At 39.5% G+C, this 57,543-nt stretch carries 60 protein-coding genes and 1 pseudogene (1 of these 61 only partly in view); 26 read left to right on the top strand and 35 right to left on the bottom strand.

From position 1 onward, the window contains the following. Window positions 1–392, bottom strand: partial view of a hypothetical protein gene (locus MKL62_RS10060; RefSeq protein ID WP_005128866.1) — the 5' portion only. The gene continues 427 nt to the left of window position 1, outside the view; the window shows 392 of its 819 coding nt (coding positions 1–392); its start codon is at window positions 390–392; the stop codon falls past the left edge of the window. A gap of 653 nt (window positions 393–1,045) precedes the next feature. On the opposite strand from MKL62_RS10060, the gene MKL62_RS10055 reads away from it, so the two are divergent. From MKL62_RS10055 to MKL62_RS10035, 5 genes are all read left to right on the top strand, one after another. After that, the gene (locus MKL62_RS10055) at window positions 1,046–2,491 is read left to right on the top strand and encodes a cytochrome ubiquinol oxidase subunit I (RefSeq protein ID WP_000052002.1); all 1,446 of its coding nucleotides are present in this window, start codon (window positions 1,046–1,048) and stop codon (window positions 2,489–2,491) included. Further along, a complete protein-coding gene (gene cydB, locus MKL62_RS10050; RefSeq protein WP_000566431.1) occupies window positions 2,484–3,488 on the top strand; it encodes a cytochrome d ubiquinol oxidase subunit II in 1,005 nt (334 codons plus the stop codon). Before MKL62_RS10055 ends, cydB begins: the two co-directional genes overlap by 8 nt. 14 nt (window positions 3,489–3,502) lie before the next feature. After that, on the top strand, window positions 3,503–3,637 hold the full coding sequence (locus MKL62_RS10045; protein WP_005128867.1) for a hypothetical protein: 135 nt from the start codon (window positions 3,503–3,505) through the stop codon (window positions 3,635–3,637). A gap of 98 nt (window positions 3,638–3,735) precedes the next feature. Beyond that, window positions 3,736–5,154 (top strand): aminotransferase-like domain-containing protein, encoded by a 1,419-nt coding sequence (locus MKL62_RS10040; RefSeq protein ID WP_005128868.1) that lies wholly within the window; start codon window positions 3,736–3,738, stop codon window positions 5,152–5,154. Window positions 5,155–5,251: 97 nt separating this feature from the next. After that, window positions 5,252–6,169, top strand: a complete 918-nt coding sequence (locus tag MKL62_RS10035) for a LysR family transcriptional regulator (RefSeq protein WP_000401807.1) — start codon at window positions 5,252–5,254, stop codon at window positions 6,167–6,169. Between the two features lie 54 nt (window positions 6,170–6,223). Here the strand turns inward: MKL62_RS10035 and madM are convergent, their stop codons facing one another. The 10 genes from madM to gcvA form a co-directional block, all read right to left on the bottom strand. Beyond that, the gene (gene madM / locus MKL62_RS10030) at window positions 6,224–6,985 is read right to left on the bottom strand and encodes a malonate transporter subunit MadM (RefSeq protein WP_002133212.1); all 762 of its coding nucleotides are present in this window, start codon (window positions 6,983–6,985) and stop codon (window positions 6,224–6,226) included. A gap of 44 nt (window positions 6,986–7,029) precedes the next feature. Continuing rightward, a complete protein-coding gene (gene madL / locus MKL62_RS10025) occupies window positions 7,030–7,431 on the bottom strand; it encodes a malonate transporter subunit MadL (protein ID WP_000587899.1) in 402 nt (133 codons plus the stop codon). A 53-nt stretch (window positions 7,432–7,484) separates the two neighbouring features. After that, window positions 7,485–8,417: a malonate decarboxylase subunit epsilon gene (gene mdcH, locus MKL62_RS10020; protein WP_005128870.1), complete on the bottom strand. Its 933-nt coding sequence runs from the start codon at window positions 8,415–8,417 to the stop codon at window positions 7,485–7,487. A 12-nt stretch (window positions 8,418–8,429) separates the two neighbouring features. Then, the gene (locus MKL62_RS10015) at window positions 8,430–9,038 is read right to left on the bottom strand and encodes a malonate decarboxylase holo-ACP synthase (RefSeq protein ID WP_025470057.1); all 609 of its coding nucleotides are present in this window, start codon (window positions 9,036–9,038) and stop codon (window positions 8,430–8,432) included. After that, a complete protein-coding gene (gene mdcE, locus MKL62_RS10010; protein ID WP_001017586.1) occupies window positions 9,029–9,856 on the bottom strand; it encodes a biotin-independent malonate decarboxylase subunit gamma in 828 nt (275 codons plus the stop codon). The genes MKL62_RS10015 and mdcE overlap by 10 nt, the downstream gene beginning before the upstream one ends. Next, the gene (locus tag MKL62_RS10005) at window positions 9,853–10,704 is read right to left on the bottom strand and encodes a biotin-independent malonate decarboxylase subunit beta (RefSeq protein WP_000129851.1); all 852 of its coding nucleotides are present in this window, start codon (window positions 10,702–10,704) and stop codon (window positions 9,853–9,855) included. The genes mdcE and MKL62_RS10005 overlap by 4 nt, the downstream gene beginning before the upstream one ends. Continuing rightward, window positions 10,697–10,996, bottom strand: coding sequence for a malonate decarboxylase subunit delta (locus MKL62_RS10000; RefSeq protein ID WP_000448956.1), 300 nt, complete (start codon window positions 10,994–10,996; stop codon window positions 10,697–10,699). The genes MKL62_RS10005 and MKL62_RS10000 overlap by 8 nt, the downstream gene beginning before the upstream one ends. Window positions 10,997–10,998: 2 nt before the next feature. Continuing rightward, window positions 10,999–11,883, bottom strand: coding sequence for a triphosphoribosyl-dephospho-CoA synthase (locus MKL62_RS09995; RefSeq protein ID WP_005128872.1), 885 nt, complete (start codon window positions 11,881–11,883; stop codon window positions 10,999–11,001). Then, window positions 11,883–13,562 (bottom strand): malonate decarboxylase subunit alpha, encoded by a 1,680-nt coding sequence (gene mdcA / locus MKL62_RS09990; protein ID WP_005128873.1) that lies wholly within the window; start codon window positions 13,560–13,562, stop codon window positions 11,883–11,885. The genes MKL62_RS09995 and mdcA overlap by 1 nt, the downstream gene beginning before the upstream one ends. Window positions 13,563–13,670: 108 nt before the next feature. Continuing rightward, complete coding sequence (gene gcvA, locus MKL62_RS09985) at window positions 13,671–14,585, bottom strand: transcriptional regulator GcvA (protein ID WP_005128875.1); 915 nt, start codon at window positions 14,583–14,585, stop codon at window positions 13,671–13,673. 185 nt (window positions 14,586–14,770) lie between these two features. Between gcvA and MKL62_RS09980 the strand changes: the two genes are divergently transcribed. Together MKL62_RS09980 and MKL62_RS09975 are read left to right on the top strand one after the other, a co-directional pair. Beyond that, complete coding sequence (locus MKL62_RS09980; RefSeq protein WP_005128878.1) at window positions 14,771–15,445, top strand: cupin domain-containing protein; 675 nt, start codon at window positions 14,771–14,773, stop codon at window positions 15,443–15,445. A gap of 9 nt (window positions 15,446–15,454) precedes the next feature. Next, entirely contained in the window at window positions 15,455–16,642 is a 1,188-nt protein-coding gene (locus MKL62_RS09975) for an MFS transporter (RefSeq protein WP_005128879.1), read from the top strand. A gap of 7 nt (window positions 16,643–16,649) precedes the next feature. On the opposite strand, the gene MKL62_RS09970 is transcribed toward MKL62_RS09975, so the two are convergent. Together MKL62_RS09970 and MKL62_RS09965 are read right to left on the bottom strand one after the other, a co-directional pair. Next, window positions 16,650–17,243, bottom strand: a complete 594-nt coding sequence (locus MKL62_RS09970; protein WP_000060332.1) for a GNAT family N-acetyltransferase — start codon at window positions 17,241–17,243, stop codon at window positions 16,650–16,652. A 42-nt stretch (window positions 17,244–17,285) separates the two neighbouring features. Then, window positions 17,286–17,921, bottom strand: a complete 636-nt coding sequence (locus MKL62_RS09965; protein ID WP_000275762.1) for an FMN-binding negative transcriptional regulator — start codon at window positions 17,919–17,921, stop codon at window positions 17,286–17,288. A 115-nt stretch (window positions 17,922–18,036) separates the two neighbouring features. On the opposite strand from MKL62_RS09965, the gene pdxR reads away from it, so the two are divergent. Continuing rightward, window positions 18,037–19,527: a MocR-like pyridoxine biosynthesis transcription factor PdxR gene (pdxR, locus tag MKL62_RS09960; RefSeq protein WP_005128880.1), complete on the top strand. Its 1,491-nt coding sequence runs from the start codon at window positions 18,037–18,039 to the stop codon at window positions 19,525–19,527. A 7-nt stretch (window positions 19,528–19,534) separates the two neighbouring features. Here pdxR and MKL62_RS09955 read toward each other — a convergent pair whose 3' ends face one another. Together MKL62_RS09955 and MKL62_RS09950 are read right to left on the bottom strand one after the other, a co-directional pair. Beyond that, window positions 19,535–20,224 (bottom strand): LrgB family protein, encoded by a 690-nt coding sequence (locus MKL62_RS09955; protein WP_001028713.1) that lies wholly within the window; start codon window positions 20,222–20,224, stop codon window positions 19,535–19,537. Window positions 20,225–20,237: 13 nt separating this feature from the next. After that, window positions 20,238–20,669 (bottom strand): CidA/LrgA family protein, encoded by a 432-nt coding sequence (locus MKL62_RS09950; protein WP_000102767.1) that lies wholly within the window; start codon window positions 20,667–20,669, stop codon window positions 20,238–20,240. A gap of 110 nt (window positions 20,670–20,779) precedes the next feature. Between MKL62_RS09950 and MKL62_RS09945 the strand changes: the two genes are divergently transcribed. The 3 genes from MKL62_RS09945 to yghU all read left to right on the top strand — a co-directional run bounded on the left by MKL62_RS09945 (window position 20,780) and on the right by yghU (window position 23,325). Next, entirely contained in the window at window positions 20,780–21,685 is a 906-nt protein-coding gene (locus MKL62_RS09945) for a LysR family transcriptional regulator (RefSeq protein WP_000949917.1), read from the top strand. 119 nt (window positions 21,686–21,804) lie between these two features. Then, window positions 21,805–22,431, top strand: a complete 627-nt coding sequence (gene yfcF, locus MKL62_RS09940; protein WP_005128883.1) for a glutathione transferase — start codon at window positions 21,805–21,807, stop codon at window positions 22,429–22,431. 33 nt (window positions 22,432–22,464) lie between these two features. Continuing rightward, complete coding sequence (gene yghU / locus MKL62_RS09935) at window positions 22,465–23,325, top strand: glutathione-dependent disulfide-bond oxidoreductase (protein ID WP_005128884.1); 861 nt, start codon at window positions 22,465–22,467, stop codon at window positions 23,323–23,325. A gap of 37 nt (window positions 23,326–23,362) precedes the next feature. Here yghU and MKL62_RS09930 read toward each other — a convergent pair whose 3' ends face one another. Next, window positions 23,363–24,283, bottom strand: coding sequence for a LysR family transcriptional regulator (locus tag MKL62_RS09930; protein ID WP_005128885.1), 921 nt, complete (start codon window positions 24,281–24,283; stop codon window positions 23,363–23,365). 125 nt (window positions 24,284–24,408) lie between these two features. Here MKL62_RS09930 and MKL62_RS09925 point away from each other — a divergent pair, with 125 nt between their 5' ends. The 5 genes and pseudogenes from MKL62_RS09925 to MKL62_RS09905 all read left to right on the top strand — a co-directional run bounded on the left by MKL62_RS09925 (window position 24,409) and on the right by MKL62_RS09905 (window position 29,966). Continuing rightward, window positions 24,409–25,146 (top strand): SDR family oxidoreductase, encoded by a 738-nt coding sequence (locus tag MKL62_RS09925; RefSeq protein WP_005128886.1) that lies wholly within the window; start codon window positions 24,409–24,411, stop codon window positions 25,144–25,146. A gap of 238 nt (window positions 25,147–25,384) precedes the next feature. Next, a complete protein-coding gene (locus tag MKL62_RS09920) occupies window positions 25,385–25,894 on the top strand; it encodes a rhodanese-like domain-containing protein (protein WP_005128887.1) in 510 nt (169 codons plus the stop codon). Window positions 25,895–25,912: 18 nt separating this feature from the next. Next, window positions 25,913–26,854 carry a serine O-acetyltransferase EpsC gene (epsC, locus tag MKL62_RS09915; RefSeq protein WP_109850675.1) on the top strand — a complete coding sequence of 314 codons (942 nt, stop codon included), beginning with the start codon at window positions 25,913–25,915 and terminating at the stop codon, window positions 26,852–26,854. Between the two features lie 240 nt (window positions 26,855–27,094). After that, window positions 27,095–28,027 (top strand): annotated as a pseudogene (locus tag MKL62_RS09910) (family 2A encapsulin nanocompartment shell protein). Further along, entirely contained in the window at window positions 28,002–29,966 is a 1,965-nt protein-coding gene (locus MKL62_RS09905) for a family 2A encapsulin nanocompartment cargo protein cysteine desulfurase (RefSeq protein ID WP_005128896.1), read from the top strand. Before MKL62_RS09910 ends, MKL62_RS09905 begins: the two are co-directional and overlap by 26 nt. Window positions 29,967–30,439: 473 nt before the next feature. Here the strand turns inward: MKL62_RS09905 and MKL62_RS09900 are convergent, their stop codons facing one another. Beyond that, window positions 30,440–31,078: a LysE family translocator gene (locus tag MKL62_RS09900; protein WP_005128897.1), complete on the bottom strand. Its 639-nt coding sequence runs from the start codon at window positions 31,076–31,078 to the stop codon at window positions 30,440–30,442. Window positions 31,079–31,169: 91 nt separating this feature from the next. Here MKL62_RS09900 and MKL62_RS09895 point away from each other — a divergent pair, with 91 nt between their 5' ends. Beyond that, window positions 31,170–32,105, top strand: coding sequence for a LysR family transcriptional regulator (locus MKL62_RS09895; RefSeq protein WP_230258754.1), 936 nt, complete (start codon window positions 31,170–31,172; stop codon window positions 32,103–32,105). A gap of 245 nt (window positions 32,106–32,350) precedes the next feature. Here the strand turns inward: MKL62_RS09895 and MKL62_RS09885 are convergent, their stop codons facing one another. From MKL62_RS09885 to MKL62_RS09865, 5 genes are all read right to left on the bottom strand, one after another. Continuing rightward, complete coding sequence (locus MKL62_RS09885; protein WP_000209982.1) at window positions 32,351–33,217, bottom strand: cysteine ABC transporter substrate-binding protein; 867 nt, start codon at window positions 33,215–33,217, stop codon at window positions 32,351–32,353. A gap of 82 nt (window positions 33,218–33,299) precedes the next feature. Further along, on the bottom strand, window positions 33,300–34,160 hold the full coding sequence (locus MKL62_RS09880) for a transporter substrate-binding domain-containing protein (protein ID WP_000476790.1): 861 nt from the start codon (window positions 34,158–34,160) through the stop codon (window positions 33,300–33,302). 30 nt (window positions 34,161–34,190) lie between these two features. Next, complete coding sequence (locus MKL62_RS09875; protein ID WP_004747520.1) at window positions 34,191–34,922, bottom strand: amino acid ABC transporter ATP-binding protein; 732 nt, start codon at window positions 34,920–34,922, stop codon at window positions 34,191–34,193. Window positions 34,923–34,924: 2 nt separating this feature from the next. Beyond that, window positions 34,925–35,590, bottom strand: coding sequence for an amino acid ABC transporter permease (locus MKL62_RS09870; protein ID WP_000418066.1), 666 nt, complete (start codon window positions 35,588–35,590; stop codon window positions 34,925–34,927). Continuing rightward, entirely contained in the window at window positions 35,580–36,239 is a 660-nt protein-coding gene (locus MKL62_RS09865) for an amino acid ABC transporter permease (RefSeq protein ID WP_005128900.1), read from the bottom strand. The genes MKL62_RS09870 and MKL62_RS09865 overlap by 11 nt, the downstream gene beginning before the upstream one ends. A gap of 64 nt (window positions 36,240–36,303) precedes the next feature. Here MKL62_RS09865 and MKL62_RS09860 point away from each other — a divergent pair, with 64 nt between their 5' ends. Then, window positions 36,304–36,417 carry a hypothetical protein gene (locus tag MKL62_RS09860; RefSeq protein WP_002017921.1) on the top strand — a complete coding sequence of 38 codons (114 nt, stop codon included), beginning with the start codon at window positions 36,304–36,306 and terminating at the stop codon, window positions 36,415–36,417. A 106-nt stretch (window positions 36,418–36,523) separates the two neighbouring features. Here MKL62_RS09860 and MKL62_RS09855 read toward each other — a convergent pair whose 3' ends face one another. From MKL62_RS09855 to MKL62_RS09845, 3 genes are all read right to left on the bottom strand, one after another. Then, complete coding sequence (locus tag MKL62_RS09855) at window positions 36,524–36,808, bottom strand: GNAT family N-acetyltransferase (RefSeq protein ID WP_001025680.1); 285 nt, start codon at window positions 36,806–36,808, stop codon at window positions 36,524–36,526. Between the two features lie 143 nt (window positions 36,809–36,951). Beyond that, complete coding sequence (locus MKL62_RS09850; RefSeq protein ID WP_005128901.1) at window positions 36,952–37,917, bottom strand: response regulator transcription factor; 966 nt, start codon at window positions 37,915–37,917, stop codon at window positions 36,952–36,954. Beyond that, window positions 37,914–41,378 (bottom strand): hybrid sensor histidine kinase/response regulator, encoded by a 3,465-nt coding sequence (locus tag MKL62_RS09845; RefSeq protein ID WP_025470058.1) that lies wholly within the window; start codon window positions 41,376–41,378, stop codon window positions 37,914–37,916. Before MKL62_RS09845 ends, MKL62_RS09850 begins: the two co-directional genes overlap by 4 nt. Window positions 41,379–41,573: 195 nt before the next feature. Between MKL62_RS09845 and MKL62_RS09840 the strand changes: the two genes are divergently transcribed. Beyond that, window positions 41,574–43,190 (top strand): purine-cytosine permease family protein, encoded by a 1,617-nt coding sequence (locus tag MKL62_RS09840; protein WP_000116432.1) that lies wholly within the window; start codon window positions 41,574–41,576, stop codon window positions 43,188–43,190. A gap of 56 nt (window positions 43,191–43,246) precedes the next feature. Here the strand turns inward: MKL62_RS09840 and MKL62_RS09835 are convergent, their stop codons facing one another. Next, window positions 43,247–43,702: an Lrp/AsnC family transcriptional regulator gene (locus MKL62_RS09835; RefSeq protein WP_000373858.1), complete on the bottom strand. Its 456-nt coding sequence runs from the start codon at window positions 43,700–43,702 to the stop codon at window positions 43,247–43,249. Window positions 43,703–43,858: 156 nt separating this feature from the next. Between MKL62_RS09835 and MKL62_RS09830 the strand changes: the two genes are divergently transcribed. Beyond that, window positions 43,859–44,470 carry a LysE family translocator gene (locus MKL62_RS09830; protein WP_000885227.1) on the top strand — a complete coding sequence of 204 codons (612 nt, stop codon included), beginning with the start codon at window positions 43,859–43,861 and terminating at the stop codon, window positions 44,468–44,470. A 70-nt stretch (window positions 44,471–44,540) separates the two neighbouring features. Here MKL62_RS09830 and MKL62_RS09825 read toward each other — a convergent pair whose 3' ends face one another. After that, on the bottom strand, window positions 44,541–45,152 hold the full coding sequence (locus tag MKL62_RS09825) for a LexA family protein (RefSeq protein ID WP_001124839.1): 612 nt from the start codon (window positions 45,150–45,152) through the stop codon (window positions 44,541–44,543). Between the two features lie 282 nt (window positions 45,153–45,434). Here MKL62_RS09825 and MKL62_RS09820 point away from each other — a divergent pair, with 282 nt between their 5' ends. After that, window positions 45,435–45,671 carry a hypothetical protein gene (locus MKL62_RS09820; protein WP_000795915.1) on the top strand — a complete coding sequence of 79 codons (237 nt, stop codon included), beginning with the start codon at window positions 45,435–45,437 and terminating at the stop codon, window positions 45,669–45,671. A gap of 60 nt (window positions 45,672–45,731) precedes the next feature. On the opposite strand, the gene MKL62_RS09815 is transcribed toward MKL62_RS09820, so the two are convergent. After that, window positions 45,732–46,967 (bottom strand): KGG domain-containing protein, encoded by a 1,236-nt coding sequence (locus MKL62_RS09815; RefSeq protein WP_270899761.1) that lies wholly within the window; start codon window positions 46,965–46,967, stop codon window positions 45,732–45,734. A 484-nt stretch (window positions 46,968–47,451) separates the two neighbouring features. On the opposite strand from MKL62_RS09815, the gene MKL62_RS09810 reads away from it, so the two are divergent. Beyond that, on the top strand, window positions 47,452–47,865 hold the full coding sequence (locus tag MKL62_RS09810) for a DUF6367 family protein (protein WP_005128906.1): 414 nt from the start codon (window positions 47,452–47,454) through the stop codon (window positions 47,863–47,865). Window positions 47,866–48,006: 141 nt separating this feature from the next. Next, window positions 48,007–48,885 carry an SDR family oxidoreductase gene (locus tag MKL62_RS09805; protein WP_000432325.1) on the top strand — a complete coding sequence of 293 codons (879 nt, stop codon included), beginning with the start codon at window positions 48,007–48,009 and terminating at the stop codon, window positions 48,883–48,885. 55 nt (window positions 48,886–48,940) lie between these two features. On the opposite strand, the gene katE is transcribed toward MKL62_RS09805, so the two are convergent. Next, window positions 48,941–51,085 (bottom strand): catalase HPII, encoded by a 2,145-nt coding sequence (gene katE / locus MKL62_RS09800; protein WP_098713389.1) that lies wholly within the window; start codon window positions 51,083–51,085, stop codon window positions 48,941–48,943. A gap of 54 nt (window positions 51,086–51,139) precedes the next feature. After that, complete coding sequence (locus MKL62_RS09795) at window positions 51,140–52,549, bottom strand: iron-containing redox enzyme family protein (RefSeq protein ID WP_001145679.1); 1,410 nt, start codon at window positions 52,547–52,549, stop codon at window positions 51,140–51,142. A 315-nt stretch (window positions 52,550–52,864) separates the two neighbouring features. Here MKL62_RS09795 and MKL62_RS09790 point away from each other — a divergent pair, with 315 nt between their 5' ends. The 3 genes from MKL62_RS09790 (at window position 52,865) to surA1 (ending at window position 54,273) form a co-directional block, all read left to right on the top strand. Continuing rightward, complete coding sequence (locus MKL62_RS09790) at window positions 52,865–53,344, top strand: CinA family protein (protein WP_000482091.1); 480 nt, start codon at window positions 52,865–52,867, stop codon at window positions 53,342–53,344. Window positions 53,345–53,628: 284 nt separating this feature from the next. Beyond that, the gene (locus MKL62_RS09785; protein ID WP_000108365.1) at window positions 53,629–53,850 is read left to right on the top strand and encodes a hypothetical protein; all 222 of its coding nucleotides are present in this window, start codon (window positions 53,629–53,631) and stop codon (window positions 53,848–53,850) included. Window positions 53,851–53,955: 105 nt separating this feature from the next. Continuing rightward, on the top strand, window positions 53,956–54,273 hold the full coding sequence (surA1, locus tag MKL62_RS09780; protein WP_000132045.1) for a surface antigen protein 1: 318 nt from the start codon (window positions 53,956–53,958) through the stop codon (window positions 54,271–54,273). 84 nt (window positions 54,274–54,357) lie between these two features. Here surA1 and MKL62_RS09775 read toward each other — a convergent pair whose 3' ends face one another. The 5 genes from MKL62_RS09775 to MKL62_RS09755 all read right to left on the bottom strand — a co-directional run bounded on the left by MKL62_RS09775 (window position 54,358) and on the right by MKL62_RS09755 (window position 57,493). Then, window positions 54,358–54,579 carry a hypothetical protein gene (locus MKL62_RS09775; protein ID WP_000498480.1) on the bottom strand — a complete coding sequence of 74 codons (222 nt, stop codon included), beginning with the start codon at window positions 54,577–54,579 and terminating at the stop codon, window positions 54,358–54,360. A gap of 86 nt (window positions 54,580–54,665) precedes the next feature. Further along, on the bottom strand, window positions 54,666–55,094 hold the full coding sequence (locus tag MKL62_RS09770) for a hypothetical protein (protein WP_001136759.1): 429 nt from the start codon (window positions 55,092–55,094) through the stop codon (window positions 54,666–54,668). A 269-nt stretch (window positions 55,095–55,363) separates the two neighbouring features. Continuing rightward, entirely contained in the window at window positions 55,364–55,507 is a 144-nt protein-coding gene (locus MKL62_RS09765; protein WP_000251637.1) for a hypothetical protein, read from the bottom strand. A 601-nt stretch (window positions 55,508–56,108) separates the two neighbouring features. Further along, window positions 56,109–56,951 carry an IS3 family transposase gene (locus tag MKL62_RS09760; RefSeq protein WP_223673390.1) on the bottom strand — a complete coding sequence of 281 codons (843 nt, stop codon included), beginning with the start codon at window positions 56,949–56,951 and terminating at the stop codon, window positions 56,109–56,111. Between the two features lie 32 nt (window positions 56,952–56,983). Further along, window positions 56,984–57,493 carry a helix-turn-helix domain-containing protein gene (locus MKL62_RS09755; RefSeq protein ID WP_001122273.1) on the bottom strand — a complete coding sequence of 170 codons (510 nt, stop codon included), beginning with the start codon at window positions 57,491–57,493 and terminating at the stop codon, window positions 56,984–56,986. Window positions 57,494–57,543: the final 50 nt, after the last annotated feature.

The raw sequence follows: 57,543 nt of genomic DNA, 5'->3' as shown, positions 1-57,543 counted from the left end.
TCTCCCATCTCTATTAGTTCTAAATCTAGATATATTTTTAGGCTTTCTAAAACTTCGTCTACCTTAAATACGACCTTCTTGTCAGCTTGATAGTATTTATTAAGGATATTTAGCGCAGGTGGAGTCGCCGGTGTTGTATAAATGGCTGCTTTGTTTAAGTTTGCAAAAATAAATGGCGAGAATAGATAAGCCAAACTGCTTTGCTGTGGCTCAATGTGAGACTGAATTAAATACACGGTTTGAGTTTTAGAAAAATCCCTGAGTACTTTCGCTCTAAGTAAGGTTGCTTCAAGATTCACATAAGTCTGTTCCAACTGATCTATTACCAAGGTGGAAATAGACTGATTTTTAATAATTTTATGAATAATGTTCAGTTGAGAAGTGATAAACATTTTTTAACATCCAAGCTATTTTAGAAGCGCTACACTTACACTTAGGTCTTTAAGAAACACGCAACAACCAGACCCTACACAAAACAACAATGGAATAGAAAAGAAGAACACTATCATGTACTTATATAAAATCTAAAACAGCGTTCACATTGAGTCTTGAAAGTTGATTTAGGTTGGCGGTAAATCCTGTTCATTTTTATTTTGAACTTTAGAGGACTGGATATATAGCTACAGATGATTGAAAAAAAACTATAGCACGCTATCAAAACACGGTTTAACTGTTATAGTTTTATAAAAAATTTCTGTATCTACATATACAAATACAGTGAGTGCATGATTAAGAAAACTTCTTAAGGTAGGTAGTTTTCATGAGACGATCTATTGCATATCGCCAGATATTTCATCAATGTTTCAATGCAACATGTATTTTTACAAATGCAACATCAAGCCTAAACTTTGTTAACAGATTGAGAACAATCAATCGTTCTATTCTCTTGAAATATCAAGCAATTATGTTGCTTTACCCTGTTGGCACTTTACTTGCTAAGAACATTTATCACAGAAGTAAGCTTAATTGCCAAAGTACTTTTTTGCCTGAAATTAAGTATTTAATTCATTTAATCATCATCAGCTAGTTCACAGGGGGAAAGTTTATGAGCCTCGGTCTAACCGCTTTAGAATTAGCACGAATACAATTTGCTTTTACAGTATCCTTCCATATTATTTTTCCGGCCACCTCTATTGGACTTGCCTGTTTTTTGGCAGTTTTGGAATGGAAATGGTTAAGAACGCAAAACCCTATTTATAAAGATCTATTTAAATACTGGATTAAGATCTTTGCCGTTGCGTTTGGTATGGGAGTTGTTTCCGGTGTCGTGATGAGTTACCAGTTTGGTACCAACTGGAGTGAGTTTTCACGAGTAGCAGGAAGCATTACTGGTCCTTTACTTACCTATGAAGTCTTGAGTGCCTTCTTCTTAGAAGCGGGTTTCTTAGGAATCATGCTATTTGGTTGGGGCCGTGTTGGTCCTAGAGCCCATTTCTTTGCAACGCTTATGGTTGCCATCGGAACATGTATTTCCATGTTCTGGATTCTATCTTCCAATAGCTGGATGCAAACGCCGCAAGGTTTTGCCATCGAAAATGGCATTATTGTGCCAAAAGACTGGCTAGCTATTGTCTTCAACCCGTCCTTCCCTTACCGCTTTGCACATATGGGTGCTGCTGCCTTCTTGGTTTCATCTTTATTGGTAGTGGGGACATCTGCTTGGCACTTGGTGAAAGGCCGTCGTGATGAATTGGTGAAAAAATCATTCTCGATGGGTTTATGGATGGTGCTTGTGACTTCTTGTTTACAAGTGGTGATTGGTGATAACCACGGTTTAAATACTCGTGAGCATCAGCCTGCCAAACTTGCTGCAATGGAAGGTCACTGGGAAACCAATCATAACGAGCCTATGCCTCTACTGTTATTTGCCATACCGGATATGAAAGAAGAACGAAATCACTTTGAAGTGGGCGTTCCATATTTGGGTAGCTTAATTTTGACTCACAGTTTAGATGGGCAAGTGACTGGCTTAAAAGAATTCGCACCTGAAGACCGTCCAAACTCGACCATTATTTTCTGGAGTTTCCGTGTCATGGTGGGTCTTGGCGTCCTTATGGTCACCTTATCACTCATTGCTCTTTGGTTACGTAAAAGAGGAAAACTCTATGAAACATCATGGTTTCATAAATTTGCTGTAGTGATGGGGCCTGCAGGCTATGTGGCAATGTTGGCTGGATGGATTACTACCGAAGTAGGCCGTCAACCTTGGGTGGTATATGGCATTATGCGAACCAAAGATGGTTTATCACATACTGTTTCAGCAGATCAGGTGGGTCTAAGTCTCTTTATTTTTGTGGTGGTGTATACCATCGTTTTTGGTAGTGGAATTTACTACACCTTAAAACTCATTAATAAAGGCCCTGTATTTATCGACACGCCAAATATGGAAGCAGGCGGCGTAGGACACTTTAAAACACCGATGCGTCCACTTAGTGCAGTTGATGAAAATATTGACAGCAAACAAAACTCTGGGGAGAACCGTCATGATTGATCTTTCTTTAATATGGGTCGGTATTATCGGTTTAGGTGTTTTAATTTACGTGGTCATGGATGGCTTTGACTTAGGAATCGGGATTATGTTCCCCTTCATTAAGAATAGCCAAGAACGTGACGTGATGATGAATACCGTCGCTCCTGTCTGGGATGGTAATGAAACCTGGATGGTACTTGGGGGTGCTGGCCTGTATGCAGCCTTCCCGCTGGTCTATTCTACGGTTTTATCTGCGCTCTACCTGCCTATTATTTTCATGGTCATTGCCTTGATTTTCCGTGGAGTTGCTTTTGAATTCCGTTTTAAAGCTCATCGGACCAAACACCTTTGGGACTTAGCTTTTATTTGGGGTTCAGTTTTAACGAGCTTCCTCCAAGGGATTATTTTAGGGGCCTATATTCAAGGGATTAAAACCGAAAACGGTATTTTTGCCGGTGGCCCTTTTGACTGGCTTACTGCATTCTCCATTTTCACAGGTATTGGTGTAGTTGCCATGTATGCCACTTTAGGCTGTGGTTGGCTCATTTTAAAAACTGAAAAAGGCTTGCAGCAACGTATGTATGAGCTGATGCCAAAGTTAATTATTGCGCTGCTCATTATCTTTGGTGCCGTCAGCTTATATACGCCGTTAACACACCCCGAAATTGCCGATCGTTGGTTCTCTTTACCAAATCTGTTCTATTTTAGTCCAGTGCCTATTTTGGTCTTATTGTTTGTTGGCCTGATTTTATCGGCATGTAAAAAACAGCAAGATCACAAACCATTTATATATACCTTGGCATTGGTCTTCCTTGCCTTTACTGGTTTTGTAATTAGTTTGTGGCCAAATATCATTCCACCATCAGTTACGATTTGGCAAGCGGCAGCGCCTCATTCCAGCCAAATGTTTGCTTTAGTGGGTGCGCTTATTTTGATTCCAATCATTATTACTTACACCATTGTGTCTTACTGGGTATTCCGTGACAAAGTTCGTGTAGGTGATGAAGGTTATCATTAAGGTACGAGGGTGTTATGAAAAAGTCGTCAGTTAAACTCAGTCAAACCCAATGGTTTATTCTGTTATGGCTTGGTGGTTTTTTAGCCTTAGCTGTAATTGCGAGTTTGTTTAAAGTGATATTGATTTATGCTGCCCCTTACTTAAAGTAAACCCATCCTTATAAACAAATGCCGTTTGTAGATTCTGCAAGCGGCATTTATTATTGGCTCAGTGCATCTTTTATTTTGTTATTTCGTGCAGCCCATACATGTATAAATCAGAACAACTCGCTCATAGCATTCGCCAACTTATTGAAAGCGGCACTTTAAATGCACATGAGAAATTACCTTCATTAAGAGATCAGGTCCAACGTTCTGGTTTTAGTTTAATGACTGTGATGAATGCTTATCAGGAGCTTGAATCACAAGGTCTGATCTATTCAAAAGAAAAATCGGGATATTTTGTTGCCGAGCAAATTGCACTAAAACCACTGGAACAATATTCGGTCGTTTCACTCAATTCTAAAATTGAAATTAATTCTTTAGTTTTTAAATACCTTAAATCGATTCAACATGAGTCTGTTGTGCCTTTTGGTTCAGCTTTCCCTGATAGTCAACTTTTAGCTGCTCCCAAACTTATTCAAATTATGGGGCAACTTGCACGGCAAAGGCAAAGCTATGACCAGACAGCAAGCCTACCTCCCGGTAATTTAGCGTTAAGAAAACTAATTGCTCAGCGCTACTGTATGCAAGGCATACAGACCGATCCAGATGACATTGTCATTACATCTGGAGGATTAGATGCACTCAATCTTTCTTTACAAGCAGTAGCCAAACCGGGTGACTATATTCTATTGCAACAAACCGTGTTTTACGGTGCTTGGCAGGCTGCTGAACGTTTAGGGCTTAAGGTCATTACCATTCCCGAACATCCACAACATGGTTTTGACCTAGAGGCTTTTGAGCAGGTTATTCATACATATCCAATTAAAGTATGTTGGCTCATGTTAAATAGCCATAATCCGATTGGGTTTACGGTCAGTGATGAGATTAAATATAAAATTGCCAAACTGCTTCATGAACACCAAATTTACTTAATTGAAGATGATGTCTATGAAGAGCTTTATTATGGCGGGCAAAAACCACTTTCGATGAAGTACTTTGACCAACAAAATCTGGTACTGCACTGCTCTTCATTTTCTAAAACTTTAGGGGCAGGTTTTCGGGTAGGTTGGGTCTATGCGGGTAAATTTTCGGACCATATCCAACACTTACAGCTCATGAGTACTATTTCAGTGAATGCACTCATCCAAAATGCCTTGGTTGAGTTCTTGTCTCATCATCATTATGAAAAGCATTTGCGCACACTTAGACTTTCACTTGAACGTTATAAAAAGCAGTTTTACCACTATTTAAAGCAACATCTGCCCGCGATCTGCGAGATTTATTATTACCCAAGCGGTTATTTTCTATGGGTTAAATTGCCTCATAAACTCGATAGCATGCAAATTTATGAAGAACTCATCCAACAAGATATTGGTGTTGCGCCAAGCCCACTCTTTAGTGTCTTACCCGCACAGCAACATTATTTAAGAATCAATTGTTCTTTTGATTGGAACGAAAAAATTCAAGCTGCTTTAGATCAAGTCATCAAAACCATTCAACAAAGGGTCGAAGCAAGCCTGTAAAGTGATGCTTCGACCTAAGCACAATTTTAAAGTATTTAATTTATGATAGTTTCATCTTAAAGCGCGATTTTAAGGGTAAGAATATCTGGATGTTAATATGGAAATAGATGAAGAACTGACTCTTAAAAAAATACAGATTTTTTTGGCCTTTATGCGCTGTGGCAACTTGTCTAAAACCGCGGCAGAAATGCAACTGAGTAATGTCAGTGTTCATAAAGCACTACACTCTTTAGAAAGCGCTTTACGTTGTCCTCTTTTTAAAAATGAAGGCCGTAACCTCATTCCTTTAAAAAGTGCTTATGTATTTGAAGAACGGGCGCAAAAAATCGTACAAGACATTTTTATTACCGTAAATAAAACCAGAGAAGCCGCTGGCTTTGCAGCCAAGGTTTTACATTTAGGTTCACTTTATTCTTTGACTGTAAATACGATTCCAAATGTGATTAGCGGTCTTAAACTCAGACGTAGTGAGCTTGATATTCAACTGTTGCTGAGTTCAAATCAGGATTTGGTGAAAAAGCTCAAAGCAACTGAGCTGGATGCAATCATTGTAGCTTTAAATGAAACCACTCAAGATGATGACTTTGAAATTTTGCCGATGTTTTCAGACGATATCTTTCTGGCAGTCAATAAAGATTCAAAATATGCTGAGTTTAAAGATATTGATTTAAGCCTTTTAAAAGAAGAAACTTTTTTAACTTTAACCAAGGGTTTTGCAACTCATAACGACAGCGACATCATTTTTAAAAAAGCCGGTTTTTCACCTAAAGTTGCTTTGCAGGTCAATGATATTTTTACCTTAATTAGTATGGTTAGCTCAGGTGTAGGTTTCGCACTATTACCTGGCCGTATTTCTGCGGTTTATGAAAGTTCGGTAAAACTTATTCCTCTAAAACAGCAATACCACATGCAACAAGAAATTGGTCTGGTCTTTTTAAAAAGTAAAGAACGTGACCCAAACTTACTTGCTCTCATTGCTGAATGTCGAATGTTTGCCTCTAATTTTAAAAGATAGATATCGGCAACTTATTAAAGAATAATGAGTTGCCGTTGTGCGATTTTCAAAAATTTATCCAAAAATCGCATTAACCGTTAAGAAGAAGACAGAAGGTCCAAGTAAGCACCCTAGTCCTGTATAAAAGGTTGCAACTAAAGCGCCATAAGGTACCAATCGAACATCAGTGCCAGCTAGGCCCGCTGCGGTGCCACTGGTTGTTCCTGCCAAACCGCCAAAGACCATGGCAGAGCGTGGACTTTTTAGATACATAAATTTCGCAAGCAGTGGCGTCCCTACCATAAAGAAAACTGACTTGATTAATCCAATCGCAATAGAAAGTGCGATCACATCAGAGCTTGCGCCAATTGCGGTTCCTGTAATTGGACCGACAATATAAGTCATTGCGCCTGCACCGATCGTTGTCATAGAAATGGGATCTCGATACCCCATGCCCCATGCGACCAGAACCCCAATTGCAAAAGGCACAACGCAACCAAGCATTAATGCAATGAGACCAATTTTGCCTGCTTTCTTGACTTCTTTAACATCAACTTCAAATGCAGTTGAAGCGATAGCTAAATCACGAATCATGGCTCCGCCCAACAGCGCAAAACCAGAAAAAATAGCGATGTCCGAAACACCTTTGGTTCCCTGCGTATAAACTCCTGCAAAGTAAGCAACAACTAAACCTAAAGTAATCGCGATTGCAGAGCTTTGTAGCTTTCCTTTCGTCAAATATTTTGATAGTAGATGGGAAACGAACATCATTAAACCCGTTACTGCAAGAGCAGTAACTAATGCATTTTTTGATAACACAGCAATTATAGCGTCCATCATTTAATTCCTTTTTGATTGAACTTTTTGTAGTTTATATTTGCTTAGGCTATTTTTTCCTTACTTTCTAACGTCCATTCATAAGTTTCATAGTCGCCACTAATTCTATTTAAATAACGGATGACTAAAACCGTGCCAATTAACGATGCAATAGAGACAATCAGCCCTAACATGCCACCCGATAATGCTGCAACGACATTTTGACCTGCTGACATCGCAACAACGATCGGAATATACATACCAGACCAATATAAAACGCCAAATTGTGTGACTTGAGGTAAGTAACCTTTTCTTGCCAACAATTCTTTAGACAAAATTAAGAGAATCATTGAAATAGCAACGCCACCGACATTCGCTTTAACACCTAATAGCATGCCTAAGGTGTTACCAAGATAGTCGCCTAATAAATGGCAGATCGCTAATATTGCTGTTCCATATATAATCATTGTAAATCCCTCATATCCTTGGGTTATTACTCAATTTTTAATTTGTATTGTAATTACAAAGAAACATTATTTTCGTTTTGCATTGCTAACTGAATGCTGTCTAAACGTGTTCCCTGAAATGACAATACAGTTCCTTCTTTAAATGTTCGACGTGCAAGCGTAGTAAGTACCGTTCCCGGCAAAGCTTCGATCTGCAACCTTACACCTCGCTCCCATGCAGCTTGGATAGTACTTTCCCAATCTACAGTTCGGCTCATATTAAAAGCCAAATCATCACCAATCTGTTCTGGCCTGCCAAGTGTACGAGCCGTTGTACCACTTAAATAACGTATTTTAGGCTGCTTTAAAGTCACTCCCTCCATAGACACTGCAAGTTGCTTTGCTTGCTGACTTAATAATTCACAGTGCGATGGCACCGATACATCTAATTTTTTTGCCATCACGCCTTGTTGCTTTGCTAAAGCAGCAACTTGGTTCATGGCTTCAAAGCTTCCTGAAATAACGATCTGGTTATGTGCATTAATATTTGCGACAAAAACCTCTGGCGTTATTTCATAAATCTGTTTGACCCATGTTTCAACAGTTGCACGATCTGCACCAATCAAGGCGGTCATACCATAGCCAACCGGATAGGCGTTTTGCATGAGCTCGCCGCGATAGGCAACCAAACGAATAGCATCTTCATAGGATAAAACTCCCGCTACAACCGCCGCTGACCATGCACCGATTGATAAGCCCGCAACATAATCTGGTGTTAAGTTTTCCGCTGTTAATAAGGCTGAACTCACCACACCTGAAATCAGTAAACAAAGCTGTACTGCACGTGTCGATTGCAATGCAGCCAGACTATCTAGCATCAAGACATCTTCTTTGAGTGCATCCGATGCACGCTCAAGGTACTCTTTAGCTAGAGCTGTTTGAGCTAAGTCGTGTAACATATTGCTTCGTTGCACACCTTGTCCCGGATATACCCAAATTGAAGCCATGATATCTATTCCCTAATTCCATGGGTTTTCTAATAAAACAGCACCATCAGGACGTTTTAATAGAACTTTTCTGCTATTCCTTGCCCATTCTTTTAATGCCAAACCGCCTTGTGGAAGTTGAAGCTGTATATCCACATTCAGCCCTGCTTGCTGAAAATTTTCGAGTAGCTCAATCGCCTGCTTTTTAGCAAAAGGTTGTTCAGCTCGAATCAACAAATCTATGTCACTTTGCTGGGATACTGTTTTAATGCCCGTTGCCAGTTCAAACCCGAAACTTCCTGTATATCCCCAACATTCTGAAAAGTTTTTCATAATGCTGGAAATGCTCTGTAAACGTTCTGCCAAGTGCTCAAACTGTTGCGTGTCTACGCGAGTCAGCGCTTCTGGCTTAAGCTGTCTGCTAATTAAAGATCTTGGCATTTGAGCTGCATATCGTTGATAGCGAAGTTGTCCTCTTACACCCACAGCCACCTGATCTACAGGAGTAATTGCCCGTCGAACCACAACAGGATCACCACGTTGCAATACCTCTCTCACCCAATGCGGAGCATCATCAGCCAAGCAATCGACCGTCATACCCCACAACAAATCATGGGCTTCGAGCTTAAGTTTCATAACCATTGCTCACGCAATAATTCACGGACCTTTTTAGACATTTGACGGTTTTGGCCATGCAGTCTTTGTTCCAGTCCTCTCGATTGCTCAGCATTAATTTCTTTAAACGCTTGAGCAATTGCCTGTTTCGCTAACAAAAGATCATCGTTTGTCGGTTGTTCAGGGTTTTCAACAGATAACAGTTCAGATAACAAACCAAGCGTGGCATAACTTTCAATGTCATAAGCCATTGGTGGAATGCTTGAGGCCAATTGCTCTAACTCATCAACCGACCGTAAGGTAACGCGTGCAGCAGATTCCTTACCCATTGCATGCACCATAACACCTGAATCTTTTAAGGCAATAATACGATTGGCTTGGTATCCATGCGCCAAGAAAGCACCAGACATCGACTTACCAACCAATAAACTCACAATAGGATGACCTGCCAATCTGGCTCTAGCATAGCTATCTACTGCACCCGCTAAAGCTTGATGAATACCTAATAATTCTTCGCGGCGCCCATAGGCCTGACTTGGAACATCAACTAAACATAAAATAGCGCGTTTAGTTTCCGAATGAATATCAGCTTGAATCACTTCATTAACTGCTTTTGCTAAACTCCAGCCTTCTAATAATCCAACTTCCCCTTGTTTTGCTCGAGGGAACAGATTATTGCTGTCTTGAACAACGGCAATCACACGTACCGCTTGCTGATCAAGCTGACCATCAGCCACCCAAATCGAAGCTGGAAAACCTTCAACTGTTTTAAAGCCCTGCGTGAGTGCTTTAAACCAATGTGCACCACGAGTAGATGCTTTTAATGTATCAACGGCGATATTCATGCTTGCTCTCCTTGATACAAAGCTTGAACTTGTGCTGGGGTAATCTGCTCAGCAGTATCAACTTGTTGTAGCTTTTCTAAATAGAATGAGTAATTTGAACTACGATGCTGATGAGGTACGCCTTGAGTTAAATAATCGATGACTCGCTGACGAATTTTCTGGCGATCATCGTCTACATAAGCATCTGCCAAACCACTAGCAAACCGTTGGTTCCCGCCAGTAATACTCCATATAAATGGACGATCTTTGGCGTTATATTCTTGTACACCAGCTTCTTGTTCTATCACTTGGGGGCCATTTAGACCTAAACGTCCTTCTTGTGTCATTACAATATAGCTACATAGTCCAGCTGCAATTGACATACCGCCAAAACACCCTACACTACCAGCAACCACGGCAATCACGGGTTGATACTGCCGTAAATTCACAATTGCAGCTTGAATCTCAGCAATTGCAGCCAAACCCAGATTTGCTTCTTGTAAACGAACGCCACCCGTTTCCAACAATAAAATTGCAGCTGTTGGAATGCCTTTTAGATTGTCTTCAACCGCAAGTTCTAAGGCACCCCCAATTTTGGCACCGCCCACCTCACCTAAACTGCCACCTTGAAATAAGCCTTCAATAGAAATTAAAACCACTGGGCGTTCTTGAATAGATCCTTTTGCAATCACCACGCCATCATCGGCTTGCGGCACAATATTCTGTTTAACGAGCCAAGGCGACATAACACGGGCAAATGGGTCGAGCAACTCTCGAAAAGTCCCTTCATCTAATAATGCTTTAGCACGCTCTCTCGCACTCAGCTCAATAAAATCTTGTTTATTTAACAAACTCTGAATATCAGTCATGAGCAATCTCCTCCAATGCTTGTTCCAGTCGTAAGCGAACGACACCAGGAGTTGCACCAAAGTCATGAATATCAATATTGACCGCTGGCGGTATTTGCGCAGTAAAAATTCGTTCAAAAAGATTGTGCCAACGTGCTGCACTGCCATCTACCGAAGTCACCACTTGAATAGAAGCTTTTCCAGTTTCACCAGGTTCCATCAAAATTTCTAAATCACCTGAACCAACACATCCTACCAATGCTTTTTTTACAGGTGGCTCTGTGGCCACAAATTCAAAATGAAGTGTTTCCATAATCAAAATCCCTTTTTATTTTTCACAGATGACTGCTCAACACGATCTATAAACAAGGTTGCTGCCAACAAATCTGCGGCACCACCAGCAGACGCCTTCATCCGAAGCAGGTCAATCTCTAAAAGATGCAAAGCACGTCGACCTTCTAAGCTTGAACTGCCACCCAAATCCAATACTTGCTGAGCACCTTGTTGCATACGCTTTAAACCAGATGTGCCAGAGCGATAAAGCACACAGGTATCGGTCAAATCTGTCATCATGGCAAGTAAGGCATCTAAGCGAGCAAACTCTTCTTTCATGGGTTTACTACGACTTTGATAAAGTTGCTTTAACCCAAAATTCACAATAGTTGGAAAGCCTTGTTGTGCCTGTTCCTTGGCACCTAAGATGCCTAATTTCTTTTGTACTTGCTGACCATGACTTAAAGCCTGCTTTGGAATAAAGCGATCTTCAAACTGAGCAATCTGGCCTGCTAACTGGCATAGCTCAACAGCAGAAAAGTACTGTTGATTCGTGTGCGCTAATGCTGCTGCGGTAACCATTAACCCTAATGCCCAAATTGCACCGCGATGTGTGTTGACACCATTTGTCGCCAACATCATGGTCTTTTCACCTTGGCGGCCAATTTCTCCAATGTCTTCGCGTAAGGCCAGACAAACTTTTCCGTAATGCTTCGCAGCTTGAGCCATCGCTTCAAACATGGGTCCTAAACTTTTCGCAGAGCGCTCCATTAATTCCAAAGTCAGGTCATCATGTGCACCACTGCCACGGCGATCTACCAAGGCTGGTTTAGGCGTCAGATTAACTTCATCAATTAAAGCCTCGACCGCCATATCTGCTAAAAGCTGACTATCGCTAAATGTTTGATATTGTACTTGTGCCATCATTACCAACTCCTGAATTTTGCAGGTGGTTGATATAAACCATCTGACCATGTCACCAAGTCGGCAATATTTTTCGCCGCTAAAAGTTCACGTGTGGCATCGGTACGGCGAATACCTAAATCTTCAGGGAATACCACCAGACCTTCACTTCTTAAACGTGCTGTTGTTTTTGGGTCTTGAGTTAAACCAATACTGGTCACACCTGCCACCGCAGCAATCATGGCTTGACGCTCTTCTTGACTGCTTGCTTTATATAGATAAGCAATGCCTTCTTCGGTCAGTAAATGGGTCACATCATCGCCATAAATCATGATCGGGGCTAAAGGCAAACCTGCGGTTTTAGCCACATCAATCGCATCAAGACGTTCTACAAAAGTTGGCTTACCACCCTCTTGAAAGGTTTCCACCATTTGAACAACTAACTTTTTACCACGTGCCAAATAAGTTTCGGTTTCATTGGCACCTTGCAAACGCATATCTAACCATGCAGGTGTATCGTGACGACGTCCGCGTGGATCATGCCCCATGTTTGGTGCACCACCGAAACCAGCCAAACGACCTTTGGTAACGGTCGAAGAATGCCCCATGCCATCAACTTGCAAAGTTGCACCAATAAATAGATCAACGGCGTACTGACCTGCGAGCTGACACATCATGCGGTTGGAACGTAAAGCGCCATCACGACCTGTAAAGAAAACATCGGGACGAGCAGCAACATATTTTTCCATACCGAGTTCAGTACCAAAACAATGCACGCTTTCAACCCATCCCGTTTCAATCGCTGGAATTAAGGTTGGATGTGGATTCAGAGTCCAGTTTCGGCAGATTTTTCCTTTTAATCCTAAAGACTCACCATAGGTCGGTAAAATCAGTTCAATTGCCGCAGTGTTAAAACCAATACCATGGTTTAACGATTGCACATTATGCTTTTCATAAATTCCGCGAATTGCCATCATCGCCATGAGCACATGCACTGGCTTGATATGTTTCGGGTCTCGAGTAAATAACGGTTCGATATAAAATGGCTGATCTGCGACCACCACATAATCCACCCAAGAGGCAGGAATATCGACACGGGGTAACTCTGAGACGTCATCGACCAGTTCATTGACCTGAACAATCACGATACCGTCACTAAAAGCAGCAGGTTCAATAAGTGCTGGAGAGTCTTCGGTACTTGGACCTGTATAGATATTGCCTTGACGGTCTGCCATAAAGCCCGCTGAGAGCACTACATTTGGAATAAGATCAACCACCAAACGTGAATACAACTCGATATAGGTATGAATCGCACCAATCTCTAGTAAACCATCTTCAATTAACTGACTAATACGCAAACTTTGTGGGCCAGCAAAAGAAAAATCGAGCTTACGCGCAATACCTTTTTCAAACAGATCAAGATGTTCTGAACGCCCTACGCTTGGCATGATCATATGCAAATCATGCAAAATATCTGGATTGGTTTGAGCCAAAGAGCGCGATAAAAAATCAGCCTGCTTTTGGTTATTCCCTTCGAGTACAACTTTGTCACCCGGTGTAATTAAGGTTTCCAAAACTTTAATAATGTCTTGAGTTGGAATCACCACACCATCGGTATATTGGTTTGCCATCTCTAGTTTTAATTGTTTGGCATGACGCCGCTTTGTCCATAACCGTTCTTTATTCTGAACTGATCCTTCCATGTGCTTACCTATAGATCGCAGTTTTGTTCTGAATCTATAAAAACGCGTTATGGAGTTTCGATCAATCAACCTACATCATTAGTTATTAACCTCAGGTTAATGATTAATTTATATTCGATGAATTTCTTCAAAAAACCAATCTAGACAGATTTTGACTTTAGGCAAATTTGCATACTCTGGTCGGTACACCAAATAATAAGAAAATGACGAAGATAAATGAATTTGAGGAAATAAACGCACCAATCGTCCAGTCTGTATATCTTTTTGCGCCATGACGCTACGTGCTAATGCCACACCATGACCTTCCATTGCAGCCTGTAAAACGGCTGATGAACTGTTAATTTGCATACCACGACGAATATTGATGTTATCCACACCCACACTTTTTAGCCAAGATTGCCACCTTGGAAACTGTTGATGTTTTTCCATCGAAAGGTCATGAATTAAAGTGATATTTTTTAGATCGTTCGGCGTTAAGAGCGATGAGTGTTCATTTAAAAATGCGGGCGAGCATACCGGATAAACCTCTTCATCCATAAGTTTAACGGCTTCTAAACCTTGCCATTGTCCTTGACCATATCTGACACCCACATCGACTTTTTGTTCTAAAAAATCTACGGTTTTCAAGTTAATGTCTAAACGAATATCAATATCTGGATATTGTTTTTGAAAATGATCAATTCTTGGTAATAGCCATTTTTCGGCAAATGCTGGACTGACCGCAATATTAAGCACACCTGATAGAGAATCTTGTTTTAATTTCTCCAAAGCCAAAGTGAGCTTATCAAAACCCGCCCGAATATCTGGTAAAACCGATTCAGCCAGTTCAGTAGCGACCAGCCGATTTTTACCGTTAGTTTGCCGATGAAATAAAGGAAAACCTAACCAATCTTCAAGTGTACGTACCAATTGCCCCACTGCGGCCGGAGTCACATTCAACTCTTTTGCGGCAGCAGAAAAACTTTTGTGGCGTGCGCTGGCTTCAAAAGCACGAAGTGCATTCAAATAAACTGGTGAATTCATAGGCACTAAAGTTTTTCTTTATTGGATAAGTAGATTATCTCATTTGTACTTATAAATCTTTATTTCTAAAATGCTCTGTAATCTATTCATAACGATTAAATTTTTACATCTTGAGTAGGCTTGCTCACTCACTTTATTTATTTTGTTATTGAATAAAGAGAATTGCGTTTAGGAGGAGAGTAGTCATGTTGATCCATGCCGATTTTTCACAGGCTGTGATTATCAAACCTGAAGACTATCACTGGGTGAAATCTCCCCGTGGGGAAGTTGATCGTGTCATGCTCGATCGTATTGGCGATGAAGTAGCCCGTGCAACCAGTTTGGTGAAATATGCACCCCATACAACCTTCCCTGAACATCGACATCATCATGGTGAAGAAATCCTAGTACTTTCAGGCGTATTTACTGAAAATCAAAATCAGCACTACCCTGCTGGATGGTATTTACGCAGTCCCCATCAGTCGGGACACCAACCATCGAGTGAAGAAGGTACATTGATTTTTGTCAAACTTATGCAAATTCCTACGTCAGAAACGCAAACCTTACGGATCAATACCAACGACCCAGCACACTGGCAAGAAATAGGTTCGCGTTTAATTTGCACATTGGTTGATGCAAGTTATGAACACACTTATTTAGAAAAACTCAAGCCGCAGCAACTTTTTACTGAAAAAGCTGAGGGTGGAATCGAAATTTTGATTACCCAAGGTCAATTAGTTGATAAAGAAACAGTTTATGAAACTGGCACATGGATACGCCTACCACCGAAAACACATGCACATTTTCAAGCGGGTTTATCTGGCGCTTCTCTTTATGTAAAAACCGGACACCTAGCCTCAGCCATTGCTGAATATAATTAAAGGCTCTTTATGCTTCAAAATACCATGCACCGCCAAGTATTAATTTTGGCGAGTTCCCAATCACTTTTCCAAACCGTTTCTGTCATGGTCATGACCATTGGTGGCTTGGCTGGGGCAAATATTGCAAACACCCCCACACTTTCAACGTTGCCCATCGCCTCTATGTTTTTAGGTACAGCCTTGATGATGTTTCCGGCCTCAATATTAATGGCACATATTGGACGGCGTAACGGTTTTCTATTCGGTGCTTTTTTAGGTGTGCTCGGCGGCATTATTGCATCAATCGGAATTTTTTATAGTTCACTTAGCCTTTTAGCCTTAGGCACGCTATGTGTCGGGGCCTATCAATCCTTTGCTCAGTTTTATCGTTTTGCTGCCAGTGAAGTCGCAAATGATGCGTTTCGCTCACGTGCTATTTCTTGGGTGATGGCAGGTGGAATTGTTGCAGCTCTCATTGGCCCGACTTTAGCACGCTTCGGCGGACCTTTATTCCAGCATTTAGAATATATCGGTTCATTTTTAATTATTAGTATCATCTCACTTGTGGCAATAGGCATTTTATCTAACCTACATATTGCCGATACAGTTGAGCAGAAATCCAACTTTACTGCTGGTCGTCCGTGGCAACAGATTGTCTTTCAACCCACCTATTTAGTTGCTTTATTTGGTGCAATCACAGGCTACGGCATTATGATTTTAGGTATGACTGCCACACCAATTGCTATGCGACATTCACACCATGAACTTGGGTCAATTACGACAGTCATTCAGCTACATGTGCTTGGTATGTTTCTGCCTTCATTCTTTACTGGAAACTTAATTGCTCGCTTTGGTGTGCTTAAAATCATGTTTGCAGGTCTTTTATTATTTGCCTGCTATATCGGATTTGCTCTCTCAGGTATTCAGTTCACATCTTTTGCTATTTCTTTAATTTTATTAGGTGTGGGATGGAACTTTTTATTTATTGGCAGTACTTCTTTACTCACAGGAACTTATTCTGTGGCTGAAAAAGCCAAGGCCCAAGCCATTAACGATATGACCGTTTTTGTTGTCGGTTTGATTTGTTCGTTTAGCGCAGGTGCTTTACTGGATTTATTTGGCTGGAAAGCAATGAATATAGCGTTAATACCATGGTTGGTGATTGCCGCAGCTTCTCTCTTCTGGCTAAGCCAAAAAAGAGAAAAGCAGTTTGTTTAAATTCTTTTTAACGCGGTTTGCTCAATAGCCATTCTAGATTTTGACGGACCGCAGGCCACTCATGTTTTAAAATACTGTAAACATGAGTGTCCCGCAAAATATCATCTTTCACAATTTGATGGCTTCTTAGCACACCGTCTAGCTTTGCACCCAAGCGTACAATCGCGGCTTGACTTTGAACATTTAAAGAAGATGTGCGTAACTCAACCGCAATACAGTTTAAAGTCTCAAATGCATGAGCCAACAATAACTTTTTACATTCAGTATTTACAGGCGTACGTTGTGCAGACTTTCGATACCATGTTGAGCCAATTTCTACACGGCGATGGGCTTCTTCAATATGCATTAAAGTTGTCATGCCCAGCGCTCGCCCCGTTTTTCGGTCTTCAATATAAAATGGCAACATAGAGCCGGATTTTTGCAAATCAAGACGTCTTTCAATTTCAGCAGTCATCTGTTCAGGTCTTGGCACACGGGTATACCAAAGATTATAGAGTTCCCCATCGCAAACGGCCTCTTTGAGCGCTTCAGCTTGAGTTACATCTAGCGGCTTTAAAATAACGTGTTCACCCAATAACTCAACAGGTGTAGTCAAAGACATCTTTATCTCCTCAATTGATATTAAGCTTTTATATTTTCAAAATTATTTATTTAACTCAGCCACACTGTACATGGCATTCGCTATAGTTTGATGACCAGATTTCGATAGGCCATCTGCCGCGCCTAAAATGTCTCGGCGTTCTTTGTTTTGCCCAAGTTTTGATTTTCCTTGCAGCTTGGTAATTTCAATCTCAATACCTACAATGGCTTTTAACATCAGTTCAAGATAATCCTTTGGTGCATCGGACATTTTCCATGGTTCAGGTTGAGATGCTTCATGAGTACGGGTTAAACGAGCCACTACACCACGAACATAGCGTTCATCATCTCGAATCGTCACTTTGCCATAAGCATGCACAACCCTATAGTTCCATGTGGGTACTTGTCTGTGCTGTTCATGTTTGGATGGGTACCAGTTTGGTGAAATATACGCATCGCCTGCTTGAAAAACGACCAATACCTCATCTCCATTTTTAATGTCCTGCCAAACAGAATTATTTCGTGACACATGAGCATGTAGCATGCCAAATTTCCCTTCATTTGCTTGTAACTCGAATGGAAGATGATTTGCATCTAAGCCATTACTTCCATGCGTAAAAAGCACCCCAAATGGATGTTCTGTAATAAGAGAATGCAATACATCCAAACGGTTTTCTGCAAAATCATCAGGGATATACATGGCTAAAAACCTCGCTGTAAATATCAGGGCTATTTATATTTTGTGTTGTAAATTTTCTGGTTTATGTGGTTTATTAAAAAGAACCACTTTGTATTTTTTTAAGTAGACCAGAATTATGGCAAGAATGGCAAAAGTTGTGGAACTTCCGTCTATTGCAAAGATTGATAAAAGCCAAGGAAAGATAAGTGCTCAACTGACCCAAGCTTTGCGTGAAGCTGTACAAAGTGGTGATTTACAGCCCGGCGATCCGTTGCCTTCTTCACGTGAACTGGCTCAAACACTTGGGGTCGCTCGCGGAACGATTATCGAAGCTTACGATCAGCTTTTAGCTGAAGGTGTGTTTGACTCTCAAGCACGAACGGGCACCTATGTGTCTCATGCTTTAGCTAAAAAAACTACACCGCAACATTCTCAAAAAGAGACCACACCTAGCGTAATCCCTTTAACGAAGTCGGCACTCTCCTATGCTCAAGTGCTTAAAGAGTTTAAACCGCTTCCTCATGCCCCTTTTGCAGTATCTGTTCCCATTGCCCGCACCCAACCGAGCGACATCTGGCGTAAGTTTGGTAATAAATTTAGATCTCGAGGTGCAGGTGTTCCTTCAGGATATGGTGAACCTCAAGGTGTATTATCACTAAGAATTGCTATAGCAGACTATGTACGACGGTCACGTTCTGTACACTGCGAACCTGAACAAATTGTGATTACTCCCGGTATTCAGCAATCACTTTATATTTGCAGCCAAATTTTATTTGAGGCGAAAGATGAAGTTTGGGTTGAAGATCCGGCTTATCGCGGTACAACAGCCATTTTTGAGCATACTGTACAAAACATTCGAATGGTGCGTGTTCCTGTTGATGAAGAAGGCATTCAGGTTGAAACCGGAATTAAACTTTCTAAACAAGCGCGTGCTGCGTTTGTAACACCCTCTCACCAATATCCATTGGGTATGCCGATGAGTCTAGCAAGACGCACGGCATTATTAGCTTGGGCAAAACAGCAAAATGCATGGATCATTGAAGATGACTATGACAGTGAACTTCGCTATAACGGACAGCCCTTCCCATCTTTACAAGGCATGGCACCTGACCAAGTCATTTATCTTGGGACTTTCAGCAAAGTCTTATTTCCATCGCTTAGGCTTGGCTATGCAGTGTTGCCTAAAGAACTGGTAGCTCCTTTTTGTGGGCTTAGAGTATTAATTGATAGACACCCGCCTGCTGCCGACCAACACGTTTTGGCTGCTTTTATTCAAGAGGGTTATTTAGAACGGCATATCCGACGGACTCGAAATGTCTATGCGGAAGTCCGTGAATACATTATTGGCTTGATTGAAAAATACATACCTCAAGAGTTTGCTTGGTTACAACCGGGCGATCAAGGCATGCACATGGTGTTATGGCTTGCTCAGCATATTAATGATATTGACGTTGCAAGCTCGGCAGTCGATGCAGGTATTGCCATCAAAGCAATTTCACCGACATTTTCAAAAGAGCGGCGACGTTCGGGTTTAATTGTCGGCTTAGGCGATTTTGAACCCGAACTGATGCAACAAGCTATCAAAAAATTATCAAAGATTATTCAACAGCAAGCCAAGTCAATGTAGGTAAACCTTACAACAGCAACCATAGATGAATGGCAAATGGCCCAATGAGTACCATTAAAATACCTGCAATAACCATAGTTAAACTGGCAATTACACCTTCTTCACTATTTCTTTGCTGTGCTCTGACTGTACCAAAACCATGCGCTGCGTTACCAAAGGCGGCACCATTTGCCACATTAGAACGGATTTTAGTAATTGCCAAAATTGCATCGCCACAAATCATACCGACCAAACCGGTAATAACGGTAAATAGGGAAACCAATGCCGCCGAACCATGAATATCTTCAGCTAAAATCATGGCAAAAGGTGTTGAAATAGAACGTGCCATCAAACTGTTGGTGACTTCAGGGCTAAAGTGGAACCACTGCGCCATTTTATAGGCAGTCATCACGCCTACACTCATGCCCACAATAATCGCAATCGTAAGAACTCCGAGGTTTTTACGAATCGTTTCCCGATAGCGATAAATCGGTATGGCGAAAGCTACCGTTGCAGGACCTAATAAATTAACAATCCACTGGGTATCTTCTGAATAAGTTTGGTATGAAATTCCAAAAATCGTCATCAAAATGATGGTAAGTACAGGCACACTAATTGCGGGTGATAACCAAAGTTTTGGATGTTTTTGATAGATTCGCTTTGCCACAACATAAGCGACCAAAGTCCAGATGAGACAAAGAATTGACCAGATATTCATGTCATTATGCTCTTTAGATATGCTTATGTTGAAGACGTTTTCTAGCCTGTAAGTAAGCCTTCAAACGATTGTAATAATGAATAGTCAGTGAAGTGCTTAACATGACTAAAATGGTTCCAACCGCAATGCTTAAGACGATTTGCCATCCTTCGGTCATAAACAGGGTTTTATACTGGACAACGGCAACGACTACAGGCACAAAAAACAGTAATAGCTCACCTAAAACCACAGTTGCTCCCATTGCCACCTGATCCATTTTGATAATTTTAAAGAACAGGCATAAAAGCAATAAAAACATACCTAAAATACCTGCCGAGACAGGCACACCGAGTTTTTGGTGTAAGAGATATCCGATCCACCAAAATCCAGCCAAAATGAGAATTTGTTTAACTAACACGAACAGTGATGGTTGTGAGGGTGTTCCAGAAGCAGATTCAGTACTCATTTTTCGAAATTAAATGGTTAACTACACTATTATGCTAGCTTGGTTAAACCTGCTAAATATGAATTATTCATGTTAATATTATTCCAAAATGGAATAATCTATTCTTTATTATGCTTTCTCTAAAATCATTACAGTGCTTTGTTACTCTGGTTAAAACTAAAAGTTTTACCCGTACTGCTGAAGAGTTATATCTGACTCAGCCCACCATTAGTAAAATATTACAACAACTCGAAGAGCAGCTTCAGGTACAGCTTTTGGTTAAACCCGATCATGGACGAAAAAGACAAATTGAATTAACCGAAATTGGAGAACGTATCTATCAACATGCGGTCGAGCTTCTTCAGGCAGAGCAAAACATCTTTCTTGAGATAGAAAACTATCAACAATTAAAAACAGGTACTTTAAAACTTGGCGTTCCACCTTTAGGTTCCCAGCTCCTAACGACTGCCCTATTTGACTTTCATCGTCAATGGCCAGATATTGAATTAGCTTTTATGGAAGTGGGTTCACGCGGTATTGAACAGGCTTTACTCAATAATGAGCTAGACGTTGGTGTTTTATTGCAACCTTTTGATGAACAAACTTTTAATAGCATCGAGTTATGTAACTACCCTTTAATGGTACTTTTACGTCGTGATGCAACTTGGGCAACCCGCAAAAAAATAAATCTAGAAGAGCTACAACACCAATCATTTTTAATGTTTCCTGAAAATTTCTCTTTAAACAGTATTATTCTCGATGCTTGTAAGCAGCATGGTTTTTACCCAACCATTGCTTGCCGTACCAGCCAATGGCATCTCTTGGCAGACATGGTGTTACAACGTATGGGAATTGCGCTTCTCCCTCAATATTATACCGACATGCTTGACCCGACTTTATTTGCAGCAGTGCCACTCGAAAAACCAAATATTCAGTGGCACTTAGTCATGGCTTGGAAAAAGAATCTTCCTGTTTCACCAGCAGTACAAGCTTGGCTTAGCATTGTCCGTCAACATTTTCAGCACATTAAACCCTAACGTTGACCACTGAAATAGCTTAGTTCAAAAACCGATAAAGCTTTTCCACAAAAAAGCTACCCAATCTTGGCTTAGCTCACTTAGACTAGACCCATCTGTTTATCACACGGACAATAACAATGAATAACGAGCATTTTAAGCTGTATACAGATTCACAATTTCTAAGTCCCTATGCATTTACAGTTTTTGTAGGACTACACGAAAAACAAATTCCATTTGAAATAGCAACCATCAACTTAGGTCAGCAAGGCCAGTTTGAAACATCTTTTGTAGAAAAGTCATTAACTGCCAAAGTGCCTGTACTTGAGCATAACGATTTTGCCTTATCAGAATCTTCTGCCATTTTGGAATATCTTGAAGAGCTTTATCCAAACACAGCTATTTATCCAAAAGATATTCAAGCACGCGCAAGAGCAAGACAAATTCAGGCATGGCTTCGATCGGACTTAGTAGCCCTAAGAACTGAACGTCCAACCGATGTTATTTTTATTCAGCCCAAGTCCACTCCACTTTCAGAAGAAGGCAAAAAAGCTGCGGAGAAACTTTTCTTTGTTGCAGAAAAACTTCTTGCGTCTGATGCCGAATTTCTTTTTGGTTCATGGAGTATTGTGGATGCTGAACTTGCCCTGATGTTGCAACGCCTTATTCAAAATGGTGATGCTGTACCAGAGCACCTAAAAAATTATGCATTACAGCAATGGCAACGTCCGAGCGTACAAAAATGGCTTGCCTTGCGACATAACTAAACCCTTATATTTACACCAAACATGAGATAAAAAATGAGTGATTCAAACTATATTCCTCCACAAGTTTGGCAATGGACTGGAGAAAAAACCGATTTAAACCAACCTACCTCAGGTGCGCGTTACGAGCATACACTTCCAGTAGGAAAACATCCGCTCCAACTCTACTCTTTAGCAACGCCTAATGGTCAAAAAGTTACTATTTTGCTTGAAGAGCTTTTAGCGTTAGGACATAAAGATGCTGAATATGATGCTTGGCTGATTAAAATTGGTGAAGGACAACAATTTGGTAGTGGCTTTGTAGAAATTAATCCCAACTCTAAAATTCCAGCGTTAGTTGACCATAGCCAAAACCCACCATTAAGAGTGTTTGAATCTGGCTCAATTTTGCTTTATTTGGCTGAAAAGTTTAAAGCTTTCATTCCAACTGATATTGCTGCACGTACTGAATGTCTCAATTGGTTATTCTGGCAAATGGGCAGCGCGCCCTACTTAGGTGGTGGTTTTGGGCATTTTTATGCTTATGCACCCGTTAAAATTGAATATGCAATTAACCGCTTTGCAATGGAAACAAAACGCTTACTTGATGTATTAGACCAGCATCTGGCAAAAAACGAATATTTGGCGGGTTCTGAATATAGCATCGCTGATATTGCAGCATTCCCTTGGTATGGCGGTCTTGTTAAAAACTGGGTATATAACGGCGCGGAGTTTTTAGGTGTCGATCAATATAAATATGTTCAACGTTGGGCAGATGCGATTTTAGCGCGCCCTGCGGTACAACGTGGCCGTATGGTCAATCGTACCTTTGGTGATTTAACTACGCAGTTGCATGAACGCCATGATGCGAGTGATTTTGAGACCAAGACTCAAGATAAATTGCAGAATCAGTCTTAAAAATATCATTTAGTTTTTGACTTACCCGCAAGATATTTCATTTTTGCGGGTATTCAAAGTTGGCAAAATAGCCCGTGTATAACTCACTCAGCCAAGCGACAAAAACTCGTACGCGTGGCGAGAGCTGCCGATGCTGCGGATATAAAGCAGAAACTGACATCTTCGGGATTTCCCACTCAGATAAAACCTCAACTAGTCGCCCACTTTTTAATTCATTTGCCACATGGTAGCGCGGTACTTGAATTAAGCCAGCCCCCTGTAAGGCAGATAATACATAGTTTTCAGCATCATTTACCGCGATCCAACTTTTCAAAAAATAATCTTGTTTTTTGCCATTCACCATCAATTCAAATGGATAATTCCGTCCGCCTGATATCGAAAAGAAATTAACACAATAATGTGATAACAAATCTTCTGGTTGCTCTGGCGTTCCATGTTTATTTAAATAGTCAGGACTTGCACAAATCACTTGCGGCATATCGACCAAATGTCTAGCAATTAAAGTGGAATCATCTAAACGCCCCGCTCTCACCACGCAGTCTATGCCTTCCCTGATCAGATCAACCAAGCGATCCCCCGTACTGATTACCAGTTCAATGTCGGGGTATAACTCGTGAAATTGATCGATATTGGGTAAAACAATTTTAGTCGCATGAGCGCCTGATAAATCGACACGTAATAAACCACGGGGCTGAGCAATTACATTGCGTAAAGATGATTCGGCATCATCAAGTTCCGATAATATTTGTGTGCAGCGTTCATAAAATGCCTGTCCATCTAGTGATGGCCTTACATGCCGAGTCGTCCGCTCTAGTAAACGGCACTGTAAGTTATTCTCTAACTCCTTAATGGCATTACTTGCTGTAGGACGTGGGATATTTAGCTGATCGGCTGCCTGACTAAAACTACCCAGCTCTACGATACGGGTAAAAAGTTGCAAAGTATCAAATTTATCCATGGTGCTATCTTTTAACCCTATCCATTATTAATATATACGGAATTATCTTATCCAATTCTGATGATTTATCCCATATTTCTATATTATTAAAATAAGCCATACTTACTCAAACAGGCAATCTAAAAATGAATATTTCAAGAAAAACAGCTCTGGTTACTGGCGCATCACGTGGTATTGGCCGTGCTATTGCAGAACGCTTAGCTCAAGATGGTTTTTATGTGATTGTTAACTATGCTGGCAATAAAGCGCATGCCCAAGCCACTGTAGAACATATTATTGAGCAAGGTGGTCAAGCCTCAGCTATTCAAGCGGACGTTGCAAATGAACATGAGGTGAGCCGTTTGTTTCAAGAAGCAAAGGCCATTAACGGTCGGTTAGATGTGGTAGTTCATAGTGCCGGTATTATGCCTATGGCAAAAATTACACCTGAAAGCCTGCCAGATTTCGACAAAGTGATTCATACCAATTTACGTGGCGCGTTTTTAATATTGGCACATGCGGCCGAAACAGTGCCAGATGGTGGTCGGATTATTGCGCTTTCAACCAGTGTAATTGCCAAATCTTTTCCGGCATATGGTCCTTATATTGCTTCAAAAGCAGGTGTCGAAGGTTTGGTACATGTGTTAGCAAATGAGTTACGTGGACGCAATATCACTGTAAATGCTGTTGCGCCCGGCCCGACAGGCACTGACCTTTTTTACAATGGAAAAACTGAAGAGCAAGTAGCAGCTATTGCAAAACTTGCTCCATTGGAACGAATCGGGACACCTGACGAAATTGCTGGCGTAGTTGCCATGCTGGCTGGTCCAGATGGGCGCTGGGTAAACTCTCAAGTCATTCGTGTAAATGGTGGATTTGCTTAATTTTAAAAACCGTGCGGATTATTTTAATCTGTACGGTTTTTTACTAAATAATAAAATTTCTTAAATCTATTTTATTTTAATAACTTTATAAAATTAACTAATACTAATTTATATAAAATATTCACCGCTCTTATTTATCAAAATAATATATATAAATAGATATTCCTTATTTTTGCTTATATTTAAAACCGCGTAAATTGAACCTTAACAATCTGAATCAAAGATAAGGATATATTCAATGAACGCTAAATTAAATACTGAAACTCCGCAAGGTTTTATCTCAAATGGTTCAAATACATCCTTTTCAGCCGAAGATATTCTTGCCAAAGCACAGCAATATGCACAAGAACACGAACTAAATTTTAGTGGCAGTTTATCACCTGTTGACGCATGGCAACTCGTACAACAAGGAGAAGCTGTTTTAGTTGATGTGCGTACCAATGAAGAACGTAAATTTGTGGGTTATGTCCCTGAAAGTATCCATGTTGCATGGGCAACAGGCACATCATTTAACCGTAATCCACGCTTTTTAAAAGAACTTGAATCAAAAGTTGGTAAAGACAAAACCATTCTTTTGTTATGCCGTAGTGGCAACCGTTCAGCACAAGCTGCCGAAGCCGCATTTAATGCAGGTTTTGAACACATTTATAACGTTCTTGAAGGCTTTGAAGGTGATCTAAATGGACAGCAACAGCGTAATCAGAAAAATGGCTGGCGCATCCACCAACTTCCTTGGCAACAAGACTAATACTTCAATCAATTTTCAGTGAATCAAGGAAAGCTTGTGACTCAATGGAACATTAATGCGGTTGTACAAGGTTTACAACAAGCAAGGCATGACTGGCGTCAGCAACAGCACAGAACAAAAGAATTTGGAGGCCGTGAACTTCCATCTAAAGAAGCTTTAAAAATTATTTTAGATGACCTGTGCGGCATTTTATTTCCAATGCGTTTAGGCCCTGCCGACTTACGTCAGGAAACTGAAGATTCTTATATTGCCTATACTTTAAATCGGGTACTAACAGCTTTACATGCTCAAGTACAACTGGCTTTAAATTATGAAGCGAAACGACATTTGATTCATTCAAGCCCAGTGCAGCAGCCACAAGAACTTGCTCAAACTATTGTGCAGGATTTTGCCAACACTTTGCCCTCTATACGGCGCCTTTTAGACGGCGATGTGCGGGCGGCTTATGAAGGTGATCCGGCAGCACATAGTGTAGATGAAGTATTACTCTGCTATCCGGGCATATTTGCGATTATTTATCACAGAATTGCCCATCAGCTCTATGCTCAAGTGCCTTTATTGTCACGCATTATTTCGGAATTGGCCCACTCTGCTACGGGTATTGATATTCATCCGGGTGCGCAAATCGGTAAAGGATTTTTCATTGATCATGGTACGGGTGTGGTGATTGGTGAGACTTGTGTGATTGGGGAACGCGTTCGTATTTATCAGGCCGTGACCCTTGGAGCAAAACGCTTTGAAACCAATGATGATGGTGGTTTGAAAAAAGATTATATACGCCATCCAATTGTTGAAGATGATGTCGTGATTTATGCAGGTGCCACTATTTTAGGCCGTATTACCATTGGTCGAGGGTCAATTATTGGGGGGAATGTTTGGCTAACCCATAGTGTTGCTGCAGGTAGCCAGATTTTACAGTCACCGAATGAGTCTTATCAAAAAAATCATATTGCCGGTTAAAAACTATAGATGTGAAATAAATAGATAAGGAGATAAATAAACAAAGAACGTGCAGATTAATAAAATGCTTATTTCTAGTTTAAATATATTTTTATTTAGAAAATAGATAACTCATTAATAAGCTCAGTATTTAAAAAATTTATAACGCGATTTTAATTTTAAAACCAGAACTAATTCTAGTTTATATGCATCCTAGAATTTTTATTTTCAAAAAGCCAATGCAATAAGGAAAAATGATTCATGGCGAAAAATACAGACAAAGCCCAACTTGCACTTGGGGACCATGCGGCCCGTCAACTGGCCAATGCAACCAAGACAGCTCCCCAGCTTTCTACAATTACTCCCCGCTGGCTGACTCACTTACTTCAATGGATTCCTGTTGAAGCAGGTATTTATCGCCTAAACCGTGTCAATAATACCGATGATATTCAGGTGGCTTGAACACAACGTGATGAAGCAACTTTACCTCAAACTTTTGTTGATTATGACCCAGAGCCACGCGAATACTTTTTAAATGGTGTATCTACTGTTTTAGATGTGCATACACGTGTTGCCGACCTTTACAGCAGCCCACACGACCAAATTAAAGAACAGCTTCGCTTAACCATTGAAACCATTAAAGAACGTCAAGAAAGCGAGCTTATCAATAACCCTGAATACGGTTTACTAGCAAGTGTGACAGATGACCAACGTATTTCGACTTTAAATGGCCCACCCACTCCTGATGATCTTGATGATTTGCTACGTAAAGTCTGGAAAGAACCGGGATTTTTCCTAGCACACCCTGATGCGATTGCAGCATTTGGACGTGAATGTACACGCCGTGGTGTACCGCCTCCAACGGTTAGTCTGTTTGGTTCTCAGTTCATTACATGGCGCGGAATTCCACTTATTCCATCAAATAAAATTCCTGTAGAAGATGGCAAAACTAAAATCTTGCTGCTTCGTGTTGGTGAAAAGCGTCAAGGGATTGTTGGTTTGTTCCAACCGGGTCTTGCGGGTGAGCAGTCACCGGGGCTTTCAGTACGCTTTATGGGAATCAACCGTAACGCGATTGCGTCGTATCTAATCTCGTTATATTGCTCACTTGCAGTATTAACAGACGATGCTTTGGCAGTGTTAGATGATGTGGAGGTGGACAAATATCATGACTACCCAGTTAACTACAAGTAATCTGCAAGGTAGTCCAACAGGGCCTGAAGTGACTGGTGTTAACCCACCAGCCAACTTCCCTGATGAGTCCACCATTGCTCGACTTGCTAATGAGTTTTTTTCAGCATTACCAAGCTCAAGCAGTTCAGCTTCTCCATCGGGCCTTAAGTTGGACTTACCTGTCGGAGCGCCACCGCACCCACCGCAACCGGGTGAACCATTTTCTGCACTCAGTGGTCGTGCGCCCAATATCGCCTTTCAGAAAAGTCTCAATCCGGAATATCCTGAACATATTCCAAATTTGCCAGACTACCCTGAACGCCGAATTGTAGCGTCTGCGCCTGTGGTGGGTGGAGCTAATTTGCCACGCCCACCATTTGAACCACATTTACCACAAGCAGTTCATAGTGAACCAAATGTGCCACGCATTGAACCAAGCTTGCCCACTGGTGCAGGTGAATCACCTTATTATTTTTTAAATGATTTTTCTGCCCGCAATGCAGCAGAACCTTCTGTTAAAGGTGTTGAAGATAATTATTTGGTTGCACAGTCATTTCAATTACCACATGGTGATCAGCTCAAATCTTTATTGATTGAAGACCGCTTTGCAGCTGATGCACCTACACAAACATCTGCAAGTTCTTCTTCATTTTACTTTTTAGACTTGCCTCAAACTGGACAAAGTTATAGCCATTATCAACCATCACAACCAACCTTTGTGGCAAGCAGTGCGCAACCACTCGATGTGCATGCCATCCGTCGCGATTTTCCAATTTTGCAAGAACGCGTCAATGGCCGTCCATTAGTCTGGTTTGATAACGCCGCAACTACACAAAAACCGCAGCGTGTGATTGACCGGATTGCTTATTTTTATCAGCATGAAAACTCAAATATTCACCGTGCTGCCCATGAGTTAGCGGCTCGTGCAACCGACGCCTATGAGCATGCAAGAAATGTAGTTGCCCGATTTATTGGTGCACCCTCTTCTAAAGAAATTATCTTTGTTCGAGGAACAACCGAAGGGATTAACCTGATTGCAAAAACATGGGGTGAGCAAAATATTGGCGAAGGTGATGAAATTATTGTTTCTCACTTAGAACACCATGCCAATATTGTGCCTTGGTATCAACTCACTAAAAAAACTGGAGCGAAATTACGAGTCATTCCTGTGGATGACACGGGCCAGATTATTTTAGAAGAGTTACCAAAACTGATTAATGAACGTACTAAACTGTTGTCGATTACTCAAGTTTCGAATGCTTTAGGTACAGTCACACCTGTTGCTGACGTCATTAAAATTGCCCATGCCAAAGGTGTACGCGTTTTAGTTGACGGTGCTCAATCTGTTTCGCACATCCCTACCGATGTACAAGCTCTTGATGCAGACTTTTTTGTGTTTTCTGGACATAAAGTGTTTGGGCCGACAGGCATTGGCGCGGTCTATGCAAAACCAGAGTTGCTAGAAAGCATGCCTGTTTGGGAAGGTGGCGGTAACATGATTCAGGATGTTACCTTCGAACAAGTAGTTTACCAACCTGCACCAAACAAGTTTGAAGCTGGAACTGGGAACATTGCCGATGCTGTCGGCTTAGGTGCTGCACTTGAATATGTCGAAAGTCTAGGCATTCATAACATTGCTCGCTATGAACATGATCTACTCGAATATGGTCAAAATGCGCTGAGTAGTGTGTCTGGTTTACGTCTGATCGGAACGGCACATTATAAAGCCAGTGTGATGTCCTTTACTTTACAAGGCTATTCAACCGAACAAGTCGGTAAAGCTTTAAATCAACATGGTATTGCTGTACGTTCTGGTCACCACTGTGCACAGCCAATTTTACGTCGTTTTGGTGTAGAACAAACCGTGCGTCCGTCTTTGGCTTTTTATAATACGACGGAAGAAATTGATTTATTGGTGTCGGTGTTACATCAACTGACTCGGAATAGGCGTAGCAATTAAATCTATTTCTAGACTAGAAGAGACTGCTTTTGAGCGGTCTTTTTTATAAATTATTTATTGAAGCTACTTTAGCTCAAAAGTTATATATAGTAGTAACAAGTCAAAGTAGTTATCACAGCGGAATCTTATTATTTTAAATTCGATTTCTAAGTTAGCCTTCGGCTCGAGCTAAAAATCATTGATAATCTAAAAAATTTAAAGTGCTTATCACGGCGGAGTCTTACCGTTTTCAAATCCAAAGAAAGTAGCTAATTCCATTACTTTTTTAAAAAAGTAACCAAAAACTTTCTCATCCACAGAACCTGTTCTCTGTTTTCATTTTTCAAAAAATATTGCAAATACATTATCTTTATAAATTATGGGCAGGCTGTGGATGAAATTTAGCACGAGCAAATGCAAGTATAGACTCCGTTGTGCTAGTCTAAAAACTTGCAGATAACTTTAACCTGAGGAAATATCAATAGATATCCAACTTAATTAAACAAACTCCAAATCAATCTCAACGCAATCCCAATCAACAACACTCCCATCACCCTCTCAAAATAAACCCCAAACTCCAAAAACCGTTTACGTACAATAGGCTGAGCAAACAGTACGCTCACCACCATAAACCAAATGGCATTGACCATACACATCCAAACCCCATAAAAAACCTGAACTTTCATTGGTGTAGCCGTACTTACAATCGTCGTAAAAATTGCCAGAAAAAAGATAGTGGCTTTTGGGTTCAATGCATTAGTGAGAAAACCCATTGTAAAAGCTTTAAATAAACTCTGAGTATCACTGTCTGCTTGGCCATTAATCTCAATAGTGGTATTCGGCTGGCTACGTAAGCACTGCCATCCTAAATACACTAAGTAAGCCGCCCCCGCTGTTCTGATCAGAGACATGAGCCATTCACTTTGCTGAATTAAAAAACCAATACCAACAAGTGTATAAAACACATGTACTGAAATTCCGAAACCAATACCAATTGCGGTTAGACATCCAATCAAATAACCATAACGTACACTTTGTCTTACCGTAATCACAAAATCTGGTCCCGGTAAAATCACCGCCATAAAGTGAATAAGAGCTAGCGTTAAAAACTCATGCCCATACAACTGCCACATAACAATTTAGTTTCCTGAAAATCACTTAAAAGATTGTATTGCGATTTTTTAGACGCGATAATCTAGTCAAAATCCAAATAACTTTTGCCTCATGAGCACAAATCAAAGTCTGGTTCTGTTAAATGAAATGGCGACTTTCGTTAAGGTTGTCGAGTCGGAAAGCTTTTCTGAAACTGCACGCCAGCTTGGTACAACACCTTCTGCTGTTAGCCGCGCGATTGCCCGTTTAGAGCGTGCTTTAGGCACCCGCTTACTCTATCGGACCACACGGAAACTTCGTTTAAGTGAAAGTGGACAACAGGTCTATCAACGCTGTTTAGATATGGTGAATGCGGCACAAGCAGTCATGGAAAGTTCGGGCCAATTTCATGTCGAACCCGAAGGTATTATTCGTCTGAGTGTTCCGAAAGCTGTAGGACATTTTATGATTCATCCGCATTTACCCGAATTTTTAGGACGTTATCCAAAAATTGATATTCAAATGCTTTTAGAAGATCGTTATGTAGATCTCATTGATAATGGAGTCGATTTAGCGCTTCGAATAACAGAACAACCACTAGGTGGCCTTATGGGTCGAAAGCTGATTGATATTGATCACTTGGTTTGTGCTACACCTGAATATTTGTCCAAGCACGGTACACCGAACCATCCTCATGATTTAAAGCAGCATGAATGTATTTACTTGGGCGAACAAGCCAGTGACTCAAAGTGGAAATTTCAACAAGGAAATAAATCGATAAGTGTTGCCGTGCGTGGTCGTTATGCTGCAAATCATACGGGTGTGCGTTTGAGTGCTGCATTACAGCATTTAGGTATTGCGAGCTTGCCGTACTTCGTTGCACGCCATGCTCTACAACAAGGCACCTTAGTTCAGGTTTTACCAGATTGGTATTTTAAGACCTATTATAGCGGTGGGCTGTGGTTACTCTACCCACCGACACGGCATGTCCCGCCTAAATTGAGTGTGTTGATTCAATATTTGGCAGATAAATTAGCAGCAGAGCCGACTTTATTTAATTTAAAGTAATATAAATTCAAAGAATTAGCACGATGGAATCCTACCTTTAATCTCTAAAGCAATCAGCTAATTCTGTTACTTTTTTTGAAAAAAGTAACCAAAAAACTTTCTCATCTACAGAACCTGACCACTGTTTACATCTATAAAAAATATTGCAAAAACATTATCTTTATAAATTATGGGCAGACTGTAGATGAATCTTAGCTCGAGTAAATACTATCTAGAGTCCTGATCTTTAGAGGTTATTAGCACGATTACTCAACCAATAGATCTTTTGGATTAATCGTATCGCCATAGACTGGTTTTAAGGTTTTTTCATAAGCCTGATGAATCACACCTTCTTTTGCCAGTTTCTCTAAGTCTTGGTTCAACCAGTCCAGTAACTCTTTATCGCCTTTTTTCACTGCTGGTGCAATTAAGTCCTGCTCACCTAAATTGGTAATGCCAACGGTGTAATTTGGATTTTCTTTAGCCCAAGCTAAAACCAGCAAGTTATCATGGGCAAGCGCAGCACCACGACCATCTTTTAAAGCATCAAAAGTTTCAGTGTTTTGTTCATACTTTTGTAGTTTAATTTCAGGATGAGTCTTGGTGAAGAATGAATCAGCCGTTGTACCTTTATTTACCAACAAAGTTTTATCTTTAAGTTGAGCCACATCAGTAATCGGATGACTTTTAGGAGAAACCACCCCCAAAGCAACTTTTAAATAAGGCTTAGCAAAATCGACCACTTCTTTACGTTCAGGTGTAACGGTAAAGTTTGCAAAAATTATATCCACTTTATTTGCTTTTAAATATTCAACACGATTAGCCGCTTCAGTTAAAACAAACTCAACTTTGTTTTCATCACCCAGCAGATCTTTAGCAACATGCTTGGCAATCTCTACATCAAAGCCTTGGTTTTTACCTTGTGCATCTAAATATCCAAACGGCGGTTTATCACTAAATACGCCAATTCGTACCACACCATTCTTTTTGATCTGTTCAATACTTGACGTAGTTTGTGTGGTATCGGCCGTTTTTTCAGTAGATTGAGTTCCTTTATCACATGCAACTAAACCTAAACTCAGTAAAGAGGCAGCTAAAATATGCTTCACGTTTTGAAATGTTAATGTTGTCATTATTTCACCCTATCGTTCTTGTAAAAGTCTTATTTAGAATCACAGCGCCTACTTTTAGGCACTGCTCTAGCGATATCGAAAATTATTGGCCTACGTCTAAAAACACATTCGGATTAACCGAGTCACCGTAAATTGGTTTCAAGGTTTCATCATAAATTTTCTTAATTTCACCGCTTGTTCTGAGCTGCTTGATTTCAGTATTGAGCCAATTCAATAATTGGGTATTGCCTTTTTTAACTGCTGGTGCAATAAACTCTTGATCACCAATAGACTGAATACCTGCAACATAACTTGGGTTCTTCGCGGCCCATGCCAAAGCATAGGTACTATCTTGTGAAATTGCGTCACCACGACCGTCGGTTAAAGCTTTGAAGGCATCCGAGTTTCTTTCAAACTTGAGTAAATTCACTTTTGGATAATGCTTGGTAAAGTAAGTATCCGAACTTGTGCCTTTATTTACAATTAAAGTTTTACCTTCTAATTGAGCAATGTCAGTAATCGGCTTGGCTTTAGGCGAGACAATCCCAAAAGCCCCTTTTAAATAAGGCTCGGCAAAATCGACAACCTCCTTACGCTCAGGGGTTACTGTAAATGTCGCGAACACCACATCGGCACGGTTTGATTTTAAAAACTCCACCCGATTTGAAGCTTCAGTCACAATAAACTCAACTTTCTTTTCATCACCGAGCAAATCTTTAGTCACCCGTTTTGCTAGAGCCACATCAAAGCCCTGATTATTCCCCGCACTATCTACATAACCAAACGGCGGATCATCGGCAAAAACAGCAACGCGTAGAACCCCATTTTTTTTGACTTGTTCTAAAGAATGGTCTTCTTGAGCATTACTTGCCTGTTCAGTTGATGGTGTTTTACTACATGCAGTTAATAAAACCCCAGCAACGGCAAGACTGCTTAATATTTTTATTGAATTACGTTTAAACATTCACTTCCTCATGATTCAAATAATAAAAATTTAGTACGACAAAATATTTAAGAAAGCTTTCGCTCGTTCTGTTTTCGGCTGTTCAAAAAATTCTTCTGGTGAAGCCTGTTCAATAATCTTGCCCTTATCCATAAAAATAATGCGGTCGGCAACCTTACGGGCAAAGGACATCTCATGTGTCACAATCAACATGGTCATTCCTTCATTCGCTAACTTGAGTACCACATCGAGTACTTCCCTAACCATTTCTGGGTCAAGCGCAGCGGTAATTTCATCAAGTAAAATCACTTGAGGTTGCATGACCAATGAACGAACAATGGCAATACGCTGTTTTTGTCCGCCTGAAAGCTGTCGTGGATAATCAAGTTTTCGCTCAAACAGTCCCACTCGCTTTAGCAACTCATCTGCTACTTGTTCTGCTTCATCGCGGTGGCGTTTTTGTACTTTGAGTGGTCCAAGCAAAATATTGTCAATGACGTTCATATGCCCAAATAACTCATAGTTCTGAAAAACCATGCCAATTTTTTGACGAGCATTAGTCCAGTCCACATCTTTGCCCAAAACACCTGAGCCAGTTAAACGAATCTCGCCACCCTGAATCGGTTCTAAGCCGTTAATACAGCGCAATAAGGTACTTTTACCACAGCCCGATGGACCTAAAATAACAACCACCTCTCCTTGTTCTACATCTAGATCAATGCCCTGTAAAATATGACTTTGTGCAAATGATTTCTGTAATTGTTGTATCGATAACAAAGGCATAATTACTCCCAGACCTTTTCTAAATGTGCTGCCAAACGAGATAAGGGATAGCAAATCAGAAAATACAAAATAAAAATAAAGCCATAAATCCAAAGAGAAGCGCTCGGCACGGTCAACAGCGAATTTTCAATAATTTGCTGGCCAACTTTAATGACCTCAACCACACCAATCAGGACTGCCAAAGAGCTGGTTTTCACCATTCGGGTAAACAAATTAATCGCGCCTGGTGTTACTCGTTTTAGACTTTGCGGAAAAATGACGTAGATCAAAGCTTGAACGTGGGTAAGTCCGAGCGCATAGGCCGAATCGCGTTGATGCTGATCAATCGAAGTAATGGCTGCACGAACCAAATCGCCCATTTCTGCCGTACCCCATAAAACAAATACAACAACGCACACCCACATTGCTGAAAACTGCCAGTTAAACCATGTCGCAAAGCCGAAATAAAACACAAATAGCAAAACTAAAATTGGAATGATTCGAATGGCTTCTAAATACAGGCGGCACAGCGCTTTAACGACTATGTTTTTAGAAGTCATAATGACGCCGAAAACTGTGCCAAAAATTGCAGAAAAAAAAACCGAAATAAAAGCAATTTTTGCAGTTGCCCAAAGTCCCCACATTAAACGTTCGAGGTGACTCGCTTGAAATAGATAATCAAGTTCCATGGCTCACCTTCCGACTTCTGTGCTCCAGATAACTGGTTAAAATAGACACGGGCAATAAAATAATCAGATAAGCCGTGATAAGTAAGAACAAAGCTTCGGTGGTTTTATAGTCCATACCAATTAAGTCTTTGGTGACAAAAAGCAGCTCAACAACAGCAATGGCACTCACCACAGAACTTTCTTTAATTAGAAATAGGCAATTTGCCCCTATTGCCGGAATTGAAATGGCAAGCGCTTGAGGGAAAATGACATATCTAAAAATTTGAGTCGGTTGTAGACCAATACTTTTTGCTGAGTCAATCTGCCCTTTTGCAACAGACTGCAAACCCGCTCGAAAAGCTTCAGCCATATAGCTTCCACCTAAAAAGGTCAATCCGATCACACCGCAAGTGAAACCATCAATTTTGATACCGAGTTTTGGCAAACCGTAATACAAAAAGAACAGTTGAATTAATAAAGGGGTATTTCGAGATAACTCAATATAGAACTGGGCAATTCTATTTAGCACCCGCACGCGATATGTGATTAAAATGCTGCAAATTAGCCCTAAAATAATCGCCAAAATAATGCTGATAATTGAAATTTTCAGCGTGGTCAAAGTTGCAGAGAAAAATTGCGGCAACACACTATGGATATACTGCCAGTTCAAGGAAAATTCCAACAAATAATATTAAAACGTTATAAATATTTAGCTTTCGTCAGCCATTAAATATTTGTGTAACAAGTTTATTTTTTTCCCAATTGGTCTAAAACTATTTTTATTAGATAAGCTTTTCTATAAGTTTGATAAATTCGATTTGGCAATCGAAAACCTTCAAATCAGTTGAATACAACTGCTTAAAACATATTCACTAAAACAAAGATGAATAATAAAGCCAATAAAAAATCGGACACCAAGGCCCGATTTTTATTAAATGATTTTTAATCTATTGCTTATTTTCTAAGTACATCACCAATACTTGGGTCTTTATCAAAAACCGATTTAGCATATGGGCAAAGCGGAATTACTTTTACGTCTTTTTCACGAACAAAGGCAACCAAAGCATCAAGTAATTGGCGACCTACGCCTTGTCCACGATAATTTTCGTTTACATCTGTGGCATCAATAATTAGCATGCTTTCGCCTGCCCATGTATAAGTCATTTCGCCTGCAACGGTTTCACCATCAAGTAAGCTAAAGCTGCCGTGTTTTGTATCATCTTTTTGTTGAATATTCACAATGAATTCCTCATATTACAAATCGTATTTATTTAAAAATGACTTTGTATAATCTTTATCTATAAGAACAAATTTAACTGTAAAAAAATAGCCTATTTTTAGCAGTGAGTCTGTATGCTTTTTAAATACAATCTTCACTTAAATTAATGAAACTCTTGTACCAGACTATTAATGTGCGCCACCGCAGCAGTTCGGTTTTCAACGCAAAGTTTTTCAAAAACATGCTCTAAATGTTTATTCACTGTCCGTGGACTCAGCTCCAAAATTTCTGCAATATCCTTATTGGTTTTCCCTAACAACAACCAGTGCATGACTTCTGCCTCACGTTGAGTCAACTGCGGGCAATATTTTAAAATATCAGCCATTTCCAAAGCTGGCGTAGTTGTCTTGATCTTGATCTGTATCAGATAATTTTTTGCCACACTTGGTTCAGTTTCCCACGGTGTAAGCAATAAAAGCTGTAATTGCTGAGATGGTGTTGAATAAGAACAGCTGGTTAATTTTTTAGGGTCTTTTTCATGCTCTAAGTCTGAAAACCAAGCTTTTAAGCCTGCTTCAAAACCTTCTAATTCAGGTAAATATTGATTTAGTAGATCACTAGCTTTTTGGGTTTTCCACACAATTTTACCGTGAACATCTAGCGCAAGAATGGCTGTTTCCGTTGCATCAATCACCTGTTTCTGTTGTTGCAATAGTTTGGCATGTGCCAAATGTGTTTTTACTCTTGCTAATACTTCTTCAATATTCAGTGGCTTAGTTACGTAGTCCACCCCGCCGACCTGAAAACCACGCACAATATGCTCTGTCTCAGACAAACCTGTCATAAAAATAACGGGAATAAACTGCGTAATTGGACTCGCTTTAAGCTGTATGCAACTTTCAAAACCGTCCATATGCGGCATATTGCCATCAAGCAAAATCATATCCGGTAAGCATCGGTGTGCAATTTCAATTGCACTTAACCCATCGGTTGTGACAAGCACGCGATAACCTGCCTGATCCAGACTTTCATGTAGCAAGCCTAAATTTTCCGGCACATCATCTACAATCAGAATAACAGCCTGCTCGTTTGGCGAAGCTTGCTGAAAAGAAACATGTTGCGTACTCATTGCTTATCCTGAATCAATCGTTGCGCGTGTTTTAAATCAAACTTTTGAATAGCCTGTTCAAGCTGTTCCCATAACTCATTATGCTCCGGAAAATTTTGACGGCATTGCATTAAAGTCTGTTGAATTCCTCGAATATAACCCTGTCCAATTAAATCATTTAACTGTTGCAAGCTTTGCGGTAAATCAAGCAGATCATTATTTTCCAGTTGTTTGACTGGTGTATGAACAGCAGCTTGCTCTTGCTTATATATATTTAAATCGAGTGTTTGAACTTCATTATTTTCAAGGAGTGTCTCTGATTTGGAATCAATCCACACCAAGCCCAACTTGTCTCCAATTTTACTCAGCAATAAATTGAGATCGATTGGTTTTAGCATAAAGTCTTCACTTAAGACGGCATCTTGTGGATTGACTTCGCGCTCTCCTGCATTGGCTGAAATAATTAAGATCGGCACATTAGTAATATTATTCTGACGCAATAATCGTGCTGTTTCCCACCCGCCCATCAAAGGCATATTTAAATCCATCAAAATCAGGTTCGGCTGAAAAATAGGTACACGTCTTAAACAATCAATGCCCGACTCGGCTTCTTCAATCATAAATCCCAAAGGTTTGAGAAAATTAGCAACTAAACCTCGGTCTACCGCTTCATTATCGACAACCAAAATTCGTTTTCGTTCGCCTTGATAACCCGTAATTTGGTTGGAGTAAACATTAGAAATCGGATGAACCACTTCTTTTGAAGGTAAGTAAAACTTAATCTTAAATTGTGAACCCTGATTGAGCTGACTAGTCACAGATAGCTGGCCACCAAGTAAATCGACTAATAATTTTACAATTGGAAGCCCAAGTCCTGTTCCGGTAAATCCGCCTTGAACCACATTACTGCCCCGTTCAAACGGGTTAAAGATTCGCTCTAAATCTGCCTCGGCAATACCACAACCCGTATCTCTAATTTCAAAATAAGCCGTTTGAAAACGGTATTCGACTTTTAAAGTAATTGTGCCGCTTGTCGTAAACTTTAAAGCATTGCCCAGTAAATTGATGAGCACTTGCTCTAAGCGTTTTTTGTCGGTACGAACGTAGTGCGGTAGGTTTTCTCCAATTTCATAAACAAACTGTAAATTCTTCTGTTCAAACTGTGTCTGAAACATTTGAATAATCTGTTCTATAAAATTAGGGAAATGAACATCTACTACATTTAAAGAAATTTTGCCCGTTTCAATGCGTGCTAAATCTAGTAAACCGTCAATGAGTGAAGTCAAATGCTGCCCACTACGGCTAATCACCCCGAGTGCCATTTTGCCTTGTTCAGAGAGTTGTTCTTGTTTTTGAAGCAATTGGCTATAGCCCAAAATACTATTTAGGGGTGTCCGTAGTTCGTGGCTAATGCCAATGACATAACGGCTTTTTGCGTCATTGGCCCGTTCTGCTGCTATTCTGGCATCTTGTAAGTCTTTTGAAGTGACTTCATGGGCAGCAATTTCATCAATCAATAATGCTGTTTGTTGATGCGTTTCGATTTCGGCATTACGACGACTTTCATCGTTTAACACTAACCACCATGCTGCAACACTCATCAATAAAAATAAAATGGTGTAAATTTTTACAAACAGCGTGAATAACTGAGGAACGGCTGCCGCATTAATGGTTTCTAAATAGGTTTTTTCTTGGATATAAACCAGACTTAAACTCACTGCCAAAACAATCGACAGCCCTAAAGTCAGCAATAAATATAAACTGACCCTGCTATTTAAACGGCTAGCCCAACGCTCTGGTAAATAGTGCCAGATGGCTTTTTTGAGCTGAACTGACCAACGTGCATCGGGTTTACATAAATCGTGACAACGGGCTTCAAGTGAACAGCATAGAGAGCAAATCGTACCGTTATAGGCTGGGCAGCCCGCCATATCAGCAAGCTCATAATCCCGTTCACATACCACACAGTTAGCAACCGACGTCGCCTGAATTTTTTCAGGCTGGCGTGCAATGTAATATTTGCCTTTGGTTAGGTAAGCAATAATAGGAACGCATAAAACCGCACTCCCCAAAGCAATGAAACTTGCTAAACCTTTCGCCATCAATCCGAAAAAGCCCAAATAGCTCAGCATCGATAACACTGAAGCAATCAGTAAAGCGCCCACGCCTACGGGGTTGATGTCATATAAGTAAGCACGACGAAATTCAATTTCTTTCGGGCTTAAACCTAAAGGTTTACAGATAATTAAATCGGCAACAACGGCACCAATCCATGCCAAAGCGATATTGCTATATAGCCCCAAAATGCGTTCAACCGCATGGCTAATGCCCATTTCCATCAAAACAATGGCAATAAACACGTTAAAAAGAAGCCAGACAATTCGTCCCGGATGGCTATGAGTTAAGCGCGCAAAGAAGTTAGACCATGCCAATGAACCAGCGTAGGCATTGGTCATATTAATTTTAATTTGCGCCAAGCAAACCAGTGCTAGAGTCAATATTAACGCTAGCTGAGGATTTGGAATAAACTGCTGATAAGCAACCCAATATAAATAAGTCGGATTGTCTAGTTCAGAGACAGGAATAAACAGCTGAAAAGCCAACACCATCAGCAGCATGCCCATCAAAACTTTTAAAAATCCAAAAATAATCCAAGATGGACCACCTAAAAAAACGGCAAAACGCCACGCGGTTCTGTTCTGTTCTTTTTGTGGTAAAAAGCGTAGATAGTCAGCTTGCTCACCAATTTGGATCACAAATGAAAAAATAAGAGTGCACGCCGCACCAAAGTAATACAGATTAAAGTCAGTTGAGTTTGAAACTGCCCCAACAAAATGCAGGCTACTACTTAAAATTTGTGGTTGTTTCCAAAGTACAAAAAACCACGGTAATAACAGCAATAAAAGCCAGATTGGCTGAGTGATTGCCTGAACTTTATTAATAAAACCAATGCCTTTGACCACTAAAGGCAAAATCACTAAGGCAGAAATTAAGTAACCAATAACTTGCGGAATGCCTAAAGCCAGATCAAGTGCCATTGCCATAATTGCGGCTTCAAACGCAAGCAAAATAAAGGTAAAGCTGGCATAAATCAGAGATGTAATGGTCGAGCCAATGTAGCCAAAACCTGCACCACGAGTAAGCAAATCAACGTCTACATTATATTTTGCGGCGTAATAACTAATCGGCCAACTGGTCAAAAATATGATGGTACATACGACAATTGCTGCCCATACTGCATTGCTAAAGCCATACTGCCAAAGCATGGTCGCCCCAATGGCTTCCATCGCTAAAAAGCTAACTGTCGAGATTGCGGTATTAGTTACCGTCCAAGGCGACCATTTTCTTACTGAGGTGGGTGCGTAGCGAAGCGCATAATCTTCGATACTTTCATCTGCCACCCAAATATTATATTCACGGCGTGTTTTGATCACACGTTGTGGCGCTTGTTGGGGGCGTGAAGAATCTGGCATAACACTCATGTTTGGCATGTGGCTGCATTAAACCCAGCAATCCTTATGCCAAAAGTCATTTATCATGGCGATTTTTTCTAATACGCACATATACGCAAAATAACGTATTTTCAATTTTTCCCAAAAATCACACACTCAAAACCATCAAAAAACAATGATCAATATTTGTGTTGATTGACCGAAAATGATTGGGAGATTGATGTTATGAGTGTATCTGAACATCCAAATCTGGACACTGTGCAAGGTACAGATTCACAAAAAGCAGTGAATGAAACCTTAGAAGATTATACTTTACGTTATGCTCCACACAGCTTTCGGCGCTGGAGTCCCAAAGTTGTTGCTATTACTGCACTTGGTGGTATTGCCTATCTTGCTGACTTTTCTATTGGTGCCAGTATTGGTATGTCTTATGGAACAACCAATGCTGTTTTCTCCATTTTATTTGCAGCGATTATTATCTTCTTAACCGGCATTCCTTTAGCCTACTACGCAGCTCGCTACAACATCGACCTTGACTTGATTACCCGCGGTGCAGGTTTTGGTTATATCGGTTCGGTTCTAACCAGTATCATTTTCGCCAGTTTCACCTTTATTTTCTTTGCCCTTGAAGGTTCAATCATGGCGCAAGGGTTATTGCTCGGTTTAGGCATTCCGCTTTGGGCAGGTTACCTCATCTCAACCGTTATGGTCATTCCACTCGTCATTTACGGCATGAAAGCTTTAAGTAAATTACAAGTCTGGACTACCCCACTTTGGCTCGTTCTGATGATTGGTCCGGTGGCCTATCTGATTTACCAAGAACCTACCTTAGTTAGCCAGTTTGCAACGTTTACAGGTCATGAAGGTTTTGCTCCTGTAGATATGGCAGCGATCATGCTTGGTGCGGGTATATGCTTATCCCTCATCATGCAAATCGGTGAGCAAATTGACTACCTACGCTTCATGCCTGCAAAAACAAAAGAAAATAGCAAAGCATGGTGGGCAGCGGTTATTTCAGCGGGTCCGGGCTGGGTGATTTTAGGGGCGATTAAACAAATTATTGGGGCATTTTTAGGTTTCTATTTACTCACTAAAATACCGGGCGTAAACAGCACTGAACCTGTTCAACAGTTTAATGCGGCGTTTCATGACATGCTTCCGGGCTGGGCGGCTTTAACACTTGCGGTTATTTTGGTGGTTATTTCTCAAATTAAAATTAATGTGACCAATGCTTACTCTGGTTCCCTCGCATGGACAAGTGCCTACACTCGTATTAGCAAACATTATCCGGGGCGTATTGTCTTTGTGATCGTAAACTTGGCAATTGCGCTTGCTTTGATGGAAGGCAACATGTTTGCGGTACTGGGTAAAATCTTAGGATTCTATTCAAACTTTGCAATTGCATGGGTTGTGGTTGTCGCAACAGACATTTCAATCAACAAATATGTTTTAAAACTTTCACCAAAAGAACCGGAATACCGCCGTGACATGCTCTACAACGTAAACCCTGTCGGTATGGTTGCTTTCCTTGTATCAGCAGGTTTATCGATTGCAGCATTCTTCGGATTATTGGGTAGTTTCCTAGCGCCTTACTCTCCAATTATTGCACTTGTACTTGCCTTTGTATTAACACCAATCATGGGCCTATTAACCAAAGGAAAATACTACATCAAGTCACACGATGACGGCGTTAAAGAACCACGTTACGATGCTGAAGGTACACCAGTAGCAACTGTTTATCACTGCCGCGTATGTGAGCAAGGCTATGAGCGTCCAGATATTATGTTCTCTCACAAACATAACGGTACAATTTGTTCTTTGTGTAAAACACTCGATGCTTAGCCCCCTTTACCAATTAAAAAAAGAAGCTTTAAAGCTTCTTTTTTACATCTGATGATTTAGCCAATCGGAAATAAACGCTCAGGCACCACATCTTTCATCACAATGGTTGAGATGAGCCGCTGCACACTTGGAATAGCAGATAGTTTTTCATCGTACAAACGCTGAAAAGCCGGTAAATCTTTAGCGACAACATGGAGTAAATAGTCAGGTTCACCAAACAAACGCTGCGCCTGAATAATTTGCGGAATCTCAATCACGGCATTTTCAAACTTCTCAACCGCCTGTTTATCGCCTTCTTTAAGCGTAATAAAAACAATTGCTGAAAACTCAAAACCGACTAAGTTTGGGTCGAGCTCTGCCCGATAGCCTTTGATAGCTCCTGACTCTTCTAAAGCCTTCACTCGTCTATGACAAGGTGAAATGCTCAAACCAACTTTTTCTGCCAACTCAGTGATAGATAATCGGCCATTTAATTGCAATTCAGCAAGAATCTTTTTATCTATGCGATCCATTTAGAAAAATTTACCCCAAATGTATGTGATATGAGCAAACATTTAAAAGCACATTCTAAATACATGAGCATATTATTTTCAACAAGCTCGAATAAATAGGGATTTTTTCTAAACCACGGGCGAAACCTTTGGAAAATTGTTTGCCGAGATAAGCATATGGCTTTTAACATTTTTATTGCATTTTGGAGTGTCTCCATTCTTTTTATTATTACGCCAGGGGCAGACTGGGCCTACGCTATTTCCGCAGGTATTAAGGGTAAAGTTGTCGTACCCGCTGTTGCAGGTATGCTATTTGGGCACTTTATTACGATTTTATTGGTAGCAGCTGGTGTTGGTCTGCTTGTAGCAAATAACCCAACTGCGCTTATGATTCTTACTGTTGCGGGTTCTGCCTATTTATTATGGATGGGAATAAATTTACTCATTACCCCTCCTACTCCGAATCAGTCTGGTTCTGAAAAGGCTCAGTCATGGTTGAGCTGGGCAACCAAAGGCGTTTACGTAAGTGGCTTAAACCCGAAAGTTTTTTTGCTCTTTTTAGCCCTGCTTCCTCAATTTATTGACACCACTGCTTCATGGTCAGTGACGACACAAATTCTTGCCTTTGGTGTTGTCCACATGATTAGCTGTGCAATTATTTACTTAATGGTGGGTTATGGTTCAGAGGCTATTTTGAAAACCAGACCACAAGCAGCACAGTTAGTCGGCCGTTTTTCAGGTGGTTTAATGGTCGTTATCGCAACGTGCTTATTGATTGGGCAAATTTAAAAGTCATTCAGCAAAAAGTTACTGGCCTCGATTTCAGGTCAGTAACTTAAATAATAAATATAAGAAAAAATTATCTCATTCGTTTGAGGTTATACGTCACGACTCCCCAAATAACCAGTTCTTGCCCCTCTTCAATATAAATATTCTGATAATCAGGATTTTCTGCTTTTAGCCACACTTTAGGGGGTTGAAATTGGGTATCAATCATTAAGCGCTTAACAGTAAAATCATTGTCGATAAGTGCAATCACGATATCGCCCGATTTAGCAGGAATACTACGGTCCACAATAAGCGGATCATCAATATCAATTCCGGCATCTAACATAGACAACGAATTGGCTTTCACAATAAACGTGGCATTTTCATTTCTAATTAAATATTCATTTAAATCGAGTGCTTGCTCAATATCGTCTTGCGCTGGTGATGGGAAACCCGCAGCAACACGTTCTGTCGCCAAAGGAATATGGTAAATTTTATCGTTGTTCGGATGCACCTGCTGTATTTTTAGTTTTGAAGTGAAATCTGTCTGGTTATCGGTTTTGACATTATTCAGTAACCAATTTTTGATAAAGTTGACTTGAGATTCAGGAACACGAATCACTTTAGTGGGTTCATTGAACTGTGCTTTACGGCCGGCGTTTTCCCGTGCACCGCCATGCTCGAATTCTTTCTTCTTTGGCATATCGCCTCCATTTCACCGTTCAAATCCTACACAGACAATGTAACTTGAAAAAGTTACATTTTCAAGTTGACGAAATATTTTTTTTGCATAACAATAAATTTCATGATCAGATTTTAATCCATTTTGCTTTTAACAGGGATGTTAAAACGGAAATGGTAAGTTGAAGAGAATCAAAACCTATTGTGAAATAGTCCTTATTACTGACTGTTTTGATTTTTATCAATGAAATTCTGAACACTTAAATATGAGTTAGATTCAGTTTTTGGTATGGAGACATGCGAAATGAAAAATCAACGTGATGCAGTTTTAGGTTATGCAGATGAACAACATGCCTACTATATCCGTCTTATTGAAAATGATGCGGTATTAGGCGAAAGCTATGGAATTTTCTGTGAAAATCCGGAAAGTGAAGCAGCCGAAAGTATTATGACGACACTATTTTTAAAGAAATCATTTTGGTTAAATGGCTCAGAATTCACAGATATCGTAAAAGGCTTACATCCCCTTACCCATTCATAAGTTTAAAATAATAAAAATAAAGGAGGCATAATGCCTCCTTTATTCTCAAAAACTGTTTGCTTAAGACGTAAAGCGTCCATAAGCATCGCGTTTTTGATTACGAGAGTTCTGACCACGACCATCTGAACGGCCACGGCGGTCATCATCGTCGTCATCGTCATCACGACGGCTGCGACCACGGCCTCGGCCACTTGAACGACCACGGTCATCATCTTCATCGTCATCATCATAACGGCTGCGACCACGGCCTCGGCCACCTGAACGGCCACGGTCATCATCTTCGTCATCATCATCACGACGGCTGCGACCACGGCCTCGGCCACCTGAGCGACCTCGATCATCATCTTCATCGTCGTCATCATAACGACTGCGACCACGGCCTCGGCCACCTGAGCGACCGCGATCATCATCTTCGTCATCATCGTCACGACGGCTGCGACCACGACCTCGACCGCCTGAACGACCGCGATCATCATCTTCATCGTCGTCATCATAACGGCTGCGACCACGGCCTCGGCCACCTGAACGGCCACGATCATCATCTTCGTCGTCATCGTCACGACGGCTGCGACCACGACCACGACCGCCCGAACGACCGCGATCATCATCTTCATCGTCGTCATCATAACGGCTGCGACCACGACCTCGGCCACCTGAGCGACCGCGATCATCATCTTCATCGTCGTCATCACGGCGGCTGCGGCCACGACCTCGACCGCCCGAACGACCGCGATCATCATCTTCATCGTCATCATCACGGCGGCTGCGACCACGACCTCGACCGCCCGAACGACCGCGATCATCATCTTCATCGTCGTCATCACGACTTCGACCACGGCCTCGACCGCCTGAACAACCGCGATCATCTTCTTCATCGTCGTCATCACGACTGCGACCACGGCCTCGGCCACCTGAGCGACCGCGATCATCATCTTCGTCGTCATCATCATAACGACTGCGGCCACGGCCTCGACCGCTTGAACGGCCACGGTCATCATCTTCGTCGTCATCATAACGGCTGCGACCACGACCATTACGATCATCGTTTTTATGACTTAAAGCACCAGCTTCACGAGCCTCTTCTGAGGTAAATTCATGTGCGTTACCACTGGCATGTGCAGCACGGCCAGCTTCACGAGCTTCTTCTGAAGTAAATTCATGCGCATTGCCACTGGCATGTGCAGCTCGCCCACCTTTACTGGCTATTTCTCTGACTCTTTCAGGATCCATACTTGCAAATCCACGATTTGAAGTACCTGAACTATTGTTATCATCTTCATATCTAGTATTAGCCATAGTTATATCTTCCTATATTAAAATTATAAGTCGCTACCGCTTTTATTGAACGGATAAATTTAAGATAAGAGATTTAAAATATTTTTATACCCATGCTATGTTTCAATCTTTTTAAATGTATATAATTTAAATTTCAAACAAAAACTCTAACTTCATTATTTAAATAAAGATTTTCTTAGTTAAAATATTTATAAATTATTAGCTAATTTTACTTTTTAAATACTCACCATACTTATTATTACTCAATCCTACATAACAATATATTTTTACAAATGCATTTAAAAATTCAGGCTAAATAACACAAACTTTCATAACGTACAAATCAATAAAAAACAAAAACATCTTCACTATTGAAGAAACAAACCTAAAATATAATTAAAATTATTTAAAAACAATAACATAAACCATTACTTTTGCATAAAAACTTTACTTGAGTGATTAAAATCAAGATTTAAAATTAACATATAATATTTGTGAGAAAAGAATGATGCAACCTACTCATACACACTCAACGCTACAATATATTCATATTTCTGTACCTGAAATTTTACTCAGTAATATTGAAATAAAAAATTCTTGGCAAGATTATAACCAAGAATGGAGCTATAGATTAGACCCACCTCACGCAAGTCATCCTTTTCAGAGAGACTTGTATATTATTAAATCAAAAAATATTGAAACGGAAGATATAAAAAAATTACTAGATAATATAGTTGTTAAAAACAATAAAAATAAAGATGACTTAAAAAATATAGTCGAAGCTGAAACAGTAATAAAAGAAATTTTAGATTTGTCTAATTATATACCTATAGAAAGTTGGCTAAATGATACAGGTAATCGATCAATTGTTGAAAGTATGATTGATAAAAACAAGGTTAAGTTATTGGATATTATCTAACCTAACTTGATATGTTATATTTTTTTACATCCTTATATATAAAATAACAAAGACAACTTTTTAAAAAAGACTATTTACTCATATTCACGTGCAGATTAACCAATATAGAGGGACTGAAAATTAAATAGAGGTAGTCTAGACATGGAAAATACAACGAATCAGTATCCATCAGAAGTTCCTGCACAAGTTCAACCTCATCAGCCAGGTGATCAGGAGAAAATGCATCCTGAACCAGAAATTATTAAAGCATCCCATAAGGGCAGTGAAAAACTAAAAGGCAAAGTTGCCGTCATTAGCGGTGGTGATAGCGGTATAGGCCGTTCAGTTGCCGTACTATTTGCCCGTGAAGGTGCCGATATTGCTGTACTGTACCTTGAAGAAGACCAAGATGCCGAAATTACTAAACAGCTTATTGAAAAGGAAGGACAACAATGTCTTTTATTGAAAGGTGATATTTCCGATCCAGACCTTGCAAAACAAAATATTGATAAGGTTTTACAGCATTTTGGAAAAATTAATATTTTAGTGAATAATGCGGGTGTGCAATATCAACAAAAAGAAATTGAAAGTATTAGTAATGAACAATTAGAAAAAACATTTAAAACAAATATTTTTGCCATGTTTTATTTAACCAAAGAAGCCATTCCTTATATGGAGGAAGGCGATAGCATTATTAACACCACCAGTATTACCAGTTACCAAGGTCATGATGAGTTGATTGACTATGCAAGTACTAAAGGTGCAATTACCTCTTTTACTCGTAGTCTATCGAACAATTTAATGAAGCAGAAAAAAGGTATTCGTGTAAATGGTGTTGCACCAGGCCCAATCTGGACTCCCCTTATTCCAAGTAGTTTCGATGCCGAGACTGTCGAAAAGTTTGGTAAAGATACCCCAATGGGTAGAATGGGTCAGCCAAGTGAAGTCGCCCCTGCTTATCTTTTCCTTGCCTCAGATGATGCAAGTTATATTACTGGTCAGGTTATTCATGTAAATGGGGGTCAAATTGTTAATGGCTAATAACATAATTTAGAAAAAGCCCTGAAAGCGTTTAAACTTTCAGGGCTTTTTTTATTTAAGCTGGTACATGTGCGGCTATTTGTTCTCGTGACCAAACACGGTGTGCTTTAATCAGGTTCTTAAATTTTTCCGCAACATGCTGGAACTCATCTTCAATTAAAGTTCCTTCATCCGCCACTAAACCTAATGGTTCAAGCAAATCAGATTTATTACCTAAAAATACGATTGGCTTTAAGTGCTTATAAGCTTCGAGTAAGTAATGGCGAGCTACCCCATCTTGCATAACCGTATTTAGGTTATCGCCATCCGGAATAATTACCGCATCATAGGCAATTGAAGGCTCAGACATTTGCATGCCATCAGCCACAATAACGTTATCTTTATGATCTTTGACTGGAGCCAAGCTCGGTGCTAGTAAGTGAAGGATTACGCCTTCTTTAATTGCCCAGTTTTTAATAGCTTCTAATGCATCAGACTTCACCATGTTATGGATAAGTACGGCAACTTTTCTACCTTGAATATCTTCAGGTGGGAAAGCTAAAAAAGATAACTTGGCAGATTTTTCAACTGCTGTTTTCTTATAGTTTAGGGTTAAGTCAGGCACTTCAATACCTAAATTTGCCCCTACTTGGCGTGCCAAATCTAAGTCGATATTAGCCAAAATTTGTTGAACTTGACGCTCACGAATATGCTTTCTTTGAACTTTACTTAATTCAAAAGTATAGGCATCGACTACATGTTTTTGTTCATGGGGTGCAAGGCTTTTGTAATATAGTCGCGGTTGAGAGAAATAATCAGAGAACGTCTCACTTCTTTGACGAAGTTTATGTCCACTAATTTTTTCAGGATAACTTTCAAAACCACCATTTGATGCCGCTGGCGGTGTTTCTACTGGCCAATTTCCATCAATTGAGTTTGGTTGATATGCAGCCTGTCCTTTATGAATGGTATGCTGATGAATACCATCACGTTGATTGTTATGGAATGGACACACAGGTTTGTTAATCGGAATTTGGTGGAAGTTTGGTCCACCTAAGCGGCTTAGCTGGGTATCTGTGTATGAAAATAGACGTGCTTGTAAAAGTGGGTCATCTGTAAAATCAATACCAGGTACTACATGACCCGGACAGAAAGCTACCTGCTCTGTTTCAGCAAAGAAGTTATCTACATTTCTATTTAAAACGAATCGGCCAATTGGCGTAACAGGAACTAATTCTTCAGGAATAATTTTTGTTGGGTCCAGCAAATCGAAGTCAAAGTTCATTTCATCTTCTTCTTCGACAATCTGCACGCCGAGTTCCCATTCTGGATAAAAACCGTGCTCAATTGCTTCATAAAGATCACGACGGTGGAAATCCGGGTCTTTACCCGCAAGTTTTTGAGCTTCATCCCATACCAGCGCACTTAAACCTTGTTTTGGTGTCCAGTGAAATTTCACAAAATGTGATTTACCTTCAGCATTAATTAAACGGAACGTATGAACACCAAAACCTTGGATTGAACGTAAGTTACGAGGAATCGCACGGTCTGACATCGCCCAAATTACAGCATGTGCTGACTCGGGTACTAAAGACACAAAATCCCAGAAAGTATCATGCGCAGTTGCACCTGTTGGGATTTCTGTGTCCGGTTCAGGTTTTACCGCATGTACAAAGTCTGGAAATTTAATCCCGTCTTGCACAAAAAAGACAGGTGCGTTATTTCCTACCAAGTCGAAGTTACCTTCTTGGGTATAAAACTTAATGGCAAAACCGCGAATATCACGGACAGTATCGGCTGAACCACGAGGCCCTTGGACTGTTGAAAAACGTACAAAAATAGGCGTCTGAATAGTTGGGTCTGTCAAGAATCCAGCTTTGGTTAAACGTTCGTTTCCTTCATATGCCTGAAAATAACCATGTGCCCCTACACCACGCGCATGCACAATACGCTCAGGTATACGCTCATGGTCAAAGTGGGTGATTTTTTCTCTTAAAATGAAATCTTCCAATAAAGTCGAGCCACGAATACCCGCTCTTAAGCTATTTTGGTTATCCGCTATTTTAACCCCCTGATTTGTGGTTAAAGCTTCATTAGTTGCATCATCTCTAACTGTGTCTAACTGTTCAGTTTTCTGGGTAGTATTGGCTTTATTTGCTGCATCGGCACCAGCCATTTCACTTGTTTTATTGGTTGATTTAGTATTGTCGTTCATGTCCATTACCTATGTTTTTGAAAGTTAAACTTGGGGTTGAAGTAGAAAACGTTTATAAAACTAGTTTTTAAACGTACCTAAATAAGGAAAAAGGAGTTCTACGTATTTACGAGTACTCCAAAGACCAATACTTTTATGATGAGAATCTGGGGCAAGAAACGGAGTAAGTTTGCAAATCTTTATGGCAAGGTCACTTGATTGTTGGACGCGCTCTTGTAGTGCATCAAGTTCGCCATCCGAGATATAACTAAATAAATAGTCCTGAATACGCTGGCTATTCTTTAGTTCTCTGCTGTATGCCAAGAAGCTAGAAGAATGATCACTACCAGCAATCCAGTCATGAATAATTTGGCGCTCTACAGGGTTAAACACCCCAAACATTTTTCCATTTTCTTCATTAATCATTCGCCAGAATACGCTCTGTTCAGGGTCGGTATTAAACTTAATCCATTTGTGTTCAGTTAAATGAGTGATTAAACCTGCAATGTCATCGGGATTTGATAACCATTGATTAATGGTCTTGCACCCAAACTGTCTGGTTTCGTTATGGATTAACTGACCGACAAGCGCCTTTCTTTTGAAAATTCTATGGACAAAGTCTTCAGTATTTAAATTTTTTATAATGTTTGAAGAAGATACCCCATGATTATTAAGGGCAAAACCACGTTTTAGCTTGGTCAAGAAGAGTTCTTTATCTCTATATTTATTATAAATATCTTCAATAACTTTAATGGCTTTATAGGCATGGCCATTGTCAATATTGTCGATAGTGATATGAAGATTAAAGTATTTAGAATCAATACCTAATTCAGCAAGCTCATAATTGGAAATTAAAAGATGCAGTGGTAACTGCTCATAGCCTAAATTAAAACCCACAATCTCGGGAATAAACTCAGAAGGCGCATAACCCAGAGCAAGCTGCACAACTGCTTGATGATAATACTCGTCTTCTAAAAGCAGATCGAAACTGTCTAGCCCTAGACTGCGTAAAAGGTCATCATAGATACAGACATGGTTTGCTTTTGGCTCACCTAACCCAAGCTCTTCGAGATAAGTAATAATTAATTCATGAAAAATAGGATCATTCCAATAATGCACTGAGCTATATAGCCATGCACCGTCTACTTTTTTGGTTGGAGACACCTTTATTAAAAACTCAAATGCCTGAGCGACGTTCTTAAAATACTCTCTATCTTGACCAGATTGTCTACGATTTAAATATGCCTGAAATTCCTGACAATTTTTTTTATTATCGTTTTCACACCATGCCTTAATCAAATTAATATCCGAAGGAAAATCTATTTCCTTCATCTCTAGTTTATCTATCTCTTTAGCAAGAAAATCTCTAGCCTTTTTCTCTTTCTCAAAGCTAGAAACATCAGGATCAAGGAAAAAAACAAACAATTCATAATAATTTTGTTGATTATCTTGTAATAAGTCTAATAATCGTTTTTTCACTACAACAGGCATTTTCATTCTCCGTTTGTGAGATATCAATTACCATACGTCACCCTACCTATAATCGAGTTTTAAGTTTGTTATTTTGCGTTATTAAAAAACAAGGTAAATACAATAAATCTAAAAAATTCATAGACATATAAAATAACGCAAAATTACATTTAAACTTTTAGTATTATTTAAGCTGCTGTTTTTATATAAAATTTGCAAAACTTAATCCAATTTTACATTAACTTCACCATCAAAATTATAAACATTAAAAAAATAACAAAGCAAACAATTAAATAGTTTTATAACATTTTAAAAACAATTGTAGGGAGAATTAAAATGTTCAATAAATGTTGCGAATTATTAGCAAAGGAAAAAATTAAAATTGCATTTTTTGAAAGCGCCTCTGCGGGTTACCTTGCTTATCGTTTCTCTTTAAGTCCTTATTCAGGTGATATTCTGATTGGAAGCCTTGTGAGTTACGACCTTCGCGTAAAGGAAAATACCTTACATATTTCAGAAGAGCTTATTGAAAAATATACTGCAGAATCAATGCAAGTAACTGTTGAAATGATTAATAAAGGTAAAGAACTTTTACATGCTGACCTGTATGTTGCCTGCACAGGTCTTTTGAAAAAAGGCGGCTCTGAAACACCAGAAAAACCTGTAGGTACTTTCTTTTACTCAATATATTATAAAAATAATTTTTATAATTTTAGACGTGTTTTAAGGGGGCCAGCCTTTTTAAAACTAAGAAAGTTGATTTACTATGTTACTCAAGATATAAAACTTATTATATTAGAAGACAAAAGGCGTTAATTTTATATAAAAGTTAACAAATATACATTTAGAAATATTTATTATCTTTCTTAAATATTATGTGCTGAAATGTAATTTTTTAAATGTTCATATTAATAATGTTTATGACATAAAATTACATACATTAAAAATCAGCAATTTATTTAAAATTTATAAATTTTAAGTTTACAGTTAAATATAGGGTAACACCCCTACCCTACACATTTAAAATCTACATGTTTTAATAACCCTATCTGAAGCTCTCAGATAAAACACATCGTCATAATTGATATGAGGTATTAAAAATGAGCACTACTAATAATCAAGCAAATCAACGCAATAATCAGCAGCAACAACAACAGCAAAATGACAACCGTAATCAACAGCAACACGGTAACCAACAGCAAAACGATCAACAGCAACAAAATAACCAGCAACAACAGCAAAATGATAACCGCGGCCAACAACAAGGATCTAATCAAAAAGATTCTGGCCAACAAAACTCAAATAACAACCAACAACGTTAATCGTTTGTAGTTGTTCTTTGATGCGGTCGATCATTTAGGAAGGTGACCTCACCTTCCTAAATCAAAATATAAGCATAAAATTCAATAAAATATGAGGGAATTCTGATGACAGATCAAAATACAGATCATGCTCAATTGGTAGCTGGCGATCATAACTATTCTGACTCTCGCTGGCGCGAAAGCTATCTTACTCGACCTTATTATCAAGAAGCGCAATTAACTACACCAGATCTAGATTATGATCGTGATTTCTCTGCAGCTTATGAACTTGGTCATCGAGCTCGTTCTGAATCTAAAGAAGGAACTCAGTTTGAAGATATGGAAGGCAGCTTGCAGCAAAAATGGGAAGAGCTAAAAGCTGAGTCCCGCCTAAAATGGGAACACGCTAAACAAGCGATTAAAGATGCGTGGGATGATATGTAACATCCTCAAAAGGTCCATAGCTATAAGCTTATTTCCTATTGGCCCTGGGAAATAGGCTTTTTTATTGTCCTAACGTTATGAGCATTAAAAAAATGGTGGCATATTAAAATTATGACTAAGATATTGATTTGCTGAATTTGGATCATCAAAAACTTCTTTTTTAAATTGTACACTCGGTGTTGTAGCGAGTACATGTGTCGGCTTAATAGTAACTTCTACTACATACTTATTTTGCTCATACTTGGCTTTTACGCCATAAATCTCAGAATCATTAATGCAAGTTCCATCTGTAAAATATACAAACATACGTACTACCTTAAATATTACTCATCATAACGGTCTTATCAAAAATAAAGCCTGACTAGATAATCAGGTCAGGCCTTTCATCAAAATTAACTTTGATTTTTCTTAAAATATTCAATTATTTCTTCCCCATTATTTACAGGCTTTTTCTGCGAAGGGTAAGTTTCTTCATAGGCATAGGCGGGTAAAGTAATTTTAGCTCGAATTGGAGGTAATTTTTCTTGTCCACCTGTGGTAATTCGCTCAATAAAACCAGCAAGCCAAAGTACAAACTCCTGAGTATTTTTACTTTTAGGAATAAGACTTAAATCCAATTTAATTTTTGACTCTTGTAAAGGTTTAATGAGTATTTCGGCAAAATCAATATAATTATATAAAAGCTTTAATTTTGTCCCCTTTATTTCTTGTCTGAGTTCAATCATCAAATTATTAAGATCTTCCATCGGATCATCCGTAAAGCCTTTTTTTTCTTTAACATTTTGATATATTTTCTCAGCTATTTTTAAATATTGGGGCATATCCTTACCTTTTATAGTTCGCTCTTACTAAAATGAATTTTGGATGAATATAAGTAAGCTATTGTGTTTGTTTTATTAACTTTTTGAAACGGTAACTTAAGATTGCAACAAAACGGTAACAACAAATTCTCCAAATTGTAAAAACAAAATAAATATTTGATTAATTTTATATTTTTATATATTTCATTATTATTAAATTATATTTTTTATATAAAATAACGATTAAAAAAGCCTACTAATAAAGTAGGCTTTTGAAAGAAGCTAATCTATTACGAGTTTTTATTCATGTCATGAGATGTAGCTGGATCACTTGCTTCATGCATGCCGTCATTTCTTGAATTACGATCTTGGCAAGCACTCATACCCATAGCAATTGCCAACACCATACTTACTGCACAAAAGATTCTTACCATTTAAATCACCTTTATAAATATTAAAATGTAGGTTTATGAATAACATTATTTTATGTTGGCCTACCGCAGTGGTTCTCTTAACTTTTGTAGATTATGCAAGCTTTTGTAAAAACCAAAAATTATGATTAATAAAATTATATTTCTTGCAATTGATATTTTGGTTATTTTTTGGCAAGCAATGTTTAGGAGACTCTGGTCATGTTATAAAATTCGAATTATTAAATAGTTTAGCCAAACAACACACCTAATTAGAGATATTGATATACTATACAAATAAACAATTAATAAATATTTGATATATAAGATTAAAAAATAATGATGTGACTTATATTAAAATTATTTATATTCATATTATATTTTTTAATTTTTCTATTTTCTAAATAAAAACAGTGAAATATTTATATCAAGTTATATAAATCAATCTTTTATTTTTGCAATTGACCCACCACAATGCTCAGCTTATGATGCTCGCGCTGACCAATTTTGTCAGTCGGTTTTAGCAGACCGTCTACCTAAGTGCACTAAAAACACGTTTTTTGGTGTGACGCCCCTCGTGCCTTTGATGGAGGAATGATCTGCCCCCATAAAGTTGGACAGTTAGTTAAGCAGTTTTTATAAACTGGTTTCTATATTGTACAGGGGATAAACCTTGTAGCTTCACCTTGATTCTCTCATGATTATAATAATGAATGTATTCTCGTATCGTTTTCTCTAATTCATCAATTGATTGAAATTTTTCTCCATGAAAGCATTCCGATTTTAATATTCCAAAGAAGCTTTCTATTACAGCATTATCTAAGCAATTTCCTTTACGAGACATACTTTGAATTAAACCATGTTGCTTTAATTGCTGTTGGTAATGAGCCATTTGATATTGCCATCCTTGATCTGAATGGAGAATTGGTTTCTCATGTCGCTTAAGTTTAGCTAAAGCATGAATGAGCATATCTTTCACTAACTCATAATTGAGTTTACGTTGGATTCGGAAGGTAATAATTTCCCCATTAAACAAATCTATAATTGGTGATAAATAAAGTTTTTCACCGTTAACATTAAATTCCGTCACATCAGTTGCCCATTTCTGGTTGGGATGGTTCGCTTTAAATTGCCGTTGCATAATGTTATCAGCCACCGTCCCGACACAACCACTTTTATATGAGCGATATTTCAATGCTCTGATACGTGATTTAATTCCCATGGTTTTCATAAGGCGATATACACATTTATGGTTGATTATTATTCCTGTACTTTTCAGGGCAAGAGTAATTCTACGATAGCCATAGCATCCCTTATGCTTGTGATATATGGACTTAATCTGCTGTTTTAACTCAGTATATTTGTCATTAGAGCGTACAGCTTTCATGTGATAGAAATAAGTACTACGAGCAATCTTTGCAATACTGAGTAAGAGTTTTAATGGATAAATTTGCCTTAATTCTGAAATAACCTGAACAGTGTCTGCAGTACAAAGTGTATTTAAGTACGTTGCTTCAGTTTTAAGGCTTTTAGCTTTTTTAAAAAGGCAACCTCCGCTCGTAAAGCGGTCACTTCATCAATGAGTTCCTGTTGAGATTTATCTTTGTCTTCTTTTATAGGCTTAGTTATTTTGGTTTTATCTTGTTTAACCATATTGGTATAAATCCTCGTAGTATTAAACCCGGCAATCCCTTCTTTATGATACTGAGCGAGCCACCTTCTTAAAATTGACGTCCCGCTCAGATTTAACCGTCTTCTAACTTCTCTTACCGGTATCTTATCAAGAAGCATTTGTACAGCCTTGATTTTAAATTCGGAAGAGTAGTAGGTTTTTTTAGTTTTAACATTCAGGCCATCTTCACCTTGTGCCTTATAGTTTTCAATCCATAAGCGGATGGTTTGGAGATCAACATTAAATTCTTGTGAAAGGATTTTATATCCTTTACTTCCATCTAAATAAGCTTGAATGACTTTTAATTTTAACTCTTTTGAATGCTTCGGAATTGGCATAGGGCACACCTCATAAGTTTAAAAAGTCTAACTTATGGGGTGCAGTTCAG

The organism is Acinetobacter sp. AOR01_HL, assembly GCF_027855455.1.
In the GTDB taxonomy this organism is placed as follows: Bacteria; Pseudomonadota; Gammaproteobacteria; order Pseudomonadales; family Moraxellaceae; genus Acinetobacter; species Acinetobacter baumannii.
Note: the sequence above shows the minus strand (reverse complement) of the source record. Positions and strands in the feature narration are given on the sequence as shown.

Bases quoted from the DNA above. Each gene is read 5' to 3' on its own strand.
- MKL62_RS10045 (WP_005128867.1), top strand. From the start codon at position 3,503: ATGAAAAAGTCGTCAGTTAAACTCAGTCAAACCCAATGGTTTATTCTG.
- MKL62_RS09810 (WP_005128906.1), top strand. From the start codon at position 47,452: ATGATGCAACCTACTCATACACACTCAACGCTACAATATATTCATATT.
- MKL62_RS09895 (WP_230258754.1), top strand. From the start codon at position 31,170: ATGAGCACAAATCAAAGTCTGGTTCTGTTAAATGAAATGGCGACTTTC.
- MKL62_RS09995 (WP_005128872.1), bottom strand. From the start codon at position 11,883: ATGATGGCACAAGTACAATATCAAACATTTAGCGATAGTCAGCTTTTA.
- MKL62_RS09790 (WP_000482091.1), top strand. From the start codon at position 52,865: ATGTTCAATAAATGTTGCGAATTATTAGCAAAGGAAAAAATTAAAATT.
- mdcH (WP_005128870.1), bottom strand. From the start codon at position 8,417: ATGGCTTCAATTTGGGTATATCCGGGACAAGGTGTGCAACGAAGCAAT.
- gcvA (WP_005128875.1), bottom strand. From the start codon at position 14,585: ATGAATTCACCAGTTTATTTGAATGCACTTCGTGCTTTTGAAGCCAGC.
- MKL62_RS09825 (WP_001124839.1), bottom strand. From the start codon at position 45,152: ATGCCAAAGAAGAAAGAATTCGAGCATGGCGGTGCACGGGAAAACGCC.
- MKL62_RS09755 (WP_001122273.1), bottom strand. From the start codon at position 57,493: ATGCCAATTCCGAAGCATTCAAAAGAGTTAAAATTAAAAGTCATTCAA.
- MKL62_RS09905 (WP_005128896.1), top strand. From the start codon at position 28,002: ATGACTACCCAGTTAACTACAAGTAATCTGCAAGGTAGTCCAACAGGG.
- MKL62_RS09980 (WP_005128878.1), top strand. From the start codon at position 14,771: ATGTTGATCCATGCCGATTTTTCACAGGCTGTGATTATCAAACCTGAA.
- mdcA (WP_005128873.1), bottom strand. From the start codon at position 13,562: ATGGAAGGATCAGTTCAGAATAAAGAACGGTTATGGACAAAGCGGCGT.
- MKL62_RS09950 (WP_000102767.1), bottom strand. From the start codon at position 20,669: ATGAGTACTGAATCTGCTTCTGGAACACCCTCACAACCATCACTGTTC.
- MKL62_RS10035 (WP_000401807.1), top strand. From the start codon at position 5,252: ATGGAAATAGATGAAGAACTGACTCTTAAAAAAATACAGATTTTTTTG.
- MKL62_RS09945 (WP_000949917.1), top strand. From the start codon at position 20,780: ATGCTTTCTCTAAAATCATTACAGTGCTTTGTTACTCTGGTTAAAACT.
- yfcF (WP_005128883.1), top strand. From the start codon at position 21,805: ATGAATAACGAGCATTTTAAGCTGTATACAGATTCACAATTTCTAAGT.
- MKL62_RS09850 (WP_005128901.1), bottom strand. From the start codon at position 37,917: ATGAGTACGCAACATGTTTCTTTTCAGCAAGCTTCGCCAAACGAGCAG.
- katE (WP_098713389.1), bottom strand. From the start codon at position 51,085: ATGGACATGAACGACAATACTAAATCAACCAATAAAACAAGTGAAATG.
- MKL62_RS09835 (WP_000373858.1), bottom strand. From the start codon at position 43,702: ATGGATCGCATAGATAAAAAGATTCTTGCTGAATTGCAATTAAATGGC.
- MKL62_RS09955 (WP_001028713.1), bottom strand. From the start codon at position 20,224: ATGAATATCTGGTCAATTCTTTGTCTCATCTGGACTTTGGTCGCTTAT.
- MKL62_RS09875 (WP_004747520.1), bottom strand. From the start codon at position 34,922: ATGCCTTTGTTATCGATACAACAATTACAGAAATCATTTGCACAAAGT.
- MKL62_RS09880 (WP_000476790.1), bottom strand. From the start codon at position 34,160: ATGTTTAAACGTAATTCAATAAAAATATTAAGCAGTCTTGCCGTTGCT.
- MKL62_RS10000 (WP_000448956.1), bottom strand. From the start codon at position 10,996: ATGGAAACACTTCATTTTGAATTTGTGGCCACAGAGCCACCTGTAAAA.
- MKL62_RS09765 (WP_000251637.1), bottom strand. From the start codon at position 55,507: ATGGTAAGAATCTTTTGTGCAGTAAGTATGGTGTTGGCAATTGCTATG.
- MKL62_RS10040 (WP_005128868.1), top strand. From the start codon at position 3,736: ATGTATAAATCAGAACAACTCGCTCATAGCATTCGCCAACTTATTGAA.
- yghU (WP_005128884.1), top strand. From the start codon at position 22,465: ATGAGTGATTCAAACTATATTCCTCCACAAGTTTGGCAATGGACTGGA.
- pdxR (WP_005128880.1), top strand. From the start codon at position 18,037: ATGGCAAGAATGGCAAAAGTTGTGGAACTTCCGTCTATTGCAAAGATT.
- MKL62_RS10055 (WP_000052002.1), top strand. From the start codon at position 1,046: ATGAGCCTCGGTCTAACCGCTTTAGAATTAGCACGAATACAATTTGCT.
- MKL62_RS09975 (WP_005128879.1), top strand. From the start codon at position 15,455: ATGCTTCAAAATACCATGCACCGCCAAGTATTAATTTTGGCGAGTTCC.
- MKL62_RS09885 (WP_000209982.1), bottom strand. From the start codon at position 33,217: ATGACAACATTAACATTTCAAAACGTGAAGCATATTTTAGCTGCCTCT.
- surA1 (WP_000132045.1), top strand. From the start codon at position 53,956: ATGACAGATCAAAATACAGATCATGCTCAATTGGTAGCTGGCGATCAT.
- MKL62_RS09785 (WP_000108365.1), top strand. From the start codon at position 53,629: ATGAGCACTACTAATAATCAAGCAAATCAACGCAATAATCAGCAGCAA.
- MKL62_RS09815 (WP_270899761.1), bottom strand. From the start codon at position 46,967: ATGGCTAATACTAGATATGAAGATGATAACAATAGTTCAGGTACTTCA.
- MKL62_RS09775 (WP_000498480.1), bottom strand. From the start codon at position 54,579: ATGTTTGTATATTTTACAGATGGAACTTGCATTAATGATTCTGAGATT.
- MKL62_RS09770 (WP_001136759.1), bottom strand. From the start codon at position 55,094: ATGCCCCAATATTTAAAAATAGCTGAGAAAATATATCAAAATGTTAAA.
- madM (WP_002133212.1), bottom strand. From the start codon at position 6,985: ATGGACGCTATAATTGCTGTGTTATCAAAAAATGCATTAGTTACTGCT.
- MKL62_RS09925 (WP_005128886.1), top strand. From the start codon at position 24,409: ATGAATATTTCAAGAAAAACAGCTCTGGTTACTGGCGCATCACGTGGT.
- MKL62_RS09930 (WP_005128885.1), bottom strand. From the start codon at position 24,283: ATGGATAAATTTGATACTTTGCAACTTTTTACCCGTATCGTAGAGCTG.
- MKL62_RS09900 (WP_005128897.1), bottom strand. From the start codon at position 31,078: ATGTGGCAGTTGTATGGGCATGAGTTTTTAACGCTAGCTCTTATTCAC.
- cydB (WP_000566431.1), top strand. From the start codon at position 2,484: ATGATTGATCTTTCTTTAATATGGGTCGGTATTATCGGTTTAGGTGTT.
- MKL62_RS09970 (WP_000060332.1), bottom strand. From the start codon at position 17,243: ATGTCTTTGACTACACCTGTTGAGTTATTGGGTGAACACGTTATTTTA.
- MKL62_RS10015 (WP_025470057.1), bottom strand. From the start codon at position 9,038: ATGGTTATGAAACTTAAGCTCGAAGCCCATGATTTGTTGTGGGGTATG.
- MKL62_RS09845 (WP_025470058.1), bottom strand. From the start codon at position 41,378: ATGAGTGTTATGCCAGATTCTTCACGCCCCCAACAAGCGCCACAACGT.
- madL (WP_000587899.1), bottom strand. From the start codon at position 7,431: ATGATTATATATGGAACAGCAATATTAGCGATCTGCCATTTATTAGGC.
- MKL62_RS09830 (WP_000885227.1), top strand. From the start codon at position 43,859: ATGGCTTTTAACATTTTTATTGCATTTTGGAGTGTCTCCATTCTTTTT.
- MKL62_RS09920 (WP_005128887.1), top strand. From the start codon at position 25,385: ATGAACGCTAAATTAAATACTGAAACTCCGCAAGGTTTTATCTCAAAT.
- mdcE (WP_001017586.1), bottom strand. From the start codon at position 9,856: ATGAATATCGCCGTTGATACATTAAAAGCATCTACTCGTGGTGCACAT.
- MKL62_RS10005 (WP_000129851.1), bottom strand. From the start codon at position 10,704: ATGACTGATATTCAGAGTTTGTTAAATAAACAAGATTTTATTGAGCTG.
- MKL62_RS09805 (WP_000432325.1), top strand. From the start codon at position 48,007: ATGGAAAATACAACGAATCAGTATCCATCAGAAGTTCCTGCACAAGTT.
- MKL62_RS09870 (WP_000418066.1), bottom strand. From the start codon at position 35,590: ATGGAACTTGATTATCTATTTCAAGCGAGTCACCTCGAACGTTTAATG.
- MKL62_RS09820 (WP_000795915.1), top strand. From the start codon at position 45,435: ATGAAAAATCAACGTGATGCAGTTTTAGGTTATGCAGATGAACAACAT.
- MKL62_RS09840 (WP_000116432.1), top strand. From the start codon at position 41,574: ATGAGTGTATCTGAACATCCAAATCTGGACACTGTGCAAGGTACAGAT.
- MKL62_RS09795 (WP_001145679.1), bottom strand. From the start codon at position 52,549: ATGCCTGTTGTAGTGAAAAAACGATTATTAGACTTATTACAAGATAAT.
- MKL62_RS09965 (WP_000275762.1), bottom strand. From the start codon at position 17,921: ATGTATATCCCTGATGATTTTGCAGAAAACCGTTTGGATGTATTGCAT.